This window comes from Streptomyces sp. AC555_RSS877, assembly GCF_019049245.1.
Lineage (GTDB): Bacteria > Actinomycetota > Actinomycetes > Streptomycetales > Streptomycetaceae > Streptomyces.
The window spans coordinates 1-57671 of record NZ_JAGMUK010000038.1 but is presented as its reverse complement, the minus strand read 5'-3'; the positions used below and the strand labels follow the sequence as shown (position 1 = coordinate 57671).

The following is a 57671-nucleotide window of genomic DNA, read 5'->3' as shown; positions in this document are numbered from 1 at the left end:
CGGGCGTCGGCGAGAACATGCAGGACCACCTGGAGGTCTACATCCAGTACGCCTGCAAGCAGCCCGTCTCCATGCAGCCGTATCTCGCGAAATGGCGCGCCCCCTTCATCGGCCTGCAGTGGCTGTTCCGCAAGGGCCCTGCCGCCACCAACCACTTCGAGGCCGGCGGCTTCGCGCGCAGCAACGAGGACGTGGACTACCCCAACCTGATGTTCCACTTCCTGCCCATCGCGGTCCGTTACGACGGCTCGGTGCCCGCCGGCGGTCACGGCTACCAGGTGCACGTCGGGCCCATGTACTCCGACGCCATCGGCTCGGTGAAGATCAAGAGCAAGGACCCTCAGGAACACCCGGCACTGCGCTTCAACTACCTCTCCACCGAACAGGACCGCCGTGAGTGGGTCGAGGCGATCCGGGTGGCCCGCAAGCTCCTCAACCAGCCCGCCCTGGCCCCCTACAACGACGGCGAGGTCTCGCCCGGCCCGGCCGTGGAGTCGGACGAGGAGATCCTCGCGTGGGTGGCCAAGGACGGCGAGACGGCCCTCCACCCGTCCTGCACCTGCAAGATGGGCACCGACGAGATGTCCGTCGTCGACCCCGCCAGCATGCGGGTGCACGGCGTGGAAGGCCTGCGGGTCGTCGACGCGTCCGTGATGCCGTACGTCACCAACGGCAACATCTACGCCCCCGTGATGATGGTCGCCGAGAAGGCCGCCGACCTGATCCTCGGCAAGGAGGCGCTCGCGCCGTCGAAGGCCGCGTACTACCGCCACCGTCACGTTCAGAAGCAGGCGGAGTAGGAGTTGGGCGCCACAGGGCTCCTGGCGCTGCTGAACAGCGTCCGCTACGAGGTGCTGCCCGCGAAGACGACCGAGGACAAGGTCCTCGCCCATGTCCCGCGCGACGTCGTCGTCACCGTGACGGCGTCGCCGGTCAAGGGCCTGGAACCGACCCTCGACCTGGCCGGCCGGCTCGCCGCGCACGGCTACCGGGTCGTCCCGCACGTGCCCGCGCGGCTGCTGCGGGACGAGGTCCACCTGAAGGAGGTCACGGCCCGGCTCCGCGAGTCCGGCGTGGACGACGTCTTCGTCCCCGCCGGCGACTCCGACCCGCCGGCGGGAGTCTACGACGGGGCCCTGCCGGTGCTGCGTGGGCTGAGCGAGCTGGGCAAGCCCTTCGCCAGGGTCGGCATCACCGGCTATCCCGAGAGCCATCCGCTCATCCACGACGACCTCACCATCCAGGCCATGTGGGACAAGCGCGAGCACGCCACGTACATCGTGAGCAACCTCTGCTTCGACCCGCGGGTACTGGGAGAGTGGCTCGTTCGTATACGGCGCCGGGACGTCACCCTCCCGGTTCATGTGGGCGTCGCGGGGCCCGTGCAGCGAACGAAACTGCTGGCGATGGCCACGAAGATCGGGGTGGGGGAGTCGACGCGCTTCCTTACCAGGCACGCCTCGTGGTTCGTGCGTTTCGCGGCCCCCGGTGGGTATGGGCCCGAGCGGCTGCTGTCCCGCACGGAAGAGGCCCTCACCGCGCCATCTGCGGGGGTTGCCGGGCTGCATCTGTTCACCTTCAACCAGATCGCCGAGACCGAGCGGTGGCGCCGCGCGCTGCTGAACCGGGTGGACGGCTGAACCGGGAAAAGGATGACAAAGACACCGGAGGCGGCTGACTCGAACCTTCACCAGCACCTCGGGTGATGTCCGCTGGGACCGGTTGGGGCACCCCGGCCGGCCGCCGGTCGTCCTGCTGCACGGCACGCCCCTCTGGTCATACGTCTGGCGCGCCGTGGCCCGCTCGCTCGCCACCTGCTGCACGGCGCCCGGTACCGGGCACTGGCCCCGGCGGACTCGGTCGCGCCGGCGCCGTGGGGCTCGCCGTTCTTTCGGCTGGTCCGCGAGGACGCCGACGTGTTCGAGCAGCTGCCGTCCGCGCTGCACGCCGCCCTGGTGCGTGAGTACGTCACCTCCGCCAGCCCCGGCCTGCATCCGGCTGTCCTGGACCGACTCGTCGACCCCTGGCTGAACGACCCCGGCCGGCATGCCTTCTACCGGCAGATCGCCCAGGCCGACCAGCGCCACACTGACGAGATCCAGGGCCGGTACGGCGAGATCGGCTTCCCCGTGCTCGTCTGCTGGGGCGAGGACGACACCTGGATCCCGGTGGCGAAGGGGCGAGCTCGCAGCTCTCGTCCCCGGCGCGCGTTTCGAACCCGTCTGCGGCGTCGGCCACCTCGTCCAGGAGGACGCCGCCGCCCTCCGGCGCCGTATACGACAAGGGCGGGACCGGAATCCGGTCCCGCCCTTGTCGTATACGGCTCAGCGGAAGACCACCGTGCGGTTGCCGTCCACCATCACGCGGCTCTCGCTGTGCCACTTCACCGCGTGCGCGAGGACCTGCGCCTCCACGTCCCGGCCGACCGTGACCAGGTCGCCGGGGTCGAGCGAGTGGTCCACCCGGACCACGTCCTGCTCGATGATCTGCCCCTCGTCCAGGTCCGACGTCACATAGTGCGCCGTGGCGCCGACCAGCTTGACTCCGCGCCGGTACGCCTGGTCATAGGGGCGTGCGCCCTTGAAGCTGGGGAGGAAGGAGTGGTGGATGTTGATGGCGCGGCCCTCCAGCTGCTTGCACAGGTCGTCGGAGAGAACCTGCATGTAGCGGGCCAGCACCACCAGGTCGACGTCCAGCTCCCGCACGAGTTCCATCAGCCGTGCCTCGGCGTCGGCCTTGGTGTCCTTGGTCACCGGGATGTGGTGGAAGGGGACGCCGTACGTCTCCGCGAGCTTCTCGAAGTCGCGGTGGTTGGAGACGATCGCCGGGATCTCGAGGTTGAGTGCGCCGGTGCGCCGGCGGAACAGCAGGTCGTTCAGGCAGTGGCCGAACTTCGACACCATGATCAGCGTCCGGGTCGGTGTGGCCGCTTCGTTCAGGGTCCAGGAGATGCCGTAGGCCTGGGCGACCGGGCCGAACCTGGAGCGCAGATACTCCAGCTTGACGTTCGGATCGGAAACGTCGAAGTGGACCCGCATGAAGAAGCGCCCTTGAAGTCGGTCGTCGAACTGCTGGCTTTCCAGGATGTTTCCGGAGTTCCTGACGAGAAAGCCGCTCACGGCGTGAACCAGTCCCGCGCTGTCAGGGCAGGAGAGGGTGAGGACGTACTCACGGCCAGGTTGCGGGCGAGGGGACATGGGCGGCCTCCGTCGGTGCGTATTGCACAACAAGGTGAGCGATACGCAACATGGTCGGCTCGGTGTCGCCCGTGGTCAAGAGTGGGCGAGTAAAGCTGCGCATGGTGAAATCGTCATCCGCCAACCCCTTGACGCCGGTCTGTCCATTCGTCACTGTGTTCCACCACAAGCAATACGGTGCACGATGCGCAACGAATTTCCATGAAAGGGTCGGCGCGTGGCAGACCTGTATGTCGATGGTGAGTGGCGGGATCCGGTCGCCGGTGGGCACCGGGACATCCGATGTCCCGCCGACGGTACCCTCGCGGCGACCGTCTCGGAGGCGACCCGCCCCGACACCGAGGCCGCGATCGCCGCGGCCCGCCGCGCCTTCGACGCGGGCCACTGGCCGAACACCCCGGAGCGTGAGCGCGGCGCGCTGTTGCTGCGCACCGCAGACATCATCGAGCGGGACGCCAAGGCGTTCGCCCGCGCCGAGTCCCTGGACACCGGCAAGCGGCTGGTGGAGAGCGAGTACGACATCGCCGATGTCGTCTCCTGCTTCCGCCACTACGGCGGCCTCGCGGGTACCGACGCCGGTCGCGTGATCGACACCGGCCGCGACGACGCCGTGAGCCGCGTCGTCTACGAGCCGGTCGGTGTGTGCGGGCTCATCACCCCCTGGAACTATCCTCTGCTGCAGGCGAGTTGGAAGGTCGTCCCGGCGCTGCTCGCCGGCAACACGATCGTCCTCAAGCCCAGTGAGCTCACTCCCTCCAGCTCGATCCTGCTGATGAAGGCGCTGGAGGAGGCCGGGCTCCCCGCCGGTGTGGCCAACCTCGTCCTGGGCACCGGGCCCGAGGTGGGCGCGCCGCTCTCCGAGGACCCCCGTGTCGACATGGTCTCCTTCACCGGGGGCCTGGAGACGGGCAAGCGGATCATGGCGACGGCCGCCGCGACCGTGAAGAAGGTCGCGCTGGAGCTCGGCGGCAAGAACCCCAACGTCGTCTTCGCCGACGCCGACTTCGAGGCGGCCGTCGATTTTGCCCTCACGGCCGTCTTCCTGCACTCCGGGCAGGTCTGCTCGGCCGGCGCCCGGCTGCTCGTGGAGGACTCGCTGCACGACCGGCTCGTCGACGAGATCGTCCGGCGCGCCCGGCAGATCCGGCTCGGCGGCCCCTTCGACGCCGAGGCCGAGACGGGAGCGCTGATCTCCGCACAGCACCTGGCGAAGGTCGAGGCGTACGTGGCCGCGGGGATCGCCGAGGGCGCCGTACTGCGCTGCGGCGGTGCACGGCCGGACGATCCCGCGCTGGGAGACGGCCACTACTACCCGCCGACCGTGCTCGACGAGTGCACGCAGGACATGCGAGTGGTGCACGAGGAGTCCTTCGGACCCGTGCTGACCATCGAGCGCTTCACCGACGAGGACGATGCCGTAGGTATCGCCAACGACACCGAGTACGGCCTCGCCGGAGCCGTGTGGACGCAGGACGCCGGGAAGGCCCAGCGGGTCGCCCGGCGGCTGCGCCACGGCACGGTGTGGATCAACGACTACCACCCCTACGTGCCGCAAGCGGAATGGGGTGGCTTCGGGCACTCCGGTGTGGGCCGGGAGCTGGGACCGACCGGCCTGAACGAGTACCGCGAGCCCAAGCACATCTGGCAGAACATCCAACCCCGTCCGCAGCGCTGGTTCCGCGGCTGAACGCCGAAAGAAGGTCGAACGTGACCACACAGACCGAGGTGCCGCAGCGGCGCGGCACGCCCCAGGACTCGGGCTCCACGCCGGTCATCTCCGTGCGCAGGCTGTGGAAGGTGTTCGGGCCGAAGGCCGACCAGGTGCCGGACTCCGAGGAGTTGTGCGGCCTCACCCGTCGCGAGCTCATGGACCGCACCGGATGCACCGCCGCCGTACGAGACGTTCACTTCGACGTCTCGCCCGGCGAGGTCTTCGTCGTCATGGGCCTGTCCGGCTCCGGCAAGTCCACGCTGGTGCGATGTCTGACCCGGCTGATCGAACCCACCGCCGGTGAGATCGTCTTCGAGGGCGAGGACATCCGCCAGGCCGACGAGAAACGCCTGCGCGACCTGCGCCGCCGCAAGTTCTCCATGGTCTTCCAGCACTTCGGACTGCTGCCCCATCGCCGCGTCCTGGACAACGTGGCGTTCGGTCTGGAGATCCGCGGCATGGGCAGGGCCGAGCGCACCAGGCGGGCCCTGGAGGTCGTCGAACTCGTCGGGCTCGCCGGGTACGAGAACTCCTTCCCCGACCAGCTCTCCGGCGGCATGCAGCAGCGCGTGGGCCTCGCCCGGGCACTGGCCGGCGACCCGGACGTACTCCTCTTCGACGAGCCGTTCTCCGCGCTCGACCCGCTGATCCGCCGTGACATGCAGAACGAGGTCATCCGCCTGCACCACGAGGTCGGCAAGACCATGGTGTTCATCACCCACGACCTCTCCGAGGCCCTCAAACTGGGCGACCGCATCCTGATCATGCGCGACGGCAAGATGGTCCAGTGCGGCACCGGCGACGAACTCGTCGGCGCCCCGGCGGACGACTACGTCCGCGAGTTCGTCAAGGACGTGCCGCGGGGCGATGTGCTCACCCTGCGCTGGATCATGCGTCCGCCGGTGGACGGGGACGCCCTGGACGGCCCCGAGCTCGGCCCGGACGTCGTGGTGAAGGAGGCCACCCGGGCGGTGCTCGCGGCCGACAAGCCGGTCAAGGTCGTCGAGAACGGCAAGCTGCTCGGCATCGTCGGCGACGAGGAGATCCTCGCGGTGGTCGCCGGGCAGGAAGGCGACGCGTGATGACCGTCGCCATGGAGAAACCCGAGAAAACAGAGGCCGCGGAACCGGCCGCGCCCGCCAGGAGCGTGCGCAAGGTCAGCCGGCCCGTGGTGATCGGCGCGATCCTCGTCGTCTGGCTGGTGCTGTTCGCCCTCCTGCGCGGCAAGCAGACCCTCTCCCTGGCGGTGGCCGATCTGACCGATCTGCACCGGTGGATCAACGACTTCAACGACTCCATCGGCGCCAACCGCAACTCCAATCCGCTCTTCCTGTACTTCTTCAACGAGATCCGGCTGGTCATCGACAACCTGGTGACCTTCGTCCAGCACCTGATCTCCCAGCCGTCCGGGGCCCGCCCGGTCCCGGCGATCGGCTGGCTCGGCGTCGTGGGCCTGGCCGGATTCGTCTCCTGGGCCGTGGGCAACTGGAAGGTCGCGCTGCTGGCCGTGGCCGGCTTCACCTTCTTCGGGCTGCAGGGCCTGTGGCAGGAGAGCATGGACACCCTGGCGCTCGTCCTGTGCGCGGTGTTCGTGGCCCTGCTGTTCGCGATCCCGCTCGGGGTGTGGGCGGGTCTCTCGGACCGGTTCAACCGGCTCATGACGCCCTTCCTGGACTTGATGCAGACGATGCCGACCTTCGTCTACCTGGCGCCGCTGACCCTGTTCTTCCTCATCGGCGGCGCGTCCGCCACGATCGCCACCGTGATCTACGCGGCCCCGCCGACGATCCGCATCACGGCGCACGCCATCCGCAACGTGTCGAAGACGACGGTCGAGGCGGCCGACTCACTGGGCGCCACGCGCCGCCAGTCGCTGCTGAAGGTCCTGTTGCCGATGTCCAAGCGGACCGTGGTCATGGGCGTCAACCAGACCATCATGGCCGCCCTGGCCATGGTGACCATCGCGGCCCTGATCAACGCACCGGGCCTCGGCGTGAACGTCCTGCAGGCACTGCAGTCGCTCGACGTCGGCACGGCCTTCAACGCGGGCCTCGCCATCGTGATCATGGCGATCGTCCTGGACCGGGTCACGACCGCGGCCAGCGCCCGCGAGGAGCACGCCCGCAACTCAAAGAACCGCTTCGAGAAGTGGCGGCGGCCGCTGCTGGGCGCCGGAGCCGTGGTCACCGTGGTCCTGGTCTACCTGTCGAACACCTATGTGTGGGCGGCAGACTTCCCCGGTGACGGCACCGTCGGCACCCACATCGCGAGCGCGACGGACACCGCTGCCAACTGGGTGCAGGACAACCTGTCGGGCCTGACCAACGCCGTCCGCGACGCCATCACCAACGGCCTGCTCAACCCGTTCCAGACACTGCTCACCGACTCCCCGTGGTGGCTCGTCGGCGCGGTGCTGGTCGCACTGGCAGTGGTGCTCGGCGGCTGGAAGGCCGGGATCACCACGGCCGTGTGCGTGGGCCTGCTGGTCGCCACCGGCGTGTGGTCGGACGCCATGACGACGATGGCCTCGACGCTCGTCGCGACGGTGCTCGTGATGATCCTCGGCATCGTCTTCGGGGTGTGGATGGGCCGCAGCATGCTGGCCGACCGCATGATCCGGCCCACCCTGGACGCGGCCCAGGTCATGCCGCCGTTCGTCTACCTCGTGCCGTTCCTCGCAATGTTCGGCGCGACCCGCTTCACGGCCATCGTCGCCGCGATCGTCTACGGGGCGCCCGTCGCCATGAAGATCATCGCCGACGGGATCCGGGCCGTGCCCGAGACCACCGTGGAAGCGGCCACCTCCGCCGGGTGCAACACCTGGCAGATCATCACCAAGGTTCAACTGCCGATGTCACGCAGTGCCCTGACGCTTGCCACAAACCAGGGCCTGATCTACGTGCTGTCGATGGTTGTTGTGGGCGGCCTGGTAGGCGCGGGCGCCCTCGGCTACGACGTCGTGGCCGGTTTCTCGCAGGGAGAGCTGTACGGCAAGGGGCTGGCGGCAGGACTCGCCATCGTACTGCTCGGAGTCATGTTCGACCGGATCACTCAGGCAGCGGCGCGACGCGCAGGCGCTTAAAGGAGCACGACACCATGGCAAGACACTGGCGAGCCGGCGCGGCCGGCCTGGCCGTCCTCGGCCTCACCCTCACCGCGTGCGGCGGGGCGAAGGTCGGAGACAGCTCCTCCGCAGGCTCGGGAAGCTCGGGCAAGTGCGGAACCTTCAACCTGGCCATCAACCCGTGGGTGGGCTACGAGGCCGACGCGGCGGTCGTCGCGTACGTCGCCCAGCACGACCTCGGCTGCACGGTCAACAAGAAGAACCTCAAGGAAGAGATCGCCTGGCAGGGCTTCGGCACCGGCGAGGTCGACGCGGTCCTGGAGAACTGGGGCCACGCCGACCTGGTGAAGAAGTACATCGACCAGCAGAAGACCGCCGTGGACGCCGGCCGGACCGGCAACGAGGGCATCATCGGCTGGTACGTGCCGCCGTGGCTGGCCAAGGCGCACCCGGACATCCTTCAGTGGAAGAACCTCAACAAGTACGCGTCGAAGTTCAAGACGTCGGAGTCGGGCGGCAAGGGCCAGCTCCTGGACGGCGACCCGTCGTTCGTCACGAACGACGCGGCGCTGGTGAAGAACCTGAACCTGAACTTCAAGGTGGTGTACGCGGGCAGTGAGGCCGCCCTCATCACGGCCTTCCGCGACGCCGAGAAGAACAAGAAGTGGGTGATCGGCTACTTCTACGAGCCGCAGTGGTTCCTTTCCGAGGTCCCGCTGAAGAAGGTCAGCCTGCCCGCGTACAAGGACGGCTGTGACGCCGACGCGGCGAAGGTCGCCTGCGACTATCCCGTGTACAACCTCAACAAGATCGTCAGCGCGAAGTTCGCCAAGTCCGGCAGCCCCGCCTACAACCTGGTGAAGAACTTCCACTGGACGAACGACGACCAGAACGAGGTCGCCAAGTACATCGCGCAGGACAAGCTGTCCGACGAGGCGGCGGCGAAGAAGTGGGTCGAGGCCAACCGCGACAAGGTGGACGCCTGGATCAAGTAGCGCCGGAGCCAGGGAGCAGGAAACCGGTCGGATCATGCCCGGCGGGCGGTGCGCACACCACGCGTACCGCCCGCCGGGCATCGCCGTGTTCAGGCTTTGTCGCGGGCCATGTCGCGGCGCGTGTCCCGGCTTGTGTTCCGGCCCGTTTTCGGAGGTCCCGCAACCCTTGACACCCACCTGCGCGACAGGCACATTGAGTTGCGCAACCTGAATCAAGTTGCGTAGACAGCAACTCAACCGGCTCGACTGGTGAACAAACCGGAGGTGCGGCGATGGCGGGACCGCGTGTGGTCATCATCGGAGCGGGAGTCGTCGGCGCGGCTCTCGCGGACGAGATCTCGGCGCGGGGCTGGACCGAGGTGACCGTGGTCGACCAGGGGCCGCTCCCGGTCACCGGAGGCTCGACCTCGCACGCCCCGGGCCTGGTCTTCCAGACGAACTCCTCGAAGACCATGACGGAGCTGGCCCGCTACACCGTCGAGAAGTTCTGCTCCCTCGACGTCGACGGCAAGCCCTGCTTCCTCCAGGTCGGCGGCCTCGAAGTGGCGACCACGCCAGAGCGCCTCGCGGAACTGCACCGCCGGCACGGCTGGATCACCGCCTGGGGCATCGAGTCGCGGATCCTGAGCGCCGACGAGTGCGTCGAGAAGCACCCGCTGGTCGACCGTGACAAGGTCCTCGGAGGCCTCCTCGTCCCCACCGACGGCCTCGCCAAGGCGGTCCTCGCCGTCGAGGCGCAGATCCGCCGGGCCACCGAGCGCGGTGTGCGCTTCCTGGCCCGCCACGAGGTTCTCGACGTCCTGAAGGCCGACGGCGAGGTGACCGGCGTCCTGACCGACCAGGGCGAGATCCCCGCCGACATCGTCGTGTGCTGCGCCGGCATCTGGGGCCCGAAGATCGCACGCATGGTCGGCATGAACCTGCCGCTGACCCCGCTGGCCCACCAGCTCGCCTGGACCGGCCCGATACCCGCCCTCGCCGGCCAGACGGAGGAGGCGGTCCGCCCGATCCTGCGCCACCAGGACGCCGACCTCTACTACCGCGACCGCTTCGACACCCTCGGCATCGGCTACTACGGCCACCGCCCCATGCCGATCACCGCCGACGAGATCCTCTCCGTCGACGAGGCCGACGAGATGCCGTCCATCCTGAAGTTCACGGAGGAGGACTTCGAGGAGGCATGGAGCCAGACCCAGTCCCTGCTCCCCTCGACGCGCGAGGCGAAGGTCGAGGAGGGCATCAACGGCCTGTTCTCCTTCACCACCGACAACTTCCCGCTCCTCGGCGAGTCCCAGGACGTCAAGGGCTTCTGGGTCGCCGAGGCGGTCTGGGTCACCCACTCCGCGGGCGTCGGCCGGGCCATGGCCGAATGGCTGGTCGACGGGCACTGCTCGTCCTTCGACCTGCACGAGTGCGACCTCAACCGCTTCGAGCCGCACCAGCTCTCCCCGGAGTACGTCCTGGCCCGCGACTGCCAGAACTTCGTCGAGGTCTACGACATCCTCCACCCCCTCCAGCCGTCCGGCGACCCGCGCCCGATCCGCACCAGCCCCTTCCACACCCGCCAACAGGAGCACGGCGCCTTCTTCCTGGAGGCGAGCGGCTGGGAGCGCCCGCAGTGGTACGAGGCCAACGCGAAGCTGGTCGAGGGCCGCAACATCCCCACCCCGAACGACTGGGCCGCGCAGTTCTGGTCGCCGATCGTCGGTGCCGAGGCGCAGGCCACCCGCGAGACCGTCGCGATGTACGACATGACGGCCCTCAAGCGCCTTGAGGTGAGCGGGCCCGGCTCCGCCGACTTCCTGGAGCGCCTGTGCACCGGCAAGGTCGCCAAGTCGGTCGGTTCGGTCACCTACACCCTGCTGCTCGACCACGACGGCGGCATCCGCAGCGACGTCACCGTCGCCCGCCTCGCCCACGACCTCTTCCAGGTCGGCGCCAACGGCAACCTGGACCTCGACTGGTTCAGCCGCCACCTCCCCACCGACGGCACCGTCCAGGTCCGCGACATCACTCCCGGCACCTGCTGCATCGGCCTGTGGGGACCGCTCGCCCGCAAGGTCCTCCAGACGCTGACGGACGAGGATTTCTCCAACGACGGCCTGAAGTACTTCCGCGCCAAGCGTGCCTACATCGGCTCGGTGCCCGTCACCGCGATGCGCCTGTCGTACGTCGGCGAGCTCGGCTGGGAGCTCTACACCACCGCCGACCAGGGCCTGAAGCTGTGGGACACCCTGTGGCAGGCGGCGAGGCCACTCGGCGGCGTCATCGCCGGCCGCGGCGCCTTCAACAGCCTCCGCCTGGAGAAGGGCTACCGCTCCTTCGGCACCGACATGACCTACGAGCACGACCCCTACGAGGCCGGCGTCGGCTTCGCCGTCAAGGCCGACAAGGAGGACTTCATCGGCAAGGCGGCACTGGAGCGGCGCAAGGCCGACGTACGGCGCAAGCTCACCTGCCTCACCATCGACGACCCGCAGGCGGTCGTCCTCGGCAAGGAGCCGGTGTACGACGGCGACCGCCCGGTCGGCTACGTCACCAGCGCCGCCTACGGCTACACCATCGGCAAGGGCATCGCCTACGCGTGGCTCCCGGCCGAGCTCACCACTCCCGGCACGCCCGTACAGATCGGCTACTTCGACCAGCGCGTCGAGGCGGTCGTCGCCGAGGAGCCCCTGTTCGACCCCACCATGTCCCGCCTCCGTGGCTGACACCTCGCGTCGACTCCGATGGAAGGAACACCGCCGGTGAACGCACAGCTGCTCGACGGCAAGGCGACCGCCGCCGACATCCGCCGCGAACTCGCGGAGCGCGTGGCCAAGTTGACGGCCACCAACGGCCGCCCGCCGGGCCTCGGCACGGTCCTGGTCGGCGACGACCCGGGCAGCCGGGCCTACGTCGGCGGAAAGCACCGCGACTGCGCCCAGACCGGCATCTCCTCGATCCGCCGGGACCTGCCCGCCGACGCCTCACAGGAGCAGGTCGAGGAGACGATCGACGAGCTCAACGCCGACCCGGCCTGTACCGGCTACATCGTCCAACTCCCGCTTCCGCGCCACCTGGACGCAAACGCCGTACTGGAACGAATGGACCCGGCCAAGGACGCCGACGGACTGCACCCCGTCAACCTCGGCCGGCTCACCCTGGGCGTCGAGGCACCGCTGCCGTGCACCCCGCGCGGCATCGTGGAACTGCTCCGTCGCCACGACGTACCGCTCGCCGGAGCGCGCGTCTGTGTGATCGGCCGGGGCATCACGGTAGGACGCCCCATCGGCCTCCTCCTCACCCGCCGCTCCGAGAACGCCACCGTCACCCTGTGCCACACCGGTACCAAGGGTCTCGCCTGGCACGTACGCGAGGCGGACATCGTCATCGCCGCCGCCGGCTCGCCCGGACTGGTCACCAAGGACATGCTGCGCCCCGGCGCCGCGGTCCTGGACGTCGGCATCACCCGCACCGACCAGGGCCTGGTCGGCGACATCCACCCGGACGCCGCCCAGGTCGCCGACTGGATCGCGCCGATGCCCGGCGGTGTGGGCCCCATGACCCGGGCGATGTTGCTGGCCAACGTCGTCGAGGCCGCTGAGAGGAACGCCACCGCCGTATGAACGCGCACGTCCCCAAGCACCCGCAGAATCCGCACCTTTCAGAAGACGGAGACGTCCGATGAGCCCCCGCATCCCGGGCGCAGACCTGCCCGACCACCCTGACTGGCTGTGGCGCAATCCCGACCCCAAGCGGTCGTACGACGTGGTGATCGTCGGCGGCGGCGGACACGGTCTGGCCACCGCGCACTACCTCGCCAAGAACCACGGCATCACCAATGTCGCGGTGCTGGAGAAGGGCTGGCTCGCGGGCGGCAACATGGCCCGCAACACCACGATCATCCGCTCCAACTACCTGTGGGACGAGAGCGCCGGCATCTACGAGCACGCCCTCAAACTCTGGGAGGGCCTCGCGGAGGAGCTCGACTACCCGATCCTGTTCTCCCAGCGCGGCGTGCTGAACCTGGCCCACAGCCTCCAGGACGTCCGCGACAGCGTGCGCCGGGTCGAGGCGAACCGCCTCAACGGCGTGGACGCGGAGTGGCTCGACGCGGACGGCGTCAAGGAAGTCTGCCCGATCGTCAACATCTCGCAGGACGTGCGCTACCCGGTTCTGGGCGCCACGTACCAGCCGCGCGCGGGCATCGCCAAGCACGACCACGTCGCCTGGGGTCTGGCCCGCTCGGCCGACGCCGCCGGCATCGACATCATCCAGAACTGCGAGGTCACCGGCCTCGACGTGGTCGGCAACCGCGTAGTCGGAGTCCAGACCAACCTCGGCCCCATCGCGGCCGGCAAGGTCGCCCTCTGCTCGGCGGGCCACACCTCGGTCCTCGCCGCCATGGCGGGCATCGAACTGCCCATCCAGAGCCACCCGTTGCAGGCCCTGGTCTCCGAGCTCCTGGAGCCGGTGCACCCCACGGTCGTCATGTCCAACGCGGTCCACGTGTACGTCAGCCAGGCGCACAAGGGCGAGCTGGTGATGGGCGCGGGCATCGACGCGTACAACTCGTACACCCAGCGCGGCGCGTTCCACATCATCGAAGAGCAGATGGCGGCGGCCCTGGAGCTCTTCCCGGTCTTCGCCCGCGCCCATGTGCTGCGCACCTGGGGCGGCATCGTCGACACCAGCCCCGACGCCTCACCGATCATCGGGCTCAGTCCCGTCGACAACCTCTATCTCAACTGCGGCTGGGGAACAGGCGGTTTCAAGGCCACCCCGGGCGTCGGCTGGGTCTACGCCCACACCATCGCCCACGACACCCCGCACGCCCTCAACGCCCCCTTCTCGCTCGACCGTTTCACCACCGGCGCGCTCGTCGACGAGCACGGCGCTGCCGCGGTGGCCCACTAGGGAGCCGAACCCATGCTGCTCATCCCCTGCCCGTGGTGCGGGCCCCGCGACGAGGCCGAGTTCCACTACGGCGGCCAGGCCCACGTGCCGTACCCGGAGAACCCGGCGTCCCTCCCCGACAAGGAGTGGGCCCGTTACCTCTTCTTCCGTGACAACCCGAAGGGCCCCTTCGCCGAGCGCTGGAGCCACGCGGCGGGCTGCCGACGGTGGTTCAACGCGGTACGGGACACGTCGACGAACGAGATCCTGACGGTGTACAGGTCGGGCGAGGACCGCCCGGCACCCGTTGAGCCGAGGCCGCTGCTGTCAGCCCGTCCGGGGGTCCCCCCTCTGGGGGAGTTTGAGGACGAGGCCCGTTCAGGGCCGATGGGGGTCCAGGGGGCGGAGCCCCTTCAGGATGGGACGGGTAGGGGCGGCGGGGGCGAGAAAAATCCCCACCGCCACCCCACCCGCGGCCGCATCGACCGCGACACCCCCCTCACCTTCACCTTCGACGGCACCGAATACCAGGGCTACCGAGGCGACACCCTCGCCTCCGCCCTCCTCGCCAACGGCGTCATCCAGGCCGGCACCAGCATCAAGCTCGGCCGCCCCCGAGGCATCTTCTCCGCCGGCGTCGAAGAACCCAACGCGGTCGTCCAGATCGAGGAACCCTTCCCGGAGCCCATGCTCCCCGCCACGACCGTCGAGCTCTACGACGGCCTGGTCGCGAGCAGCCTCCCCGGCCAGGGACGCCTCGCCACCGAACCGGACCCCGCCCGCTACGACGCCGTACACGCCCACTGCGACCTGCTGATCGTCGGCGCCGGCCCGGCCGGCCTCGCGGCAGCGGCGGCCGCAGCGGGAAGCGGCGCCCGCGTCATCCTCGCCGACGACCAGCCGGCACTCGGCGGGAGCCTCCTCGGCACGGCCCAACACCTCGACTGGGTACGGGAGGTAACGGAGCAGCTCGACGCCACCCCCGAGGTCCGTGTCCTGCCCCGCACCACCGTCTTCGGCTACTACGACGACAACCACCTCCTCGCCGTCGAGCGCCGCACCAACCACCTCGGCGCCGCCGCCCCCGAGAACGTCTCCCGCGAACGCGTCTGGCGCATCCGTGCCCGCCGGGTCGTCCTCGCCACCGGCGCCCACGAGCGTTCGCTGGCCTTCGCGGACAACGACCGCCCCGGCGTGATGCTGGCCTCCTCGGCCCGCACCCACGTCAACCGCCACGGCGTCCTGCCCGGCAGCCACGCCGTGGTCTTCACGACCAACGACAGCGCGTACGCGGCGGCCCTGGACCTCGCCTCGGCGGGCCTGGCCGTCGCGGCGATCGTCGACACGCGCCCCGAACCGGGGGAGTGGGCCGAGCGCGCGAGGGCGGCCGGCATCGAGGTGCTCGCCGGGCATGCCGTCACCGGCACGCACGGCGAGGCCCGCCTCAGCTCCGTGACCGTCGCACCGTACGGAGAGTCCGCGGGGCAGCGGGAGTTCGCCGCCGACCTGCTGCTGGTCTCCGGCGGCTGGAACCCGGTGGCGCACCTGTTCAGCCAGTCCGGCGGCAAGCTGCGCCACGACGAGACGCTGGGCTCCTTCGTCCCCGACACCTGCCGCCAGGCCGTCGAGGTCGCCGGCAGCGCGAGCGGCGTCCTCGACCCGGCCACGGTCCTGGCACAGGGCGCGGCCGCCGGTGCCCGCGCGATCGAGGCCGAGGGCTACCCGCCCGAGGCGCCCCGCCTCCCCGAGGTGCCCGCGCAGCCGCGGCCGACGCCGCCGATGCACGTGTACGTCGTCCCGGGTGCCGCGGACGGTCCCCGCTTCGTCGACCTCCAGCGAGACGTCACGGTCGACGACCTGGCCCGCGCGACCGGTGCCGGTATGCGCTCCGTCGAGCACACCAAGCGCTACACCACCGCCGGTACCGCCAACGACCAGGGCAAGACCTCCGGGGTCCTGGCCAGTGGCGTCGTCGCCGAACTGCTCGGCGTGGACGTCTCGGCGCTCGGCACGACCACGTTCCGCCCGCCGTACACGCCCGTCTCCTTCGCCGCTCTCGCCGGCCGCGACCGGGGTGTGCTGAGCGACCCGGTCCGCACGACCGCCATCCACGAGTGGCATGTCGCGCACGGCGCTCTTTTCGAGAACGTCGGCCAGTGGAAGCGCCCCTGGTACTACCCGCAGGACGGCGAGGACATGGAGGCGGCCGTACTGCGCGAGTGCGCCGCCACCCGCGAGAGCGTCGGCTTCATGGACGCCTCCACCCTCGGCAAGATCGACGTACAGGGCCCGGACGCCGCCGTCTTCCTCGACCGGCTCTACACCAACATGATGAGCACCCTGAAGGTCGGCATGATCCGGTACGGCGTCATGTGCCGCCCGGACGGCATGGTCTTCGACGACGGAACGGTCATCCGCGTCGCCCCGGAGCGCTTCCTGGTCACCACGACGACGGGCAACGCCGCCGCCGTACTCGACTGGATGGAGGAGTGGCACCAGACCGAGTGGCCCGAGCTGAAGGTCCACTGCACCTCCGTGACCGAGCAGTGGGCCACGGTCGCGCTCGTCGGTCCGAAGTCCCGTGAGGTCCTCGCCTCCCTCGCGCCCCAACTCGCCGTGTCCAACGACGACTTCCCGTTCATGGCCTGGCGGGAGACGACCGTTGCGGGCATCGAGGCCCGGGTCTGCCGGATCAGCTTCTCCGGCGAACTCGCCTTCGAGATCAACGTGTCACCGTGGCAGGGCCTCGCCCTGTGGGAAGCCGTGTACGAGGCCGGCGCTTCGTACGGCATCACCCCGTACGGCACGGAGACCATGCACGTCCTGCGCGCCGAGAAGGGCTACCCGATCATCGGCCAGGACACCGACGGCACGGTGACTCCGCAGGATCTCGGCATGAGTTGGGCGGTGTCGAAGAAGAAGCCGGACTTCATCGGCAAGCGGTCCTACGCCCGCGCGGACACGTCCCGCCCCGACCGCAAGCACCTGGTCGGCCTGCTCCCCGAGGACTCGGGCACCTTCCTCCCGGAGGGCACCCACCTGGTCGCCGACGGTGTGCTGCCGGCCCCGCCCGTCCCCATGCTCGGCCATGTCACCTCCAGCTATCGCAGCGCCGCCCTCGGCCGGACCTTCGCGCTCGCCCTGATCAAGGGCGGCCGGGACCGCATCGGCGAGCGGCTGTACGCCCCCGTCGGCGACCAGCTGGTGCCGGTGACCGTCGCCGGTCCTGTCCTCTACGACCCCGAGGGAGCTCGCCGCGATGGCTGACACCGCCCTTACCGTCCCGCTCCGCAGCCCGCTGTCGCAGGCGGCGGACCGCCTGGCCGCCGCGACCCGTTCGTCCGGGGGTGCGATCAGGCTGGCCGAACTCCCCTTCCTGACCCAGCTCAACGTGCGCCTGGACGCCAAGGGAGCGGCGGCGGCAGCCGTCGGGCTCGCGCTGGACCTCCAGCTGCCGCTCCAGCCGAACACCGTCGTCCGCGCGGGGGAGTTGACCGCGCTGTGGCTCGGCCCGGACGAGTGGCTGCTGGTGGGGCCGCCGGGGAGCGAGCGAGAACTGGAGAGCCGGATCCGGGAGGCCGCGGGCGACGAGCCCGTCTCCGTCACCGACGTCTCCGCGCAGCGCACCACGCTCCTCGTCGCGGGCCCGCGCGCCCATGACCTGCTGGCCCACGGCTGTTCGCTGGACCTGCATCCGCGGGTCTTCGGCTCCGGCCGCTGTGCCCAGACGACACTGGGCCGCACCCAGGTCGTCCTGGTCGCCCGGGACGAACCCGGGGCCGGATTCTGGGTCCTGGTGCGCTCGACGTTCGCCGGCTATCTGGCGGACTGGCTGCTCGACGCGGCGACCGAGTACCTCTGAGGAACCCGACGGGTCCGCACCCCGTCGGCCCTGTGGGAGCTCCGCTCAGGAGCTCCCACAGGGCTTTGCACAGCACGTTTCGCCATACGCATCGAAAGGGGGACGCCTGTGCCCGCCACCGCCACCGCCCACCCCACCGGCCCACCCCACCGCGGAACACCGGTACGGCATCCGGGGGCCCCCGTACTCCACCCGCACGGGCTGCCACGCCCCGCCAGGACGCTGGTCATGGGCGTAGTGAACGTGACGCCGGACTCGTTCTCCGACGGCGGGCTGTCGTTCGCGGCCGACGCCGCTGTCACGCACGGGCTCGCGCTGCTCGAACAGGGCGCGGACATCGTGGACGTGGGCGGCGAGTCGACCCGCCCCGGCGCGGCGCGCCCGCCGGTCGAAGAGGAACTGCGACGCGTCCTGCCCGTCGTCCGGGAACTCTCCGCGGCGGGCGCGATCGTGAGCGTCGACACCATGCGGGCGGAGGTCGCCGCACGCGCGCTGGACGCGGGTGCGCGGTTGGTCAACGACGTCTCGGGGGGCCTGGCCGACCCCGCGATGCTGCCGCTGATGGCCCGGGCGGGCACGCCGTACGTGCTGATGCACTGGCGTGGCCACTCCGCCGGCATGCGGGCGAACGCCGTCTACGACGACGTCGTCACCGATGTGCTCGACGAGCTGCGCCTGAGGATCGACGCCGCGCTGGAGGCGGGGATACCGCCCGACTGCCTGACCGTCGACCCGGGGCTGGGCTTCGCCAAGACGCCCGACCACAACTGGGAGCTGCTGGGCCGCCTGGGGGACTTCATGGCCCTGGGGCACCCCGTCCTCGTGGGCGCGTCACGCAAGTCGTTCCTGGGCAGTCTGCTGGCCGACCGTACGACGGGGCAGCCCCGCCCCGCGCGGCTGCGCGATGCCGCGACCACCGCCGTGTCCGTACTCGCCGCCGCCCAGGGCGTCTGGTGTCTGCGCGTGCACGACGTCGCGTCGACGGCGGACGCGGTACGTGTGACGGCCCGCTGGGGCGTCGAGGCGGCGGCGTCGGAACGGTGGCCGCTGGGCTGAACGCGGCGGAGGCCGAACGCGGCGGATGGTGAACGCCGCTGGGCCGAGCGCCCCTGCGGACCCTCAGCCCAGATAGCCCATCCGGTGGCTGATCTCGTCCGCGCCACTGATCAGCACGGGTGCGATCTCGCGGATGCGTTCCTCGGTGAAGCGGTACGCGGGGCCGGAGGCGCTGAGCGCGGCGATGACATCGCCGTCGCGGGAGCGGATCGGGGCCGCCAGGGCCTGGAGTCCGATCTCGAGCTCCTCCAGCGTCACGGCGTACCCACGCTCCCGCGCCTCGGCGAGGTTCTTCTCCAGCTTCGTCCTGGCGGTCAGGGTGTGCGGTGTGTGCTTCTGCACCGTGGTCGCCGCGAGCACGGCGTCGCGCTCCTTCGCCGGCAGATGAGCCAGCAGGATCTTGCCGCTCGACGTAGCGTAGACCGGGGTGAGCTGGCCGACCCAGTTGTGCGTGCCGACGGCGCCCGGACCACGTACCTGATACAGGTTGACCGCGAAGTGCTCCTGCAGGACGGCGATGTTGACGGTCTCGCCGATCTCCTCACTGAGCCGCTCGCACACCGGGCGGCCCTGCTGGGTGATGTCGAGGCGGCCCGTGACCGCACCGGCCAGGCGTACGATCCCGAAGCCCAGCCGGTACTTGCCCCGCTCGGCCGTCTGCTCGACGAGTCCGCGCGCCTCCAGCGCCCCGAGCAGCCGGAAAGCGGTCGACTTGTGGACGTCGATCTCGGCCGCCACCTCGCTGACGCCCGCCTCGCCGCGCTGGGCGAGGATCTCCAGGACGCCGACGGCGCGGTCGACGGACTGCACCCCGTTCACCGCGGGCCCCGCTGTTTCGCTATCTGCGGTGTAGTTGCTCATGGCGCAACTATATGCACGGGTCTCCGTGGGGCTTCAAGGGGTTTGACGGGTCCTGTGGAGGCCGTGGGAGACGGGCGGCGACGGCTGGATCCGGCCGCCCGCATGGTCGCACGGCCCACCGGGTCAGCGGAAGACCACGGTGCAGTGGCCGTTCACCAGCACCCGGCTCTCGCTGTGCCACTCGACGGCGCGGGCGAGTACCTGGGCCTCGACGTCACGGCCCATGGTGACCAGCTCGTCAGGGGCGCGGGAGTGGTCCACGCGGACGACGTCCTGCTCGATGATCGGGCCTTCGTCGAGGTCGGATGTGACGTAGTGCGCTGTGGCCCCGACGAGCTTGACGCCGCGTTCGTGCGCCTGGACGTACGGCTTTGCGCCCTTGAAGCTGGGGAGGAAGGAGTGGTGGATGTTGATGGCCCGGCCGTCGAGCTGCTTGCACAGGTCGTCGGAGAGGATCTGCATGTAGCGGGCCAGCACCACCAGGTCGACGTCCAGTTCTCGCACGAGTTCCATCAGCCGTGCCTCGGCGTCGGCCTTGGTGTCCTTGGTCACCGGGATGTGGTGGAAGGGGATGCCGTAGCTCTCCGCCAGTGGCTCGAAGTCGCGGTGGTTGGAGACGATCGCGGGGATCTCGATGTTGAGCGCGCCGGTGGACTTGCGGAACAGCAGGTCGTTCAGGCAGTGGCCGAACTTCGACACCATGATCAGCATGCGCGTCGGGGTCGAGGCGTCGTGCAACTGCCAGGTGATCCCGTATGCCTGGCTCACCGGCCCGAAGCCGGTGCGCAGATCCTCCAGGGAGATGCCGGGGTCCGAGAGGTCGAATTGCACCCGCATGAAGAAGCGGTCCTGCAGTCGGTCGTCGAACTGCCGGCTCTCCAGGATGTTGCCCGAGTGACTCACGAGAAAGGTGGTCACGGCGTGGACGAGGCCGGCCTGGTCGGGGCAGGAAAGGGTGAGGATGAACTCACGGCCGGGCCGCGGTCGAGGAGACATGTCTTTCTCCGTCGTCGAGTGGTGCGAATTGCGCAACATGGTGAGCGATACGCAACATGATTGAATGGGTGCGACCGCGTGGTCAAGGGGTGGGCCGGCGGAAGTGGCCCCGGCGTTCCGAGATCTTCTCGGCGGCCGCCCACGCCACGGCGGAGACCTCCGGCAGTCGCTGCCGGGTCAGTCGGAGGGGTGGGTCCGAGGTGCTGAGTGCCGCCGGTACCTCTCCGCTGAAGGTGGAGACCGGTGCGGCCATCGCGTTCCGGCTCTTCTCGAACTCCTCGACGCTGTAGGCGCAGCCGCCTGCGCGGGCGCGCTTCAGCTGGGCCCCGAGGGTCTCGGGATCGGTGACGGTGCGCGGCGTGCAGCGCTCCAGGGGCACCGCGAGTCTGCTCGCGAGCTTGGACTCGGGCAGACGGTCCGGCGGTGCCTTGCCGCTGGGTGTCGCGTGCAGTGGCAAGGCACCGCCGGCCCGGCCGGTTGTGGGTGGTGGTGGCCGAGGCGCCGAGCACCTTCGATGGCTTGCCCCGCTCCTCCGTCTGCTCGACGAGCCCGCGCGTCTCCAGGGCGGTGGCCGGCCGGGACGCCCGGTGGACCGACTGCACCGGTGCCCGGGTCCGCGCCGCCCGCGGGAGTCGATGAGGGGCGTCGCGACAGCCTGCGCGAGAGCGGGCTCGAACCGTTCTGACCGGGTGACTCACCGCACCAGACGTCATGCGGCCGGCCGACCTCCTCGGAGGCCGGCCGCCGTATGCCTGTGTGCGCCGGGCGCCATGTCCGCGGGCGTCCGGCGTCCGTTTTTCCGACGGGATGGCGACTTCGCTCCGCCAGCCCCTTGACAGTGAGTGTCCGCGGGGAGACAGTTTTGTCGATCGTTGCTTATGGCGAAGGAAGTTGCGTTATATGCAACCTGAGCGGGGCTCGGCCGCCGGGCCCGGCCCGGGCCTCCGGAGAAGTTCTCTCCCTCCCCGCGTCGACCGCCCGGGGGGAAACCGACGTCCTCCCGCCATCCAGAACATCAGGCCGAAGATCCCGGAGATCGCATTCGGCCGTCCCCTCGACGAGGAGATCGACCGTGACACACGAGGTACGCGCCGTCGTGGCCCGCCAGAAGGCCGCACCGGTCTCGGTGGAGACCATCCTGGTGCCGGACCCCGGCCCCGGTGAGGCCCTGGTGCGGGTGCAGGCCTGCGGCGTCTGCCACACCGACCTGCACTACCGGGAGGGCGGGATCAACGACGAGTTCCCCTTTCTGCTCGGCCACGAGGCCGCGGGTGTCGTCGAGTCGGTCGGCGAGGGCGTCACCGACGTCGCGCCCGGCGACTTCGTCGTCCTCAACTGGCGTGCCGTCTGCGGCACTTGCCGGGCCTGCAGCAAGGGCAAGCCGTGGTACTGCTTCGCCACCCACAACGCCGGCCGGCCCATGACCCTGGCCGACGGCACCCCGCTGTCCCCGGCCCTCGGCATCGGCGCCTTCGCCGAGAAGACCCTGGTCGCCGCCGGCCAGTGCACCAAGGTCGACTCGACGGCCTTGCCCGCCGCGGCCGGTCTGCTCGGCTGCGGGGTGATGGCGGGGTTCGGCGCCGCGGTCAACACCGGCGGCGTGGGCCGCGGCGATTCCATCGCGGTGATCGGCTGCGGCGGCGTCGGCATGGCCGCGATCGCGGGCGCCAAGGTGGCTGGCGCCTCCCGCATCATCGCCGTCGATGTCGACGTGCGGAAGCTGAAATGGGCCGAGCAGTTCGGCGCCACCGACACCGTCGACTCCTCCCGGACCGACGCCGTCGAGGCGATCCGCGAACTCACCGGCGGCTTCGGCGCCGACGTCGTCGTCGACGCGGTCGGCCGCCCCGAGACCTTCAAGCAGGCCTTCTACGCCCGCGATCTGGCCGGCACCGCCGTCCTGGTCGGCGTCCCCACCCCGGAGCTGACCCTCGACCTGCCGCTGCTGGACGTCTTCGGCCGCGGCGGGGCACTGAAGTCCTCCTGGTACGGCGACTGCCTGCCCTCCCGGGACTTCCCCGCCCTGATCGACCTCTACCTCCAGGGCCGCTTCGACCTCGGCGACTTCGTCACCGAGACGATCACCCTCGACGACGTGGAGGCCGCGTTCGCCAAGATGCACCACGGCGACGTCCTGCGCTCGGTGGTGCTCCTGTGACCGCCCGCGTCGAACGCCTCGTCACCTCCGGCACCTTCGAACTGGACGGCGGCAGCTGGGAGGTCGACAACAACGTCTGGCTGATCGGCGACGACGAGGTCCTCGTCATCGACGCCGACCTGATCGCCGCCGCCATCGGCAACCGGGCGTCTGGCCGCCGTCGTGTGCACCCACGCCCACAACGACCACGTCAACGTCGCTCCGGCCCTGGCCGCTTGCTACGGCGCGCCCATCCTCCTGCACCCGGCCGACGCGGTGCTGTGGAAGACCGTGCATGGCCTGCGGGTGCCCGACTTCTGGGAGCTGATCGACGGCGAGGACCTGACCGTGGTCGGCACCGGGCTCCAGGTGCTGCACACCCCCGGCCACTCTCCCGGCTCCGTCTGCCTGTACGCGCCGGAACTGGGCGCCCTGTTCTCCGGCGACACCCTCTTCCAGGGCGGCCCCGGAGCCACCGGCCGCTCCTTCTCCGACTTCGACACGATCATCGCCTCCATCCGCGACCGACTGATCACCCTCCCCGAGGACACCGCCGTCCACACCGGTCACGGCCCCACGACCTCGATCGGGGCCGAGGCGCCCCACCTCGACGAGTGGATCGCCCGCGGCCACTGACCCGGCCGACACCTTTCACTACCAAGGCCCGTCACCGCACTACGAACCTGGAGGAAGACCATGGCGGCACAGCCGAAAGTGGTCATCATCGGCGCCGGCATCGTCGAGTGCGCCCTCAGCGACGAACTGACCGCACGCGGCTGGACGGACGTCACCGCTCTGGAGCAGGGCCCGCTCTGCGCCACGGGCGGCTCCACCTCGCACGCCGCGGCTGAGCCACGTGGGCGAGCTGGGCTGGGAGATCTACACCACCGCCGACCTCGGCGCCAGGCTGCGGGACACCCTGTGGGAGGCCGGGCAGGAGCTGGGCGTCATCGCGGCCGGCCGCAGCGCCTTCAACAGCCTGCGCCTGGAGAAGGGGTACCGCTCCTGGGGCGATGACGTGACCACGGAGCACAACCCGTATGAGGCCGGTCTCGGCTTCGCCGTCCGCCGGAACAAGGAGCACTTCACGGGCAAGTCCGCGCTGGAGGGCATCAGCGACGAGACGGTCACCCGCCGGCTCACCCCGTTGGCCGTCCAGAACCAGCAGTCCGTGGTGATGGGGCACCACCGACTACCCCATCGCCCTGTTCGACCCTCGCCGCGCGCGTCTGACATCTTCCGAAGGTGACGAGATGACCATTACGAATCTGCCGCCCAGCCTGATCCCCACGCTGTCCGGTGAGTACTACACCGACCCCGAGGTCTTCGCCCAGGAGCAGGAGCGGGTCTTCGAGGCCATGTGGTTCTGTGTGGCCCGCGCCGCCGAGCTGGACAAGCCCGGTGCCTTCCGCACCTGCCAGGTGGGCCGTGAGAGCGTACTGATCTCCCGCTCGCGGGACGGCTCGATCAAGGGCTTCCTCAACATCTGCCGGCACCGCGGCGCCAAGCTCTGCACCGAGGAGTCCGGTGAGGTCAAGCGCGCCTTCCAGTGTCCTTACCACGCCTGGACCTACGGCCTGGACGGCAAGCTGGTCGCCGCACCGAACCTGACGTCGATGCCGGACATCGACCGGACCGAGTACGGCCTGATCAACGTCCATGTGCGGGAGTGGCTCGGCTATGTGTGGGTGTGCCTCGCCGACGAGCCGCCCTCCTTCGAGGCCGACGTACAGGGCGCGATCGTCGAGCGGCTCGGCGACCTGGAGTCGATCGAGCGCTACGGCATCGACGACCTGAAGCTGGGCCGCCGCATCACCTACGACGTGAAGGCGAACTGGAAGCTCATCATCGAGAACTTCATGGAGTGCTACCACTGCGCCACGATCCACCCCGAACTCACCGAGGTGCTCCCGGAGTTCGCGGACGGCTACGCCGCCCAGTACTACGTGGGTCACGGCGCGGAGTTCGGTGAGGACGTCCAGGGGTTCACGGTGGACGGATCCGAGGGCCTGGACCGCATCCCGGGTGTCGCTGACGACCAGGACCGCCGCTACTACGCCATCACCGTCCGGCCCCAGGTCTTCATCAACCTCGTGCCCGACCACGTGATCTTCCACCGGATGTACCCGATGGCACCCGACCGTACGGTCGTCGAGTGCGACTGGCTGTACCTGCCGCACGTCGTGGAGAGCGGCAGGGACGTGGATGGTTCGGTGGAGCTGTTCCACCGGGTCAACCAGCAGGACTTCGACGCCTGCGAGCGCACCCAGCCGGCGATGAGCTCGAAGGCGTACGCCAAGGGCGGCGTGCTGGTGCCCAGCGAGCACCACATCGGCGAGTTCCACACCTGGCTGCAGAACAAGCTCGAGGTGCGGCCCACTCGCTGACCCCACCCCGGTACCGCCCGCTAACCTGCTGTTGTGGCCCCTCCGGCAGGTGGGCGGGCGATCGGGCTGTCCTCGAGCCATGGCGGCGGCATGTGGAGACCAGGGACGGGGAGAACGCGGCCGTCACAGGGGCCACCTGCCTGTTCGCGATCTACGACCCGGTCTCCGGCCACTGTGCCATCACCCGGGCCGGCCACCGTGGGCCGGCCCTGGTCCACCCCGACGGCTCCGTCGCGTTCCCCGACGTCCCGTTCTCACCCCCACTGGGCCTGGGCGCCGGCCTGCCGGTCGAGACCCCCGAACTCCAGGTGCCCGACGGTTCCCGGCTCGCCCTGTACACCGACGGACTCGTCGAGGACTGCGACCGGGACAGCGCCGTCGGCCTCGAACTCCTCAGGGACGCCCTGGCCCATCCCGGCCAGACCCCGGAACAGGCCTGCCAGGCGGTGCTTGACGCCCTGCTGCCGACCGCCTCGCGACGACATCGCCCTCATTGGTGGCCCGCCCCAAACGGCTCGCCCCGGACCGGGTCGCCGACTGGGACATACCCTCCGACCCCGCGGGGCCTGGACGAGATCGCGTTCACCGCCGAGCTCATCCTCGGCGAACTGGTCACCAACGCCATCCGCTGCGGCGGCGACCCCATCCGCGTCCCCGCATCTGCGCCGCGCGGCCACCACCGCCGAGGGCGGCATAGGGCAAGGTCATCTGGAGCGAACAGTCCCTGGACGCCGCCGAGACCGAGCCCGACGAAGCCATGAGCGACCTGTAGGTTGCGAATGGTGCAACGAAGAGCATCATTAGAAATTGATTTGCGACACCTCCCTTGACAATGCCGCACCACGCAGAAAGCATGTTGCGTATAGCGAGTGTCGTTGTGTTATGTGAGACAACTCCCCGTCTGGAGCCGGCATGAGGAGCATCACCGTCGTCGGAGCGTCGCTGGCAGGACTGAGCACGGTCCGCGCGCTGCGGGCAGAGGGATATGACGGCGAGATCGTCGTCGTGGGGGAGGAGCGCCACACTCCCTACGACCGACCCCCGCTGTCCAAGGGCTTCCTCAAGGGGGACATCGACGTCGAGGAGCTCGCGCTCGGCGACGCGGACGAGTACGAGGTTCTGGACGTGCAGTGGCTGCTCGGCGAGTGCGCCGTGCGGCTCGACCCCGTAGCCCGCACCGTCACCCTGGCCGGAGGACGGCATGTGCGCACCGAAGGTGTCGTCATCGCGACCGGCGCCAGCCCCCGCACCCTCCCTGGCACCGACGGGCTGGCGGGCGTCCACACCCTGCGCACCCTGGACGACGCCCGGGCCCTGCGCGCCGAACTGCTCGACGGCCTGCCCCGGGTCGTCGTCATCGGTGCCGGGTTCATCGGCGCCGAGGTGGCCTCCACCGCGCACCGGCTCGGGCTCCACGTGACGGTCGTCGAGGCGCTCCCCGTGCCCCTGGAGCGCCAACTCGGGCGTGAGATGGGGCTGGTGGTCTCCTCGCTCCACAGCGATCACGGGGTTCAGCTGCTGTGCGGAACCGGTGTGGCGGAACTGATCGGCGAGGACCGGGTCACGGGCGTACGGCTGGCGGACGGGCGGGTGCTGCCCGCCGACATCGTCGTGGCCGGCGTGGGCGTGCGGCCCAACACAGACTGGCTGGCCGGCTCCGGAGTGCAGGTGGACGACGGCGTGGTGTGCGACTCCGGCTGCTCGACAGGCATCCCGGGCGTGGTCGCCGTCGGTGACGTCGCCCGCTGCCCCAACCCGTTCACCTGGCGGCACGCCCGTATCGAGCACTGGAGCAACGCCACCGAGCAGGCGAAGACCGCCGCCCGCACGCTGCTGACCGGTGTGTCGGTCCCCGCCCCGCTCTCCGCGCCGTACTTCTGGTCCGACCAGTACCGGTCCCGCATCCAGGTCGCCGGGTACGTGGCCCCCGGCGCCGAGCCCGAGGTCGTCGAGGGCGACGTCGACAGCCGCATCTTCACGGCCGTCTACCGGCGTGAGGGCACTCCCGTCGCCGTCCTCTCCCTCAACCAGCCGAAGTTCTTCAACCGGCTCCGCCGTACCCTCGTCCCCGCCGCCGCGGCCGTCGCGTCATGACCTCCGTGCCCCAACTCTCCCTGGAACCCGCAGTGGAGAACGACACGAGCATTCCTCGGCACCTGCGTTACACCTGGGACCACGAGTGGCTCGCGGTGGACGAGGGCAACGCCACCGTCGGCATCACCGCGTTCGCGGCGAAGGTCCTCGGTGACGTCGTCCACCTCCGACTGCCCGCGGTCGGCTCCTGGGTCGAGGCGGGGGAGAGCTGTGGACGGATCGAGTCACTGACCGCCGTCAGCGGCCTGTACGCCCCCGCCTCGGGCCGGGTCCTGGAAGTCAACACCGCGCTGGCCGACGACCCCGGTGTCGTCAACGCCGCCCCCTACGCCGACGGCTGGTTGTTCAGGCTGCGAGTCGAGAACATCGCCGGCGCGCTGACCCCGGATGCCTACGCCGCCCACTGCGCCCACAGCCAAGGAGATCGCCGATGACCCTGTTCAACCAGGCCCTGCACGAGCTGGACCCGGCCATCGCCGCCGCGGTCGAGGCGGAGCTGAGGCGTCAGCAGTCCACCCTGGAGATGATCGCCTCCGAGAACTTCGCGCCGGTCGCGGTCATGGAGGCGCAAGGTTCGGTCCTGACGAACAAGTACGCGGAGGGCTACCCGGGCCGGCGCTACTACGGCGGCTGTGAGCACGTCGACGTGGCCGAGCAGATCGCGATCGACCGGCTCAAGGAGCTGTTCGGCGCCGAGTACGCCAACGTGCAGCCCCACTCAGGCGCTTCCGCCAACCAGGCCGCCCTGTTCGCCCTCGCCCAGCCCGGCGACACCATCCTCGGCCTGGATCTCGCACACGGCGGTCACCTCACCCACGGCATGAAGATCAACTTCTCGGGCAAGCAGTTCAAGGTCGTCCCGTACCACGTGGACGACGCCGGTCTCGTGGACATGGCCGAGGTCGAGCGGCTGGCCAAGGAGCACCGGCCGAAGGTGATCATCGCCGGGTGGTCCGCCTACCCGCGGCAGCTGGACTTCGCGGAGTTCCGCCGGATCGCCGACGAGGTCGAGGCGTACCTGTGGGTCGACATGGCGCACTTCGCCGGGCTGGTCGCGGCCGGGCTGCACCCCAACCCGGTCGAGTACGCGGACGTGGTCACCTCCACCACCCACAAGACGCTGGGCGGTCCGCGCGGCGGGATCATCCTCGCCAAGCAGGCCTTCGCGAAGAAGCTGAACTCCTCGGTCTTCCCGGGTTTCCAGGGCGGCCCGCTGGAGCACGTGATCGCGGCCAAGGCGGTCTCCTTCAAGGTCGCCGCGTCGGAGGATTTCAAGGAGCGCCAGCGCCGTACGGTCGACGGCGCCCGCATCCTCGCCGAGCGGCTGACGGCCGACGACGTCCGGGAGGCCGGGGTCAACGTGCTCTCCGGCGGCACCGACGTACACCTCATCCTCGTCGACCTGCGCGAGTCCGAGCTGGATGGGCAGCAGGCCGAGGACCGTCTCCACGAGGTCGGCATCACGGTCAACCGCAACGCCGTCCCGAACGACCCGCGCCCGCCCATGGTCACCTCGGGCCTGCGCATCGGCACCCCGGCCCTGGCCACCCGCGGCTTCACCGCCGAGGACTTCGCCGAGGTCGCGGACGTCATCGCCGAGGCGCTGAAGGCGCCTTCTCCCTTCGGGCAGGCCGACGTCCAGACGCTGAAGGCCCGCGTGAAGACGCTGGCCGACAAGCACCCGCTCTACCCCGGCCTGTAACCGACACCCTCCCGCAGGGGCGTGCCGCATCCTCGGCACGCTCCTCCAAGTCGCACGGAGTATGGCGTGGCAATCAGCGTCTTCGACCTGTTCTCCATAGGCATCGGCCCGTCCAGTTCGCACACCGTCGGTCCGATGCGCGCCGCCGGGATGTTCGTTGCCCGGCTGAAGCAGGACGGGGTGCTCGCCCAGACCGCCGCGGTGCGGGCGGAGCTGTTCGGCTCCCTCGGTGCCACCGGCCACGGTCACGGCACCCCCAAGGCGGTGCTGCTCGGCCTGGAGGGCAACCAGCCGCACACGGTCGACATCGCACGGGCCGACCTGGACGTCGAGCGAATCCGCTCCACCGGACGCATCCGCCTCCTCGGCACCGAGATCGGTACGGCCCACGAGATCGACTTCGACGCCTCGACCCAGCTGGTCCTGCACCGTCGGCGATCACTGCCCTACCACGCCAACGGCATGATCCTCTTCGCGTACGACGGCGACGGTGTGCCGCTGCTGGAGAAGACGTACTACTCCGTGGGCGGCGGCTTCGTGGTCGACGAGGACGCGGTCGGCGGGGACCGGATCAAGCCCGACGACACGGTGCAAGCACACCCGTTCAGCACCGGCGACGAACTGCTGCGCCTCACGAAGGAGAACGGCCTGTCGATCTCCGCGCTGATGCTGGAGAACGAGAAGGCCTGGCGCACCGAGGAGGAGATCCGTGCGGGCCTGCTGGAGATCTGGCGGGTCATGGAGGCATGTGTCGCACGGGGGCTGGGCCGCGAGGGCATCCTCCCCGGCGGTCTGAAGGTCCGTCGGCGGGCGGCTGCGGCGGCCCGGGCGCTGCGCAGCGAGGGCGACCCGGCGAGCCGAGCCATGGAGTGGGTGACTCTCTACGCGATGGCCGTGAACGAGGAGAACGCGGCGGGCGGCCGGGTCGTCACCGCACCGACGAACGGTGCGGCGGGCATCATCCCCGCCGTCCTGCAGTACTTCCTCGGCTTCGTGCCGGGCGCCGACGAGGACGGCATCGTGCGTTTCCTCCTCGCGGCGGGCGCCGTCGGTCTGCTCTTCAAGGAGAACGCGTCCATCTCCGGCGCCGAGGTCGGCTGCCAGGGCGAGGTCGGCTCGGCCTGCTCGATGGCCGCCGGTGGTCTCGCCGAAGTGCTCGGCGGCAGCCCCGAACAGGTCGAGAACGCCGCCGAGATCGGCATGGAGCACAACCTCGGCCTCACCTGCGATCCCGTAGGCGGGCTCGTCCAGATCCCGTGCATCGAACGCAACGGCATGGCCGCGGTCAAGGCCGTCACCGCCGCCCGGATGGCGCTGCGCGGCGACGGCCGCCACCACGTCTCCCTCGACAAGGTCATCAAGACCATGAAGGAGACCGGCGCCGACATGAAGGTCAAATACAAGGAGACCGCGCGTGGCGGCCTCGCCGTGAACGTCATCGAGTGCTGAGGAGCCGGACGGAGCGGACAGGGACGAAGCCGGAGAAAGGGCGGCAGCCATGCTCATCGACATCTACGGTCGCGTCGCCACCGACCTGCGGGTCTCGCTCACCGACGTGGGGGAGCACCCTGCGCCGCACGTACCGCATGCCGGAAGAGGGCCTGCGGTGGCCGGCCAGGCCCGACCTGCTCACAGGCGACGAGGTCGTAGGGCTGGTCCGGATCGCGGTCATCCGACTCGGCGTGGAGGAGGTCCGCTTCACCGGCGGCGAGCCGCTGCCGCGCCCCGGCCTCGTCGGGATCGTCGAGCGGTGCGTCGCCCTCGCATCGCGTCCTGCCGTCTGCATGGCCCTGCCCGGCGGGACCGCCGCCACGACGTGCTTCAGGGCCTGGCCGCGGCTCGCGCCGCCGGGCTCACCCCGGTGAAGGTCAACGCCGTCCTGATGCCCGAGAGGAACGCCGACGAGGCACCCGAACTGCTCGCCTGGGCCATGGAGAACGACTACGGACTCCGGTTCGTCGAGCAGATGCCGCTCGACGCCCAGCACGGCCGGCGGCGCGACGGCATGATCACCGCCGGGGACATCCGGGAGAGCCTGAGCATCCGCTTCACGCTCACCTCCGAGCCGCACGAGGCCCGCGGCTCCGCGCCCACCGGACGTCGGCTCGTCGACGGCGGCCCGGCCCGGTCGGCGTCATCGCCTCCGTCACCCGCCCCTTCTGCCGCGCCTGCGACCGCACCCGGCTCACCGCCGACGGCAGGTGTGCACCTGCCTGTTCGCACGGGAGGAGTCCGACCTGCGCGGGGCGTTGCGCTCCGGGGCGCCGGGCGAGGAGATCGCGGGGCTGGAAGCGCGCGACGGGGGGAAGAGGGCCGGCTCCGGCCTCGACGAGCCGTCTTTCCTCCAGCCCGACCGCCCGATGTCGGCCATCGGCGGCTGACACCCCGGGCGTAGAGCGCAACGACGTCCACAGACAGAACCAGGAGTGAGGCCATGGGACGGGTCACTGAGCGACGGCGCGTGGTCCGGGTACGGGACGGTGCGGTGAGCACGCGTCCGGACACACTGGTGGCGGAGGAGCCACTGGAGATCCGGCTCGGCGGCAAGCCGCTGGCCATCACCATGCGCACGCCCGGGGACGACTTCGCGCTCGCCGCCGGTTTCCTGGTGAGCGAGGGCGTCGTGAGCCGGGCCGATGACGTGGCGAACATCGTGTACTGCGCGGGTGCCACGGACGACGGTTCGAACACCTACAACGTGGTAGACGTGCAGCTCGCCCCCGGTGTGCCGCTGCCCGACATCACGCTTGAACGGAACGTGTACACCACGTCGTCGTGCGGCCTGTGCGGCAAGGCCGGCCTGGACGCCGTACGGACCACGACGCGGTGGCCGATCGCCGACACGCCACCGGTCCGGGTCACCCCCGGGCTGCTGGCCGCCCTGCCCGACCAACTGCGGGCCGAGCAGAGGGTGTTCGACCGCACCGGCGGACTGCATGCCGCCGGACTGTTCTCGCCCGAGGGTGAACTGCTGGACCTGCGGGAGGACGTCGGCCGGCACAACGCGGTCGACAAACTGATCGGGCGCGCGCTCCAGTCCGGCCGGCTGCCGTTGTCCCGGAGCATTCTGCTGGTGTCAGGGCGGGCGTCCTTCGAGCTGGCGCAGAAGGCGGTCATGGCGGGCATCCCCGTGCTGGCGGCGGTCTCGGCGCCGTCCTCCCTCGCGGTGGACCTGGCGGCGGAGACCGGGCTCACTCTTGTCGGTTTCCTGCGCGGCGGCTCGATGAACGTCTACGCGGGCGAGCAGCGCCTCGACCTGTATGCCGGGGCCCCGGACGGAGGGCCGGCCAGGCCGACCGGTTGATAGCGAACACCGAGAAGGAGGCGGAGGAACTCCTCCGCCACTACGACGCCGACACCGGCCGGGTCGCCGTCGTGCATCCCGGTGTCAACCTGGAGCGTTTCCGCGCCGACGCCTCCGGTGTCGAGGCCGGCCGGGCCGCGGCCCGTTCCCGCCTCGGGCTGCCGCAGGACGCGCTCATCCCCCTGTTCGTGGGACGCATACAACCGCTGAAGGCCCCGAACGTCCTGCTGCGCGCCGTGGCCCGGCTGCTGGAGCAGCGACCACGGCTGCGCGAGCGGATGGTGGTGCCGGTCGTGGGAGGGCCCAGCGGCAGTGGCACGGCGAGGCCCGAGGGACCGCAGAAGCTGGCCGCTCACCTCGGCATCTCGGACGTCGTGTTGTTCCGGCCGCCGGTCGGTCAGGACCAGCTCGCCGACTGGTACCGGGCGGCGTCCGTCCTGGTCATGCCCTCCCACAGCGAGTCCTTCGGCCTGGTGGCCGTCGAGGCGCAGGCCTGCGGCACCCCGGTGATCGCTGCCGAAGTCGGCGGCTTGCCGGTGGCGGCGCAGGATGGGGTGAGCGGCGCTCTCGTGCCGGGGCACAACCCGGTGGACTACGCGGCGGCGCTGTCCGGCTTCGCCGACGACCCCCGACGCTCCACGCGTATGGGCGAGGCCGCGGCCCGGCACGCCCGCTCCTTCGGCTGGGATACGGCCGCGGCGGCGACGGCGGACGTGTACGCCGCGGTCCCGCACGAGCGTCGGCTCCGCCGCATCTCGTGACTCTCCCCTGGCAGGACATTGTGCACGTGCAGGTCTTCCGGGGCGTCGGGACGGATCACGGTCTCACTCTCGAACGCGTACGAAGAGCGCCATAACCGGGATCAGGCCGCAGCGGTCGACTCGAAGATCTCCGCTACAGCCGGTACGGCGACGAGGCGGTGGCCATCGGCGGGCTGGTTGGCAGAGGTGGAGGTTTCACTGCTCCTGGCCGACCAGGCACCCCTCCTGACCGCCGATGCCACGTGCGTCGGCGACCTAGCTAGTCTGTCCGGCGGATCATGGGCAGCGTCGGCGACGCGTACTGTGTGTGGCTAGGGTCCGGCCATGGGATCAGCACGGTCGGGCGAACCTGCGCACAGACAGAGCTCCTCAAAAGGGAACCCATCCCACGCTTCGACACAACCGAAGGCATGACCTGCTGACCCCATACGCCCGATGCTGACAGTTTGCTGACCGCCAAAGCCTCAGATCGTTGCTGACCTGCGAATATGCGCAGAGGGCCAACTATGTTCTGGAACTGGATCGGACGGTCGCAGGAGGAGATCGAACAGGCGCGCCGGGACTGGATGGAGGGGTCGAGGTTCGGGGAAGTGAAGGGGTACGAGGGGGACCCGTTGTCGGCCCCCGCACTACCGCCGACGCCTCTGAAGCCGCGAGGAAGGGCTCGCTGACCTGCGAGAATGGCTGTCGGGGAGAGGGGCCGAGCACCTCGCCCAGGGCAGGGATCGAAGGGCCGTAGAAGGACGAGGACACCGCCGTGGCCTTCGCGAACGGTGTGGCCACGGCGGCGGCGGTGCTCCGGTGTTCTCTGGCGTGTTCCGCAGCTGGCACGCGAAGGCCGACGTCTTTTCGGCGCTGCCGGACGCACCTGTGGGGCCGGATGGTCCGCAGCCTTGGTGGCGCCAACTGACAGTTCGGTGGCAGAAGCCTCGGGGCATTGGGGGACTCGACGCCTCGATCCTGTCCCGTCTCAGCCGAGCTCTTCCCGTTGGTGCTGTTGTCAGTGAGGACGGCGAGCAAACGTCTCTGTCACGCCTGCGATCGGGGCGACATCACTCCATCGACTCCAGAATGCGGTCCAGTGTCCGGCGCCCCATTCTGCTCATCGTCGGATTGCTCTCGACGTAGTACCAGACAACACCCATCGCCTGTTCGAACGCCCAGGCCTTGCCGCGCTCCCACTCCAGATCGTCACAGGCCAGTGTCCGTCGGAGTACTTCCCGCGGGCCTGGCTGCAGCAGGTGCCAGGCACTGACCAGATCCAGCGCGGGGTCGGCCGGGCCGAAGCCGCCGGTGTCGAGTACGCCGCTGAGCCGGTCTCCCGTGACCAGTACGTTGCCGGGAATCAAGTCACCATGGCTCATCACGTCGGCACTCGTGCGTGGCAACTCCCGAAAGTGGCTCCACGCCTGGCGCAGGCGGGGCACGTCGAGCAGCCCCTCACTCGCCTCGAAGCACTGCGCCATCCAATCGTCGTGGTGAGCGAGAACGCCGCCGCGATTGTCGCCGTTGAAAAGCCGGCCCCGCGTCTCGGCGTCCCGCAGGGTTGCGATGAAGGCCGCAAGGTCCTCGGCAAAAGCGTCCGACCCACTCGGGTCGGCATCAGAGGCGACCGTTCCCGGCAGCCATGTCTGGACCGACCACGGCATGGGGTAATCCGCTCCGGGCTTTCCCAGGGCGACGGGCGCCGGGGCGGGGAACAGGGACACCTGTGCCAACTCCGCGCTCGCCTGGGCTTCCTGTTCCAGAACCGCCAGCGCCTCGGCGGCATCGGCCAGACGCAGCGGGAAACGCGCGGAGAGGTCGTTCCCGATGCGGAAAATGGCGTTGACCGTCCCGGTCGACGACAGGGGTCGGATCGCCTGGCCGCTCCACTGAGGGAACTGGTCTTGGATCAGGGCCGCAACGATTTCGGTGGTCACGTCCACTTGGTCATCGTGCATGTTCATTCTCGCAGGCCCTTCCACTGGTCCAGTTCGAAACGCCGGAAGCAGACCGGATCGACGAACACGACAGCCAGTATTCATACGCCAGGTTCTGGATCAACTGAGATTTCCGGCCCCCCAGGTGGGTCGCCCCAGGTGGAGTCGGTAACAGGCAACGAGGAGAACGTGGGGAACGTGGTGCGGCAGAGGGAATGCTTCGTGTGCCGAGCGTCGCCTTGATGTCGTCGCAATTCGCCCTGTCCATGGCGGGCGACACCTTCCTCTACATCGCGGATCCCTGGGCCATGGTCGAATCGACCGGGTCCAGTCTGTTGGCGGTGCTGAGCATGGCGGCCCAGACGGCTCCGTACCTCGCCCCCCTTCCTCGGGGCGTTCATCGACCGTCACGACAACAGATCGCTTTTTGTCGCTGGTGAGTTGGTCCAGTGCGTCGGCGTGGCACTCATCCCCGTGCTCCTGGCCATGGACCAGGTCGCCCTGGTGTTCGTCTCCCTGTGCGTGATGGCTCGCGAAAGTGGTCTCCGACGTGGCCGGGGACTACGGACTCATCCCGGCGCCCGTGCCGCCGGAGCGTCTGGAACAAGCGGCCAGTTGGTGCAACTCGGCCCAGGGTCGTGGCGTCGTAGGCCATGGCGCAGGAGCCGCCGGCGAGCAGCAGTGTGATGGTGTCGCCGTCGTGCACCACCTCGCAGCGGCGGCCGAGGTGGGAGGCGAGTCGCTTGCGTCACCGCTCGCCCCGCGGTGTGGGCGCGCCGGCGTGGGACCGTAGAGTCGTCTCGTGCGTGGTCATGTCGTTTTTCCTGTCTGTCGGTGTCCTGGTGCCGCTGCGTCGCGGCCTGGCCGTTCGGTGGTCCAGTGAGCGGTCCGGAGCGGGAGGATGCGGAGGTCCTGGCGCTGGTTCGGCAACTGCCGTTGCTCGGGGCCGTGTCACGGGTCGCCCGCAGGGCCGTGCGCCGACAGGCGTCGGCGGAGCGGCTGCCCGATGCGCAGATCGGGGTGCTGCGCACGATTGAGGCGCACCCGGGTATCGGGCCACGAGCCGTGGCCGACCGGCTCCAGTTGGTGCCGAACACGGTGTCGACCATCGTGGGCGAGCTCGTCCGTGCCGGGCTGCTGAGGCGGGACCGTGACCGTTCGGACCGGCGGGCCGCGCGGTTGTACCTGACCGAGGAGGCGGTGGACCGCCTTGCGGCCTGGGTCGCGGCCGGCGATGAGGTGCTGTCGGCGGCGCTTCTGAGTCTGGACGAGGCCGACCGCCGGGCGCTCGACCGGGCGATGCCCGCGCTGCGTCGGCTGCTGGACGTCCTCGACGCGGCCGACGGGGACGAACAGGGCGACGAGGGCGAGGCGGCTGATCGGGGTGACACCGCTCATCGGGCGAGCCCTCGGGGGACGACCAGCGGGCCGTCGGTCTCGGGGTCGCGCAGCACGTCTGCCTCCACGCCGTAGAGCCGGCGGATCAGCTCGGGCGTGACGGTCTCGTGGGGGGTGCCTTCGGCGACCACCCGGCCGGCCTGCATGGCGACGAGGTGGTCCGCATAACGGCAGGCCAGGACGAGGTCGTGCACGACGACCACGACCGTACGGCCGACAGTGGTCAGTTCCCGCAGCAGTTCGAAGACTTCGAGCTGGTGGCCGAGATCGAGCGCGGACGTCGGCTCGTCCAGCAGCAGCACCGACGTCTCCTGAGCTACCGTCATGGCGATCCAGGCGCGCTGCCTCTGTCCGCCCGACAGGGTTTCCAGGGGACGGTCGGCCAGTGCTGACATGCCGGTCGCGGCGAGCGCCCGGTACACGGCCTGCTGGTCCCGTGGGGACCATTGCCGCAGCAGACCCTGGTGCGGCTGGCGGCCGAACCGGACCAGGTCGGCGACGGTCAGTCCGTCCGGAGCCTGGGCCGACTGGGGGAGCAGGCCGATGCGCCGGGCGGCCTCCCGAACGGGCAGCCGGGCCAGGACCCGGCCGTCGAGCAGGACGCTGCCGCCCTTGGGGCGGTGCAGTCGGCTCAGCCCCGCCAGGAGCGTGCTCTTGCCGCAGCCGTTCGGACCGACCACGGCGGTCAGGCGGCCCGGTGGGGGAGTGAGCCGCACGGTGTCCACGGCGATCGCCCGCCCGTGCGCGAGCGTGAGGTCGTCGGCGCGCAGCACGGCGGACGGGACGGCCTCGTCCTTCGTCGGCGGGGGAGGGGTGGCCTTCGTGGACGGGGCGGTGGTGGGGCGGGTCACGGCAGCCTCCTTGGGCGTGAGCTGAGCAGGAGCCAGATCAGGTACGGGCCGCCGACCACGGCGGTGACGAGTCCGGCCGGCACCTCGACGGGTGCGGTGACGGTTCGTCCGGCGGTGTCGGCGAGAAGGACGAGCGCCGCTCCCGCCAGTGCGCTGCCGAGCACGGGAACGCCGTGCGGGCCGCAGGCACGGCGGGCGGTCTCGGGAGCGAGCAGGGCGACCATGCCGAGCGGTCCCCCGACGGCGACCGCGAGGCCGGCGCACACGACGGCGAGCGCGAGGGCGGCGAGCCGTACCGCGCGTACCCGCACGCCGAGACCGGCCGCCACCTTGTCGGTCAGGAGCAGCGTGGTCAGTCGTCGTCCGACCAGTAGCGCGAGCGGCAGACACGCCAAGAGGCCGAGACTGAGCGAGGCCACGGGTGTGGTCGGACGTGCGTTGAGTGTGCCCACCGCCCAGGGGAACGCGGCGTTCGCGGCGTCGATCGGCGCGCGGACCAGCAGAAGGCTGGTGACCGAGCCGAGCACCGCGCCCACGCCGAGTCCGACAACGACGAAGCGGTAGCCGGAGGTGCCCGCTCCGCCGGCGAGACCGAGGGTCAGTGCCGCGGCGGTGGCGGCTCCGGCGAGGGCCATTGAGGAGGGGGCGAGGGAGGTGGAAGCGCCCACGACGGAGGCGACCGCGAAGGCGGTGGCGCCGTCGTCGATGCCCACGGTGCCCGGGGTGGCGAGCCGGTTGCGCGCCAGCGTCTGCATCAGGCACCCGGAGACGCCGAGGGCGGCGCCGACGAGCAGTCCGGCGGTCAGCCGTGGCGCCCGCAGCCGTTGGACGACGAGTACGTCGGCCGGGTCGCCGGCACCGGCCAGTGCGGGCAGTGAGCGCAGCGGCCCCATGGGCACGGTGCCGACAGCGAGGGCGGTGGTGACGGAGAGGAGCAGCACCCCGGCGAGTACGGCGAACCCGGCAACCGCCCGCAGGTTCAGCAGTGCTGACGCACCGCAGACACGCAGCAGCAGGGTGCCTCGGGGTGCCCCCGGGGACGGGGTGCCGGTCGCGGTCACAGCGTCGGCACCCGTCGGGAGCGCACCACGGCGATGAGTACCGGGGCGCCGATCACAGCGGTGACCACGCCGAGGGGCATCTCGTACGGGCGTACCAGCAGCCGCGAGGTGACATCGGCGGTCAGCACGACGACCGGTCCCAGCAGAAGCGATGGTACGAGCACCCGGCGAAGGTCGGGCCCGACCAGCGCCCGAGCCGCGAAGGGCACCACGAGCCCCACGAAGCCGATCGGCCCGGCGACCGCGGTGGCGCCGCCCACGAGCAGTGCCACGGCGACGATGGCGGTGAGGCGGGCGCGGCCCGGCCGGTGTCCCAGTGAGGCGGCCGCCTGCTCGCCGAGAGCCAGGGCGGCGAGCGGGCGGGCCACGAGCAGCACGAGCAGCCCGCCGAGCACGAGGGCGGGTGCCACCTCGGCCAGCTCGTCGAGGTCACGCCCGGCGACGCCTCCCACCGTCCAGAACCGCACCTCGTCGGCGGTGCGCTGATCGACGAGGAGCAGCACGGAGGTCAGGGACCCCAGCAGTCCGCTGAGCGCGGCACCTGCCAGGACGAGCCGGAGCGGATCGTCGCCGACGCCACGCAGCCGCGCCGCCCCGACCGCGGCGAGACAGCCGAGCAGGGCGCCGATCACGGCGATGTGCGGGCCGAGCGTGGCCACGCTGCCGCCCAGCGCGATCACCAACACGATGCCCGTGGAGGCGCCGGCGCTGACACCGAGCAGGCCGGGCTCGGCGAGCGGGTTGCGAGCTACCGCCTGGAGCACCGCCCCGGCCGTGCCCAGCGCCGCGCCGACGGCCACCGCCACGACGGTGCGGGGCCAGCGCAGCTGCCACACGGCGAACGCCGCCTCAGTGTCCCCAGCACCGCCCGCGACCTCCTGCCACGAGCGGACCGGCCCCACCTCGCCGCTGCCGATCAGCAGGGACGCGAGGCCGGTCAGGGCGAGCAGGGCGACCGGCACGGCGACGCCCGCCCCAGTGGAGCCGCTGACGGACCGCTTGTGGTTCCCGTCGAGCACTGGCTGACCTCCGGCGACTGGCACGCCCCGTGAGACGCATGTGGTTAGGTTGCCCTAACAATACATCTGTCTCAGAGGTATATTTTCCCGGGGAGTAGCCATGCACCGTCCGTTGCCCTCGTCTTCGTCGTCCACGCTGCCGCGTCGCCGGTTCGCCGCCGCCGTTGCCGCGGTGCCCCTTGCCCTGCTCACCGCCTGCGCCGCTGGATCGCCAGGGCCGACCGCGGTGGAGGGCGGGGCAGGATCCTCGGTGTCGGTACGCACCGCCTACGGCGCGGTCGAGGTCCCGGCCGCTCCCCGACGGGTGGTCGCACTGGGGGACACGGCGCTGGACAGCGCCCTCGCCCTGGGCGTCGAACCGGTGGGCACGCTGGCCAGCCGGGGCGGTAGTGCCGTATCGCCCTACCTGGCCGGGAAGGTGCCGGGTGTCGCCCTCGTCGGCACCGTCGCGGAGACCAACCTGGAAGCCGTCGCCGCCGCCCGGCCCGAGCTCATCCTCGCCGCCTCCGGCACGCCCCGGGAGCGGTACGACGCGCTCAAGGCGATCGCGCCGACGGTCGTGCCCGAGCCCACCCGCTTCGGTGCCTGGGAGAGCGAGACCCGCTCCGTTGCCGCCGCGCTCGGCAAAGAGGCCGAAGCGGAGCGGCTTCTCGACGGCATCGAGCAGCGGGCCGAGGACATCGCCGCCGGCCGCTCCGCCGACGGCACCGGAACGGCGGTCGTCGTCCGCTGGATGGCCACCGGCCCCGTGATCCTGTCATCCGCGCTGATGCCCGGCCGTCTGCTGAAGCTGACCGGCGACCGGATCTCGCCCGCCGCGGCCTTCACCGGCAAGCCGCACACCGACCCGCTCAGTCTGGAGAATCTGGGTGAGATCGACGCCGACCGCATCTACCTCACCACCCTCAATGCCGACGGCGAGAAGGCCCTGGCCGCGGCCAGGGCGCAGCCGGCGTTCGCCCGCCTGCGGGCGGTACGGACGGGGAACGTCGATGTGGTCGACGGCGATGTGTGGAGTAGCGCGGCTGGTCCCCTCGCCGCCGCCGCCATGCTCGACGACATCGAACGGCTGCGCATCGCCGCCTGACGCCAGTGCGGGCGTACCGCGCAGGCGGGTGAGCCGGCCGTGGACGTCAGGCCCGCTGCCTCGCCACCCGTTGCTGGAGGACCTTCTCCAGCAGGTTCAGCGCATCCACCACCCGCTCGCGCTCCGCGCCGAGACTGTCGAGCAACTCGGACTCCGCCGCCAACTGCAGAGGGAACATCGTGTCGATCGCCTCGCATCCCGCCGGTGTGACGGTGACCAGGGCGGCGCGCCGGTCGGCGGGGCTCGGCCGGCGCTCGACGAAGCCGCGCCTCTCCAGCTTGGCCAGCGTCTTGCTGACGGCCGCGCGGGAGCACCCCAGGGATTCGGCCAGCCGACGGGCGATCACCGGGCTCTGGGCGTGCCGTAGTTGTACGAGGGCGTCGAGCTCGGGTGCGGTCAGCGGGGCGCCCTCGTACAGCGGCTCCAGGGCAGTGGTCAGCATGGCCTCGATGCGCTTGATGGGGCCCACGACGTCCATGGGGGAGGTGTCGAGATCAGGGCGTGCGGCGGTCCACGTCGCGCGGAAGTCGACGGGAGCTGAGGGGGAAGTCATTGTTTCCGCCAATTGTTAACTGGTAGACAAATGCTTTACTGTATCGATTCATGGTAACCACCAGGATTTCCGGATCGGCGTCCCAGGCGCCGACCCTCATGGCGCCGGCCAAGCGGACCGGCCTGCTGATTGCGCTGCTGGGCGCACTGACCGCGGTGGCCCCGCTCGCCACCGACATGTACGTCCCCGGCTTTCCGGAGATGGGTCGCGCGCTGCGCGCGAGCGACTCGGCCGTGCAGCTGTCCATGACCTCGTTCCTGGCCGGTCTGGTCATCGGCCAGTTGGTCATCGGCCCGCTGAGTGACCGCCTCGGCCGCCGCCGTCTCCTGCTTCCCGGAACCGCGCTGTTCGCCGTGCTGTCCGTGGCCTGCGCCGCCGCGCCCACGGTCGAGGTGCTGACCGCAACCCGCTTCCTTCAGGGCGTCGCCGGGGCCGCGGGCATGGTGCTGGCGAGGGCCATACTCACTGACCGGTTCCAGGGCCCCGCACTGCCCCGCTACTTCTCCCTGCTGACGATGGTGCTGGGCGCCGCCCCCGTCGTGGCGCCGGTGATGGGCGGAGGCATCCTGTCGGCCGGAAGCTGGCGGGCCGTCTTCGGCGCTCTCGCGCTCTTCGGGGTGCTCCTCTTCCTCGCCGTCCTCCGCGGGGTTCCGGAGTCGCTCCCGCCGGAGCGGCGCCATCAGGGCGGCGTGGCCGGCGCCTTCCGCGCCATGGGCCGGTTGCTCGGGCGCCGCGCGTTCCTGGGCTACGCGCTCACACTGGGATTCGCCGGCGCCGCGCTCTTCGCGTGCATCGCCGGCTCCAGCTTCGTCTTCCAGGAGGTGTACGGCACCTCGGCGGGGCTGTACAGCCTGATCTTCGCGACGAACGCCTGCGGCATGCTGCTCGCCGGTGCGGTCTTCGGCGTACTGGCGCGGCGTCTGGGACAGGGCGCGCTCCTGACCGCCTCGGTCGTGATCGCCTCGGCCGCTGTACTGGTCCAGGTGCTCCTCCTCGTCACGGTCGGCGGCGGCCTGGTCGGCACCTGGGTGACCCTGTTCTTCGCCGCCTTCGGGATCGGTGGCATCTTCCCGGCCACGATGAGTATGGGGCAGTCGCTCGGACGTGAGGCGTCCGGTGCCGCGTCCGCCCTGCTCGGCGGGACGCAGTTCCTGTTCGGCGCGCTCGCCTCACCCCTGGTCGGCGCGTTCGGCACCGCCAGCGCTCTGCCGATGGCGGTCACCATGCTGGGGGCGCTCCTCTGTGCCGCTCTGTGTCTGGTGTTCCTGGTGCGCCCGTGGCGAGGAGCGCGCGAGTGAGTCTGCTGCGTGGACGACTGTCGCCTTATCCAGCTCAAGACGCTTTCGCACCGATATTTACCATTTGGACTATGATCGGGTGACGGCTCCGGTTCGTGACGACCCCGAAGTGGGCCAGTCGGGCAGAACCGTCGTCCAGTCGCGTCGCCGAACGTCACCCCTGCGGCTCCTCCGCGCCGGCGCCGACAGCGGACCCGGTCGTGGGCAGGCGGTGCGATGGCAGAGCGCGCAGAGCACGAGGACGTCAGCGCCCCCGTGACTCCGGGGGCGGCGAGACTGCGGCTGCTGGAGGCGCAAGGGGACGATCTGCCCGAACCCGAGGTGATGCGGCTGGCGTTGCAGCAGGCGACGGCCGCCCTGGGGGCGCTCGGCGGGTTCGTGCACCTACGCCGTGAGGTCGCCGGCTCCGACGAGCTCCGCCTCGTCACGGCCAGCGGGCTGCCCGACACGATCACACATGCCTGGGTAAGCCTTCCGGAGGGTGACGACCTGCCTCCGGCGCGTGCTGTACACGATGCGGAGACTCGCTGGGCCGAAGGCGATCGCGCCGGTATCGGGGCCACCGGCATGATCGCTGTTCCGCTTCCGGGGGGTGACGGGCCGCTGGGCGCGCTCTCGCTGTTCACGGCGGAGGCCGGCGAGCCGGACGCCGCTCAGCGTTCCTTCCTCAACGCCATGGCGGCCTGGGCCGCGCAGCGGGTTGGGCGGTTCTCCGACATCTCGCGCCCTCAGGAACCGGCTGCGGCCGAGCGAGCGACTCGCCCTGCCACGGTCGTCGGCGATCCGGCACAAGCGCCCTCGCTCTCGGCCGCGGAACGGACCGCGGGCGAGCGCACCGCCCGTATGGGGGACCTGACCTCGGCTCTCGCCGAAGCGCTCACGGCCAAGGATGTCGTCCGTGCGACCGCCGACCACGTGCTGCCGCCGTTCGGGGCCGACGGGCTCGTCATCGAGGCGATCGAGGGCCGCCGACTGCACGTCGTCGGGTCCGTCGGATACGCACAGGACTTCCTGGACCGCCATCTCGACGGCATTTCCCTGGAATCGAACACGACGGTCACCGACGTACTCCGCCGACGCGCCCCGGTCTTCGTGGAGTCTGAGCCCCAGTTCGTACGGCTCTATCCGGACCTGAGCTACATGACGTCCTCCTCGGGCAAGGAGGCCTGGGCGTTCCTCCCTCTCGTCGCGTCGGGGCAGCCCATCGGCACCTGTGTCATCTCCTTCTCCGAGCCACGTGGCTTCAGCGAGGGGGACCGCACATTGCTGACTGCGCTCAGCGGTCTGGTCGCCCAGGCCCTGGACCGAGCCCGCCTGTACGACGCGGAGCACAGTCGCGCACAGTCACTCCAGCGCGGGCTCCTGCCCAGATCGCTGCCGTCCCTGCCCGCGGTCACCGCTGCTGCCCGCTACCTGACGGCGGGCAGGGGCGCGTCCGTGGGCGGTGACTGGTACGACCTGATACCCCTGTCCGCGGACCGGGTCGCTCTGGTCGTCGGTGACGTCATGGGCCACGGCATCACGGAAGCAGCCACCATGGGGCGGCTCCGCACGGCGGTCCACACTCTCGCCGGCCTCGAACTCCCGCCGGAGGAGATACTCACTCAACTCAACGACATCGTCGTGGATCTCGGCGACGACTACTGCGCCACATGCCTGTACGCCGTGTTCGATCCGGTCAGCCGGATCTGCACCTTCTGCCGGGCCGGCCATCCTCCGCCCCTCGTCGTCGGCCCCGACGGGACGCCGCAGGTGCCCGACATTCCGGCCAACCCGCCACTGGGCGCGGCGGAACCGCCGTTCGAGACCCGGGAGGTGCGCCTGCCGGAGGAATGCCTGCTCGTGTTCTTCACGGACGGGCTCATCCGGCCCGCCGGCGAGGACATCGACGAGGGCATCGCACGCCTGACGCGGACGGCCGTCTCCGCCGTCGCCGAGATTCCCGTCTTCCCGCAGGAACGGCGGCCCGGCGGACGCGAACGGATCGACACGCTCTGCGACATGATCACCTCGACCCTGCTGCCTGACGAAGCGCGGAGGGACGACGACGCCGCACTGCTCATCGCCCACACACGCGCGACCGCGGCCACCGACGTCGCCTCGTGGCCCCTCGCCGAGGATCCCCGGGCCGCGGCCGAGGCCCGCGAGTATGTCCGCCACCAACTGGCCGTCTGGGGCCTGGGCGATCTCGAGGCCACCACCGAAATCGTCGTGAGCGAGCTGGTCGGCAACGCGATCCGGCACGCCAAAGGACCCCTACGGCTTCGCCTGCTCCGCAGCCGGTCGCTCATCTGCGAGGTGTACGACGGCAGTCTGACGACCCCGCGCATCCGGCGCGCCACGTACACGGACGAGGGAGGACGGGGGCTGTATCTGGTTGCCGCGCTCTGCCGCCGCTGGGGTGCCCGCTACCTGGAGGAGGGCAAATGCCTGTGGGCCGAGCAGGATCTGGAACCCGCGGGGCAGGAGCGGTCCTGAGACGAGGGACGGTGCCGGTCGCCGTCTGCCGGGGCCGCACGGCGGCCGGGCCGGCCGGGATGTCCGCAGGTGTGCGGCGAGGGGACATCCCGTCGTGGCGCCGGCCCGGCCGCCTGTCCGCGGGAGGCAGGGGTAGAGGCCTCCCGCGGGGTTTCAGGGGTGGGCGTTCCCGCGCGTCACCGTCCCTCGGGCGGGCGGCCGCCGAGCGCCGCCAGCATGCGCGGGCTGCCCTGGACCGCGGTGCGCTGCATGTGGTGCAGGACGCCGCGGATGCCGCCCATCTCCTCGCCGCCGCCGGCCCGTCCGGGGCCACCGTGGATCAGGCCGGGCAGCGGGGAGCCGTGCCCGGTGGACGCCCGGGCGGACTCGGTGTCGAGGACCAGGAGCCTGCCGTGCCAGGGCGCGACTCCCAACACCACCTCGCGGGCGAAGGTCGGGTCGCCGGTGACGACGGACCCCGCGAGGCTGCCTCGGCCCAGGGAGGCCAGGAAGGCCACGTGCTTCGGCGACGTGTAGGGGATGAGCGTGCTGACCGGGCCGAAGGCCTCCACCTCGTGCGGTGCGGAGGCGCCGGGGTCGTCGCAGCGCAGCAGCAACGGGGAGAGGAACGCGCCCCGTTCGGCGTCGGCGCCCCGGACCTCCACCTGGTCGGGGTGTCCGAAGACGAGGCGCGCGGAGTCGAGGAGCGTCTTCACACAGCGGCGTACCTCGTCGCGTTGCGCGAGCCCGGCCAGGGCGCCCATGTGCACCGAGGGGTCGGACGGCGCCCCCACGACGACCTTCGCCAGCCGGGCGGCGGCCGCCTCACCGACCGCGTCCATCAGGTCGGCGGGCACGAACGCCCGGCGGATGGCGGTGCACTTCTGCCCCGCCTTCACGGTCATCTCGGTGACCAACTGTTCGACGTACAGGTCGAATTCGGCAGTGCCGGGGGTGGCGTCCGGGCCGAGCACCGAGCAGTTCACCGAGTCGGCTTCGGCGTTGAAGCGCACCGCCTGTCGTACGACCACCGGGTGGGTGCGCAGTCGTTCGGCCGTGGCCGCCGAGCCGGTGAACGACACCAGGTCCTGTTCGGTGAGGTGGTCGAGCAGGTCCCCGGCGCTGCCGCAGACGTACTGAAGGCTGCCGGGCGGCAGCAGCCCGGACTCCAGGATCAGCTCGACCAGCCGACCGGTCAGCACGCAGGTCGGGGTGGCGGGCTTGATCAGGCTGGGCACGCCCGCCAGCACGGCCGGGGCCAGCTTCTCCAGTGGGGCCCACACCGGGAAGTTGTACGCGTTGATCTGTACCGTCGCGCCCCGCAGCGGAGTGCAGACGTGTCCGCCGAGGAAACTGCCGTCCCGGCTCAGGGACTCCTGAGGACCTTCCGCGTAGACCAGGCGCTCGTCGCCGCCGGGCAGTTCACGCAGACCCAGGTCGGCGTAGTGGCGTAGCACCCTGATGCCACCGTCGATGTCGAACTTCGAGTCGTACAGCGTCGCGCCCGTCCGGGCGGAGAGCGCGTACAGCTCCTCGCGGTGTCCGCGCAGGTGGGTGGCGAGGTCCGCGAGCAGTGTGGCGCGCTGGTGGAAGGTGAGCGAGCGCAGGGCCGGCCCGCCGACGGTGCGCGCGTGGTGCAGCGCCCCCGCCATGTCGATACCCGAGGACGAGGCCCGGGCGATCTCCTCGCCGGTGACCGCGTCGTACACAGGTGTGCCGTCTCCGGTCGGCGTGTACCACCGGTCCTGTACATAGCTCGGCAGCAGTCTCATCAGGCCGTCCCTTCCGTTCCCGCGTACGCGTCGTCGCCGTTGTTGACCGGGTGATGGCCCCAGATGTCCGAGGTGTAGACGCGGCTCACCCAGGTCGCGTCGTCCACCCGCCGTCCCTCGGCGCCCACTTCGATGCCGAAGCCGGCCGGGGAGCGCATGTAGAAGGAGAACATCCAGTCGTTGGAATGCCTGCCCAGCGTCGCCATGAGCGGGACCTTGTGCGCGCGGGCCCGGTCGTGGGCGCGGCCGACGGCGTCCATGTCCGAGACCTCGCACAGGATGTGGTGCGTGCCTTCGCGCTTGCGCGACTCGACGAAGGCGATGCTGTGGTGGCGGGGATTGCAGCCCATGAAGTAGAACGTCCCGCCCAGCGGCAGGTGGGTCACGTCGCTGAGCCGGAAGCCCATGACGTCCCGGTAGAAGTCGACCGCCTCCAGTGCGCGGGGCGACTTCAGGACCACGTGCCCCATCCCCTGGTCCCCGGTCATGAACATCACGCCGAGCGGCGAGACGAAGGGCGCGGGCGACAGGTGCCGGCCGGTGAACAGTTCGGTGCGCACCGCGCACGGTCCGTCGAACCACACCATGCGGTCGACCTGCCGGTCGGCGCACTCCTCGGGGGAGCCCTCGTACACCTCCACCCCGTGGGCGCGCAGCCGCAGTGCCATCTGCTCCAGGCCACGCCCGTCGCCCACCTCCCAGCCGATCCGGGTGACGCCTCCCGACTCGGCGCTCTCGACGCTGAACCGGTACGGATGCTCGTCCAGCCGCAGCTTCCGCTCCTGCGGGGAGCCCGGTGGGCCGACGGGCATGGTGCCTATGACGTCGTTGGCGTAGGCGACCCAGCCGTCGGGGTCAGGGGCGCCGATGCCGAGGTAACCCAGGCTGCGAATACTCACCGAGACCTCCCATGGTCGTTGTGTGGCCTGCTCGGGGCGCGGGACGGTCCGTGACTGCCGACCAGGTAATCGTTCGAGTTCTTACTGTCAGAAGTCATACAGGTAACGGCCAGGATTGTAAACCTGTTGACTATCAGTGTTCTATCTACTTATGGTCTGCGGCGTGAACCAAAGCCGGTCACTCGTGAAGGGCCATGTCATGCCTCCAACTGAGCCGCGTCTGCCTCCGGTCGAGGAGAAGCACATACCGGACAAGGCGCTGGAAGCTCTGCGGCCGTACCGCAACGGCGACGGCGACATCTACGCCATCTGGGCGACCCTGGCCGCCCACCCGGACGCGCTGCGCCGCTTCCTGGTCTTCGGCAACCACGTCCTGGGCAAGAACACCCTGCCCGCGAGGTCCCGCGAGCTGGTGATCCTGCGGATCGCCTGGCTCGCCCAGGCCGAGTACGAGTGGTTGCAGCACGTCCGAATCGCCCGCCGCGCCGGGGTGTCCGACGACGAGATCCGCGCCCTCGGCCGGCCCGGCGACCCCGGATTCGGCGGTACCGAGCGCGCCCTGCTCGCGGCGACCGATCAGTTGTTCAGGGCAGCCGATCTGGACGACGCGGAGTGGCAGGGGCTGCGCGAGCACCTCACCACCGAGCAGCTCATCGATCTCGTCTACACGGTCGGCCAGTACCAGACCGTGGCCATGGCGATCAACGTCTTTCGTATCCAGCCCGAGCCGGACATCGCCGCGCTGCGCGAGGAATTCCCGCTGCCCGCGCCAACGGCGTCCTGACTACCCGCCCCAACCGTCCCAGGAGAAGAGACCATGCAGCTTGCCAACCTCGCCGGCCGCGCCACCGTCATCGTCGGCGACCGCGCCCTCGACGTGGAGAAGGCCAGCAACGGAGCGCTCGGCCCTGACCCCGCCGTGCTGTACGACCTGGCCAACCATGCCGAACTGCGCCGCCTCGCGGAAGCGGCGGCCGACGCCGATCTGCTCGCCTACGACGAGAAGCAGCTCGGTCCGGTCTCACCGCGCGCCGGGAAGATCCTCGGCGTGGCGCTCAACTACCGGGGCCACGCCGAGGAGTCGGGCATGCCGATCCCCGAAGAGCCCGGCATCTTCGCCAAGTTCACCAGTTCGCTGACTGGCCCGTACGCCCCAGTCGTGGTGCCTGTGGGCATCGACAAGGTCGACTTCGAGGCCGAGGTCGTGGTGGTGATCGGGCGGACGCTGCGCACGGTGGAACCGGCGGACGTCTGGCAGAACATCGCGGGCGTGGCCGCCGGGCAGGACGTCACCGACCGCAAGGAGCAGTGGCGCAAGCCGCTGAACCAGTTCACCTTCGCCAAGTCCTACGACACGTTCAGTCCGTGCGGGCCGCTGATGTCGACCGTCGACGAGTTCGACGACCCGGACGACATCGAGGTCGTGGGCTGGGTCGACGACCTGGAGGTCCAGCGCGGCCGTACCTCCGACCTGATCTTCAGCGTCCCCGAACTGGTCTCCTGGCTGTCGCGGTACGTGACCCTGGAGCCGGGCGACCTGGTCTTCACCGGCACCCCGGCCGGCTGCGGGGTGCGGCGCACGCCGAGGCTCTACCTGGAGCCCGGGATGACGCTGACGACCCAGGTCGCGGGGGTCGGTACGATGCGCAATCCGATCAGCCGCTGATACTGCCGGGCGTTGTCCGCGCCACCTCCTGAAGGGAGCCCCGTCCGTGCCGGATGTCCCCGGTGACCCCGTCGTTCCGCGCTCCCGTGAGTTCGCCGCCAAGGTGCGTGCGCACCACAAGGAGTTGGGGCACAGCGAGCGCCAGATCCGCGGAGTCGAAGTGGTCACCCACCTCACCCGGCTGGTCGCCCGTCTGGTCCAGGACTTCGAAGGTGCCGTACACCGGCCGCTCGGGATGACCTGGGCCGGATTCCGGATCATGAACGCGCTGTGGATCTTCGGCGATCTGGAGCAGCGGGAGATCGCCCGTATCTCGGGCACCTCCCGGGCGAGCGTCTCCAGTGCCCTCAACACCCTTGAGGAGCGCGGGCTCGTCGAGCGGCGCCGCGAGTGCGACGACCGCCGGGTCGTCCGGGTCTCGCTGACATCCGACGGTCTGGACCTGCTGCACCAGGCGATCGAGGGGCAGACCGCCCGGGAGCACGCCTGGATGGCCGTCCTCGACGATGAAGAGGTCTCCCGACTGGTGATCCTGCTCGACAGGATGGTCAGCCAGGAGCGCCCCGCCTAGGGGTTTTTTTGGAAGTCCTGTGCGGCGAGGGTGCGTGCCGGGCGCCGTGGGTGGTGTGCGGGACTTCCCCAACACCCCCTAGCTAGGGGAGTCGACGGCACCGCGTCGTTCCTCGGAAGTTCCACGGCCGCACGACGCTCGTGTTGTCCCGTCGGCTCAGGGCCGGCGAGCCGGCACCCTTCCCGGCACGGCACCCGGGCAGTACCCACATCGTCAACAGCTCGCGCAGTACGGCTTCTCAAGGGCCCCCGCCCCTGCCCGATCCCGCGCCCACGAGCCGCGCGTCTCAGTCCGGCCTGCCCGATCTGCCGGCGCCCCACCCCGCACCTCCCCTTCCGAGGAGCCGCACCATGCCACGGAGAATTGTCACCGGCCCGACGGCGGACGGCAAAGCCGCCGTCGTCGAGGACGGGCGACCGCCCCGCACGCACGCACTCCAGCACACCCCGGGCTTCGTGTCGTCACTGGTCTGGGCCACCCCCGCCCAGCCCACCGTGCCCTTCGACGGCACCGACCCGACGGCCGCCGTCACCTCGTACGTCCCCGAGCCAGGCGCCACCCGCGCGATCCACCTGGTCATCCCGCCGGACACGGTCTACGCGAGCCGGGACTTCGACCCGGCCGCGGCCGTCGCCGAACGCCTGCTGACCAGCCCCGGCCTGGCCGAACGGTTCGAGCCGGACCACCCCGGCATGCACACCACCGACACCGTCGACTACGGCGTCCTCCTCCAGGGAGAGATCGTCCTCGAACTCGACGACGGCAACGAGGTCACCCTCGCCCCCGGTGACGTCGTCGTGCAGAACGGCACCCGGCACGCCTGGCGCAACCGCTCCACCACAACCGCAACCCTGCTCTTCGTTCTCATCGGTGCCCGGAGGAACTTCTGATGCCCCACCTCAACCCCGTCGACGCCCTCGACCTGGACAGTGAACTCGACGACGACGAACGGCTCATCCGTGACACCGTCGCCGCCTTCGTCCGCGACCACGTGAGTGACCACGTGGCCGGCTGGTTCGAGTCGGGCACCTTCCCGACGGGTGAACTCGCTCCCGTCATAGGTAAGTTGGGGCTGCTCGGCATGCATCTGGACGGCTACGGCTGTGCGGGCGCCAGTGCCGCCGCCTACGGTGTCGCCTGCCGTGAACTGGAAGCCGCCGACAGCGGACTGCGCAGTTTCGTGTCCGTGCAGGGCTCCCTCGTGATGTTCCCGATCCACCGTTACGGCTCGGAGGAACAGAAGCGGGAGTGGCTGCCCAGGCTCGCCTCCGGTGAGGCGGTCGGCTGCTTCGGGCTCACCGAACCCGACCAGGGCTCCGACCCCGGCGGCATGCGCACCCAGGCCAAGCGCGACGGCGACGACTGGATCCTCAGCGGCACCAAGATGTGGATCACCAACGGCTCCATCGCCGACATCGCCGTCGTGTGGGCCCGCACCGAGGACGGCATCCGCGGCTTCCTCGTCCCCAAGGGCACCCCCGGCTTCACGACGAGCGAGATCCACAGCAAGCTGTCGCTGCGCGCGTCCGTCACCGCCGAACTGCACCTGGAGGACGTGCGGTTGCCGTCCTCGGCGGTGCTTCCGGGCGTCACCGGGCTGCGCGGGCCGCTGTCCTGCCTGTCCGAAGCGCGCTTCGGCATCCTGTGCGGTGTCGTCGGCGCCGCTCGCACCTGTTACCTGTCGGCCCTGGACTACTCCACCACCCGCGAACAGTTCGGGCGGCCCCTCGGCGGCTTCCAGCTCACCCAGCGAAAGCTCGCCGGAATGCAGGTCGGTCTCGTGCACTCCCAGTTGCTCGCCCTGCGCCTGAGCAAGCTGAAGGACGCCGGACAGCTGCGCCCGGAGCATGTCAGCCTGGGCAAGCTCGCCAACGTCCGCGCCGCCATCGACATCGCGCGCGACGCGCGCACCATCCTCGGTGCCAACGGCATCACCACCGAGTACCCGGTGCTGCGGCACGCCAACAACCTGGAGACGGTGCTCACCTACGAGGGCACCGAGGAGATCCACACCCTGGTCGTCGGCGAGTCCGTCACAGGTCTCGCCGCGTACCGCTGACGGGGCGGTCGCGAGACCGGGCCCGTGCGACGCGGCACCGGAGCACCGTCACCGGGGTCGGCGGGACGACCTCAGCACGGCGGAAGAGGCATCGTCGCCTGGCCCTCATCAGCCCCTACGCGTAAGAACCCACCCGTGGTCCTGACGTCCGGTGAGACGCAGACGCGCTCGCCGCCCTCGCGTCACCGCCACGCAGCCGGTTCGCCCACTCTTCGCGCGCCCTTGGCACGGCTCCGACGGTCCCTCGCCGTCACCTGGCTTCAGGGGCTGCCCGTGGAGCCACCGGAAGACCGCGGCGGCAGCGGCCGACAGCACCCCGTACCCACCCAGTGCTCGGCCCTGCCGTACCCGGAGACAACTCCGCCCCCTTGAGGAGAGGCCATGACCTCGACCATGCGCGCAGCGCGAATGCACAACGTCGGCGAGCCGATGAAGATCGAGCGGATTCCCGTACCGGCGCCCGGACCCGGGGATGTCCGGGTGGCCGTGCACGCCGTGAACATCGTTCCCAACCTGGCCAACATCCTGAGCAACTGGACCACTTGGTTCCCGCTCAATCCCTTGCCCACCCTCCCGGCCGTGTTCGGGCTCGACCCCGCCGGAGTCGTTGAGGAAGTCGGCGAGGGCGTCGAGGGCGTCGAGGTGGGCGACCGGGTGTACGTCAACCCGGGCCGCACCTGCGGGGCGTGCCGCGCCTGCCGCAACGGCAGGATCGTGCACTGCGCGAGTTACGCCTTCGCCGGCTACTTCGGTTTCTCGGCCACCTCGGTCCGGCTGCTCGATCGCTACCAGGGCGGACTCGCGGAGAAGACGATCGCGCCCGCGTCGTCGCTCGTCCACATCCCGGACTCCCTGTCCTTCGAGGCCGCCGCACGCTTCGGCTACCTGGGCACCATGTACTCGGCGCTCCGCAAGGCCGACGCCGGACCCGGGCGCAGCGTCCTGGTCAACGGCATCACCGGCACGCTCGGCATCGCCGCGGCCCTCCTGGCCCCGGCGGTGGGCATCACGACCCTGTACGGCACCGGCCGCGACCGTGAACTGCTCGCCGAGATCGACAAGCTGACGCCGGGACTGGTGCGCCTGCACTCCCTGCACGACGGTCCGGTGGACGAGTGGATCGCGGCGGAGACCGGCGGGGTCGGCGTGGACGCCTACATCGACGCCCTCGGGCCGGGCGCACCCCACGAAACCCTTCAGCAGGGCGTGCGTGCGCTGGCCCGCGGCGGCATCGCCGTCAACATCGGCGCCGTCGCCGGCGAGGTGCCCCTCGACCTGCACCGAATGATGGACCTGGACCAGATCGTCCGCGGATCCGTCTGGTTCACGCCCGGCGAGGGGCAGGACATGGCCGACATGGTCGCGTCGGGCCTGCTCGATCTCTCGCCGCTGCGCCACCACGTCTACCCGCTCGACGAGGTGAACGCCGCGATCAACAACGTGGGTTCCCGCCACGGCGGGTTCAGCAACTTCGTCATCTCACCGGCCTCCGGGCGCTGACCAGCACAACCGCAACCGCCCTTGGCTACAGGTACCGCCACCCCCTCACCGACAGGTCACGTCACGCATCACCTCGGAAGGACCCACGTATGGCCAGATCCGACACCGGCGTCGGAAGCGGCACCGGCTCACCGACCGCCCCGTCGAAAGCGAAGACCGCCTCCTCGGCGGTGAAGCAGAAGAACGAGCAGGCACTCGGCATCGACACCCTGGCACGGGGCACGCTCATCGCGGCGGCGCTCTGCGTCTTCATGGCCCAGTTCGCCCTGACCGTGCCCGCCGGCCTGAACGGCCTGTTCCAGCAGGACTTCCACACCTCGGCCTCCGAGCTGACCTGGATCACCGATGCCTTTCTCGTCCCCGTAACGGTGCTGGAGCTGACCTTCGGTCTGCTCGGTGACATGTTCGGACGGCGCCGGCTACTGGTCGGCGGTTCGGTGCTGGTGGCGGTCGGGTTCGTCGTCTGCGTGCTGACGCCGGGTCCCGAGGCCGACCACGGGACCCGGCTGGCGGTGCTGTGGACCGGCCAGATCATCGCCGGCATCGGCGCGGCGGCCGTGATCCCGACGACACTGGCCATGATCGCCGCGGGCACGCGCACACCCCGTGCCCGAGCCCGTTCCATCTCCGTCTGGGCTGCCGCGCTGTCCATGGGCAGCGTGCTGTCGCCCCTGGCCTGCGGCCTGGTCGCGCAGTCGCAGTTCGGCTCGTGGCCGAACTCGGGCTGGCGGTGGGCGTTCCTCGTCGTCGTCGCACTCGCCGCCGTATCGGCCGTGCTCGCCTTCGTCCTGGCCAAGGACTCGAAGTCGCCCGAGGGCCGCTCCCTCGACTGGCCGGGGCAGATCACGATCGCCGTCGCCGCCGTCGCCCTGCTGTTCGCCGTCATCCAGGGACCCACCAGCGGCTGGGGCAGCACCGAGGTCATCGGTGGCTTCGTCGTGGCCGCCGTCTTCCTGGTCGCCTTCGTCCTCGCCGAACGCCGCTCGGCGTCCCCGCTGCTTCAGCTCGACCTGTTCGCCAACCGCAACTTCACCGTCGCGGCGATCGTCACGGTCGTCGGCATGTTCTGCTACCTCGGCACCGGCTATGTGACCAGCATCCGCCTCACCGCCATCCAAGGCTTCACGCCTCTGAAGGCGTCCCTCGCCTTCATCGTGTTCAACGGTGTCTCGGCCCTGATCCAGGTGCCCATCGCCTCCCGCCTCATCGAGCGGTACGACCCGAAGTGGGTCCTCGGCGGTGGCCTGCTGCTCCTCGGCGCGGGCGACTTCTGGATGGCCTCGATACCGATCGGCCAGCAGTCCGTCACTCCCCTCATCGCTCCGCTCGTCGTGGCCGGCGCCGGTGTGGCGTTCGTGCTGTCCGCGGTCACCGCCGTGGTGATCAACACCGTGCCGCACGATCTCGCCGGCATGGCCGCCGGCTGGACCAGCCTGCTGCGCGACTTCGGGTTCACCCTCGGCCCCGCGGTCGTGGGTGCGATCGCCCTCAGCCGGGCGGCGCACGAGATCAGTGACAAGGTCGCGTCCGACCCGGCCCTCGGCCAGGCCCTGGACACCTTCAACGCCTCGGCGGCGACTGCACCGGACGCGCAGCGGGAGACCGTGGAGGGTGCCATCGCGGCCGTCAACTCCGGCCCCCTCGGCGCGAACGCCGTCCCCGAGACCGTCGCCCTGCCCGACGGTTCGACCGTGCCGTTCAACCCGCTCAAGGACACCGCCTTCGAGGCCCTGGGCAACGCCTACTCGCTCGGATACCTGATCGTCGGGCTGTGCGCGGTCGCGGCGGCGGTGGTCACCGTCGTCCTGATCAAGGGAGACCGGCCGGACGCTCCTGTCGCCGCGGAGCCGGCCGATGCCTGACGGACCGCACGACCCCACGGTCATCCGCACCGACGAACCCGCCCCCCGATACAGACCCGGCGCCACCGGCCGCCACGCCTGAAAGGACCGACGTCATGACAGGCCCGACCCGATCACGCCCCATGTTCCGCCTGGGCCATCTGCTGGAACGCCGCGCCCAGCTGCACCCCGACCGCACGGCGCTGGTGTTCGGTGACCGCGCATGGACCTACGGGCAGCTGCGGGACTGGATCGTGGCCTCCGCGCGGCAGCTGCGCCGGCACGGTGCCGGGCCGGGCAGCGTCGTCGCCTACGCGGGCGCCTCACGCCCGGAGGTCTTCGTCCTGATGTACGCCACGTCCCGCCTCGGAGGCGTGTTCGTCCCGGTCAACGGGGCTGCCACGCCTCCCGAGATCGCCTTCCTGCTGGCGGACTCGGGGGCGGACGTCCTGGTCACGGACGCCGCATGCGCCGCCAGACTCGCCGATGACGGCCCTGTTCCGCCGGACGTCACCCGTCTGTGCCTGGACGAGGAGCCACCCGACGGATACGCCCCACTGAACCAGAGGCCGGACGCACCTGTGGGCGACGAGGCCCCGGCACCCGTGGCAGAGGACGACCTCGCCCTCATCGCCTACACGTCAGGCACCTCCGGCCGTCCGAAAGGCGTGCTCCTCACCCACGGCAACGTGTTCTGGAGCTGCGTCAACGGACTCCTGGGTCTGGACCTCGCCCGGGACGACGTCACACTCATCACCACACCCGTCTTCCACATAGCGGTACTGAGCGGCGTGGGCTCCTACACCTGGGCCAAGGGCGGAACCGTCATCCTGGAGCACACCTTCTCCGTCGACGGCTTCCTGACGACCGTACGACGGCACCGGGTCAGCGTGACCTTCGCCGTCCCGGCGATGCTCGCTCTGATCGCACGGCACCCGGGCTTCGCCGCGGCGGACCTGTCCTCGCTGCGCTGGATCCTCAGCGGGGGAGCGGCGGCACCGGCACCGGTCGCCGAGGTGTTCCACCGCCGTGGCATCCCGGTCCTCAGCTCCTACGGCCTCACCGAGACCGCCGCCGGCGTCACCTACCGCGACCCACGCGACGGCCCGGGCTGCTCCGGCGAGGCCGGACTGGCCGCCCCCCTGGCGGAAGTCCGCATCGTCGGCCCGGACAACCGCCCCGTACCGCACGGCACGACGGGGGAGATCGTCGTCCGGAGCCCCAGCGTGGCTGCCGGATACCTGGGCCTGCCGGAGGACTCGGCGGCGGCCCGCGACGCCGGCGGCTGGTTCCACGGGGGCGACCGGGGCTACCTGGACCCCGAAGGCCGTCTGGTGGTGGTCGGCAGGATCAAGGACACGATCATCACCGGCGGGGAGAACGTGGATCCGACGGAGGTGGAGGAAGCACTGGCGGCGTGCCCCTGCGTGGACGAAGCGGCGGTCGTCGGAACGCCCGATCCCGTGTGGGGAGAGGTCGTCACCGCCATCGTCGTACCCGCCGAGGGTGCGGACTGCTCCCTGCAGGAGATCCAGACGTTCCTGTCCGCCTCGCTCACCCGACACAAGATCCCCCGCCGGCTCGAAGTCCGGGACCGTTTGCCGCGCACCGCCACCGGCAAGTTGCAGCGGAGTCTGCTGCGGAGCTGAGCCCGGCCGGACCAGACACCATGGAGAGCTACTCATGTCCACACAGCCGTCAGCCACCCCCTACGACGCCGTGCCGAACGGCACGGCCCCCGAGCCCATCCGCCACGTGGGCGTCGTCGGAGCGGGACTCATGGGCAGCGGCATAGCCGAGGTCTGCGCCCGCGCGGGCCTCGACGTCCTCATCCGAGAGACCGGCCCCGAGGCGGTCGAGGCGGGCCGTGAAAGAATCGCCAAGTCCCTGGCACGCGCGGTGCGCGGCGGCAGACTCGACCCGGCCGACAGCGCTACGTCCCTCCGCCGGATCCGCTTCACCACCGACCTGGCCGACCTCGCGGACCGCGACATCGTGATCGAAGCGGTGGCCGAGGACGAACAGGTGAAGACCGAGATCTTCGCGGCACTCGACAAGGTGGTCACCCGACCGGACGCGATACTCGCCTCCAACACCTCTTCCATCCCCATCATGAAACTCGGCACGGCGACCGGGCGCGCGCAGCAGGTGATCGGCCTGCACTTCTTCAACCCGGTGCCGGTACTGGACCTGGTCGAGCTGGTCCCGTCCCTGCTGACCAGTGACCGAACCCGTGACCGCGCAGGGGAGTTCGTCAGCCTGACTTTGGGCAAGCAGGTCATCCACGCCAAGGACCGGGCCGGATTCGTCGTCAACTCCCTCCTGGTGCCCTACCTGTTGTCCGCGATCCGCATGCTGGAATCGGGTGTCGCCTCCGCCGACGACATCGACAACGGCATGGTGCTCGGCTGCGCCCACCCCATGGGCCCCTTGCATCTGGCCGACTTGATCGGCCTGGACACCCTGAAGGCGATCGCGGACTCCATGTACGCCGAGTACAAGGAACCGCTGCACGCCGCGCCGCCCCTCCTGCTGCGCATGGTGGACGCCGGTCTCCTCGGCCGGAAGACGGGCCGCGGCTTCCACGACCACTCCGGCTGAAAGGAAAGCAAGATGAGCTTGAGGATCGTTGTCACTGTGAAGTACGTGCCCGACGCCACTGGCGACCGGCACTTCGCCGATGACCTGACCGTCGACCGGGACGACGTCGAC

General features: G+C 70.4%; 44 protein-coding genes and 8 pseudogenes (1 of these 52 running past the window's edge). 41 read left to right on the top strand and 11 right to left on the bottom strand.

What is annotated here, in order from left to right; genetic code table 11:
* From betA to KUM49_RS48340, 3 genes and pseudogenes are all read left to right on the top strand, one after another.
* Positions 1–800, top strand: the 3' portion of a protein-coding gene (gene betA, locus KUM49_RS16460) for a choline dehydrogenase (RefSeq protein ID WP_217237600.1). It extends 871 nt beyond the left edge of the window; only the last 800 of its 1671 coding nucleotides appear in the window; its start codon lies off the left edge, out of view; it ends in the stop codon at positions 798–800.
* Positions 801–803: 3 nt separating this feature from the next.
* Entirely contained in the window at positions 804–1640 is an 837-nt protein-coding gene (locus KUM49_RS16455) for a 5,10-methylenetetrahydrofolate reductase (RefSeq protein WP_217237599.1), read from the top strand.
* Between the two features lie 34 nt (positions 1641–1674).
* Positions 1675–2262 (top strand): annotated as a pseudogene (locus tag KUM49_RS48340) (alpha/beta fold hydrolase); the annotation flags it as partial.
* 62 nt (positions 2263–2324) lie between these two features.
* Here KUM49_RS48340 and purU (KUM49_RS16450) read toward each other — a convergent pair.
* Positions 2325–3197: a formyltetrahydrofolate deformylase gene (gene purU, locus KUM49_RS16450; protein ID WP_217237598.1), complete on the bottom strand. Its 873-nt coding sequence runs from the start codon at positions 3195–3197 to the stop codon at positions 2325–2327.
* Positions 3198–3414: 217 nt separating this feature from the next.
* Between purU (KUM49_RS16450) and KUM49_RS16445 the strand changes: the two genes are divergently transcribed.
* The 10 genes from KUM49_RS16445 to folP all read left to right on the top strand — a co-directional run bounded on the left by KUM49_RS16445 (position 3415) and on the right by folP (position 18763).
* Positions 3415–4884, top strand: a complete 1470-nt coding sequence (locus KUM49_RS16445; protein WP_217237597.1) for an aldehyde dehydrogenase family protein — start codon at positions 3415–3417, stop codon at positions 4882–4884.
* A 20-nt stretch (positions 4885–4904) separates the two neighbouring features.
* Positions 4905–5990 carry a glycine betaine/L-proline ABC transporter ATP-binding protein gene (locus tag KUM49_RS16440; protein WP_217237596.1) on the top strand — a complete coding sequence of 362 codons (1086 nt, stop codon included), beginning with the start codon at positions 4905–4907 and terminating at the stop codon, positions 5988–5990.
* Positions 5990–7990 carry a proline/glycine betaine ABC transporter permease gene (locus KUM49_RS16435; RefSeq protein ID WP_217237595.1) on the top strand — a complete coding sequence of 667 codons (2001 nt, stop codon included), beginning with the start codon at positions 5990–5992 and terminating at the stop codon, positions 7988–7990. Before KUM49_RS16440 ends, KUM49_RS16435 begins: the two co-directional genes overlap by 1 nt.
* A 14-nt stretch (positions 7991–8004) precedes the next feature.
* Entirely contained in the window at positions 8005–8967 is a 963-nt protein-coding gene (locus KUM49_RS16430) for an ABC transporter substrate-binding protein (RefSeq protein ID WP_217237594.1), read from the top strand.
* Between the two features lie 272 nt (positions 8968–9239).
* Positions 9240–11678, top strand: coding sequence for an FAD-dependent oxidoreductase (locus KUM49_RS16425; RefSeq protein ID WP_217237593.1), 2439 nt, complete (start codon positions 9240–9242; stop codon positions 11676–11678).
* Between the two features lie 36 nt (positions 11679–11714).
* On the top strand, positions 11715–12575 hold the full coding sequence (locus KUM49_RS16420; protein ID WP_217237592.1) for a bifunctional methylenetetrahydrofolate dehydrogenase/methenyltetrahydrofolate cyclohydrolase: 861 nt from the start codon (positions 11715–11717) through the stop codon (positions 12573–12575).
* A gap of 58 nt (positions 12576–12633) precedes the next feature.
* On the top strand, positions 12634–13866 hold the full coding sequence (locus KUM49_RS16415) for a sarcosine oxidase subunit beta family protein (RefSeq protein WP_217237591.1): 1233 nt from the start codon (positions 12634–12636) through the stop codon (positions 13864–13866).
* A 12-nt stretch (positions 13867–13878) separates the two neighbouring features.
* On the top strand, positions 13879–17112 hold the full coding sequence (locus KUM49_RS16410) for a sarcosine oxidase subunit alpha family protein (RefSeq protein ID WP_217237590.1): 3234 nt from the start codon (positions 13879–13881) through the stop codon (positions 17110–17112).
* The gene (locus KUM49_RS16405) at positions 17105–17707 is read left to right on the top strand and encodes a sarcosine oxidase subunit gamma (protein WP_217237589.1); all 603 of its coding nucleotides are present in this window, start codon (positions 17105–17107) and stop codon (positions 17705–17707) included. The genes KUM49_RS16410 and KUM49_RS16405 overlap by 8 nt, the downstream gene beginning before the upstream one ends.
* 228 nt (positions 17708–17935) lie before the next feature.
* Positions 17936–18763 carry a dihydropteroate synthase gene (gene folP / locus KUM49_RS16400; RefSeq protein WP_254401346.1) on the top strand — a complete coding sequence of 276 codons (828 nt, stop codon included), beginning with the start codon at positions 17936–17938 and terminating at the stop codon, positions 18761–18763.
* A gap of 63 nt (positions 18764–18826) precedes the next feature.
* Here folP and KUM49_RS16395 read toward each other — a convergent pair whose 3' ends face one another.
* The 3 genes from KUM49_RS16395 to KUM49_RS16385 all read right to left on the bottom strand — a co-directional run bounded on the left by KUM49_RS16395 (position 18827) and on the right by KUM49_RS16385 (position 21257).
* Positions 18827–19624, bottom strand: coding sequence for an IclR family transcriptional regulator (locus tag KUM49_RS16395; protein WP_217237587.1), 798 nt, complete (start codon positions 19622–19624; stop codon positions 18827–18829).
* 123 nt (positions 19625–19747) lie between these two features.
* Positions 19748–20620, bottom strand: a complete 873-nt coding sequence (gene purU / locus KUM49_RS16390; protein ID WP_217237586.1) for a formyltetrahydrofolate deformylase — start codon at positions 20618–20620, stop codon at positions 19748–19750.
* 82 nt (positions 20621–20702) lie between these two features.
* On the bottom strand, positions 20703–21257 hold the full coding sequence (locus KUM49_RS16385) for an IclR family transcriptional regulator C-terminal domain-containing protein (RefSeq protein WP_308406645.1): 555 nt from the start codon (positions 21255–21257) through the stop codon (positions 20703–20705).
* Positions 21258–21692: 435 nt separating this feature from the next.
* Here KUM49_RS16385 and KUM49_RS16380 point away from each other — a divergent pair, with 435 nt between their 5' ends.
* From KUM49_RS16380 to KUM49_RS16320, 14 genes and pseudogenes are all read left to right on the top strand, one after another.
* Positions 21693–22778: an S-(hydroxymethyl)mycothiol dehydrogenase gene (locus KUM49_RS16380; protein ID WP_217237584.1), complete on the top strand. Its 1086-nt coding sequence runs from the start codon at positions 21693–21695 to the stop codon at positions 22776–22778.
* A pseudogene (locus tag KUM49_RS16375) lies at positions 22775–23393 on the top strand (MBL fold metallo-hydrolase). Before KUM49_RS16380 ends, KUM49_RS16375 begins: the two are co-directional and overlap by 4 nt.
* Before the next feature lie 193 nt (positions 23394–23586).
* Positions 23587–23940 (top strand): annotated as a pseudogene (locus KUM49_RS16370) (sarcosine dehydrogenase); the annotation flags it as partial.
* Between the two features lie 70 nt (positions 23941–24010).
* On the top strand, positions 24011–25144 hold the full coding sequence (locus KUM49_RS16365) for an aromatic ring-hydroxylating dioxygenase subunit alpha (RefSeq protein WP_217237583.1): 1134 nt from the start codon (positions 24011–24013) through the stop codon (positions 25142–25144).
* 92 nt (positions 25145–25236) lie between these two features.
* Positions 25237–25905, top strand: a complete 669-nt coding sequence (locus KUM49_RS16360) for a PP2C family protein-serine/threonine phosphatase (protein WP_217237688.1) — start codon at positions 25237–25239, stop codon at positions 25903–25905.
* A 151-nt stretch (positions 25906–26056) separates the two neighbouring features.
* Positions 26057–27238, top strand: coding sequence for an NAD(P)/FAD-dependent oxidoreductase (locus tag KUM49_RS16355; RefSeq protein WP_217237582.1), 1182 nt, complete (start codon positions 26057–26059; stop codon positions 27236–27238).
* Positions 27235–27672 carry a glycine cleavage system protein GcvH gene (gene gcvH / locus KUM49_RS16350; protein ID WP_217237581.1) on the top strand — a complete coding sequence of 146 codons (438 nt, stop codon included), beginning with the start codon at positions 27235–27237 and terminating at the stop codon, positions 27670–27672. The genes KUM49_RS16355 and gcvH overlap by 4 nt, the downstream gene beginning before the upstream one ends.
* Complete coding sequence (gene glyA, locus KUM49_RS16345) at positions 27669–28940, top strand: serine hydroxymethyltransferase (protein ID WP_217237580.1); 1272 nt, start codon at positions 27669–27671, stop codon at positions 28938–28940. The genes gcvH and glyA overlap by 4 nt, the downstream gene beginning before the upstream one ends.
* Positions 28941–29006: 66 nt before the next feature.
* A complete protein-coding gene (locus KUM49_RS16340; RefSeq protein WP_217237579.1) occupies positions 29007–30389 on the top strand; it encodes an L-serine ammonia-lyase in 1383 nt (460 codons plus the stop codon).
* Between the two features lie 49 nt (positions 30390–30438).
* Positions 30439–30715, top strand: a pseudogene (locus KUM49_RS50700) (GTP 3',8-cyclase MoaA); the annotation flags it as partial.
* 15 nt (positions 30716–30730) lie between these two features.
* Positions 30731–31321: pseudogene (locus tag KUM49_RS16335) on the top strand (GTP 3',8-cyclase MoaA); the annotation flags it as partial.
* Positions 31322–31374: 53 nt separating this feature from the next.
* Positions 31375–32244, top strand: a complete 870-nt coding sequence (gene fdhD / locus KUM49_RS16330; RefSeq protein ID WP_217237578.1) for a formate dehydrogenase accessory sulfurtransferase FdhD — start codon at positions 31375–31377, stop codon at positions 32242–32244.
* Positions 32229–33005, top strand: a pseudogene (locus KUM49_RS16325) (glycosyltransferase); the annotation flags it as partial. The gene fdhD and the pseudogene KUM49_RS16325, both read left to right, overlap by 16 nt.
* 506 nt (positions 33006–33511) lie before the next feature.
* Positions 33512–33676: pseudogene (locus tag KUM49_RS16320) on the top strand (pirin family protein); the annotation flags it as partial.
* 381 nt (positions 33677–34057) lie between these two features.
* Here KUM49_RS16320 and KUM49_RS16315 read toward each other — a convergent pair.
* Positions 34058–34954: an aminoglycoside phosphotransferase family protein gene (locus KUM49_RS16315; RefSeq protein WP_217237576.1), complete on the bottom strand. Its 897-nt coding sequence runs from the start codon at positions 34952–34954 to the stop codon at positions 34058–34060.
* Between the two features lie 852 nt (positions 34955–35806).
* Here KUM49_RS16315 and KUM49_RS16310 point away from each other — a divergent pair.
* On the top strand, positions 35807–36400 hold the full coding sequence (locus KUM49_RS16310) for a MarR family winged helix-turn-helix transcriptional regulator (protein WP_217237575.1): 594 nt from the start codon (positions 35807–35809) through the stop codon (positions 36398–36400).
* Here the strand turns inward: KUM49_RS16310 and KUM49_RS16305 are convergent.
* Genes KUM49_RS16305 through KUM49_RS16295 form a run of 3 tightly spaced genes read right to left on the bottom strand, consistent with a single transcriptional unit; the run spans position 36322 to position 39256 of the window.
* Positions 36322–37176, bottom strand: a complete 855-nt coding sequence (locus KUM49_RS16305) for an ABC transporter ATP-binding protein (protein ID WP_308406642.1) — start codon at positions 37174–37176, stop codon at positions 36322–36324. The two genes, KUM49_RS16310 and KUM49_RS16305, sit on opposite strands and share 79 nt — an antisense overlap.
* Positions 37173–38237, bottom strand: a complete 1065-nt coding sequence (locus KUM49_RS16300) for an iron chelate uptake ABC transporter family permease subunit (protein ID WP_217237574.1) — start codon at positions 38235–38237, stop codon at positions 37173–37175. Before KUM49_RS16300 ends, KUM49_RS16305 begins: the two co-directional genes overlap by 4 nt.
* Entirely contained in the window at positions 38234–39256 is a 1023-nt protein-coding gene (locus KUM49_RS16295; RefSeq protein ID WP_217237573.1) for an iron ABC transporter permease, read from the bottom strand. Before KUM49_RS16295 ends, KUM49_RS16300 begins: the two co-directional genes overlap by 4 nt.
* A 100-nt stretch (positions 39257–39356) precedes the next feature.
* On the opposite strand from KUM49_RS16295, the gene KUM49_RS16290 reads away from it, so the two are divergent.
* The gene (locus tag KUM49_RS16290; RefSeq protein WP_217237572.1) at positions 39357–40343 is read left to right on the top strand and encodes an iron-siderophore ABC transporter substrate-binding protein; all 987 of its coding nucleotides are present in this window, start codon (positions 39357–39359) and stop codon (positions 40341–40343) included.
* A 46-nt stretch (positions 40344–40389) separates the two neighbouring features.
* On the opposite strand, the gene KUM49_RS16285 is transcribed toward KUM49_RS16290, so the two are convergent.
* A complete protein-coding gene (locus KUM49_RS16285) occupies positions 40390–40896 on the bottom strand; it encodes a MarR family winged helix-turn-helix transcriptional regulator (protein WP_217237571.1) in 507 nt (168 codons plus the stop codon).
* 50 nt (positions 40897–40946) lie between these two features.
* Between KUM49_RS16285 and KUM49_RS16280 the strand changes: the two genes are divergently transcribed.
* A complete protein-coding gene (locus tag KUM49_RS16280) occupies positions 40947–42194 on the top strand; it encodes a multidrug effflux MFS transporter (RefSeq protein WP_217237570.1) in 1248 nt (415 codons plus the stop codon).
* Positions 42195–42410: 216 nt separating this feature from the next.
* Positions 42411–44672, top strand: a complete 2262-nt coding sequence (locus KUM49_RS16275) for a SpoIIE family protein phosphatase (protein WP_254401345.1) — start codon at positions 42411–42413, stop codon at positions 44670–44672.
* A gap of 176 nt (positions 44673–44848) precedes the next feature.
* Here KUM49_RS16275 and paaZ read toward each other — a convergent pair whose 3' ends face one another.
* Both paaZ and KUM49_RS50210 read right to left on the bottom strand, forming a co-directional pair.
* Positions 44849–46423 carry a phenylacetic acid degradation bifunctional protein PaaZ gene (paaZ, locus tag KUM49_RS16270; RefSeq protein WP_217237569.1) on the bottom strand — a complete coding sequence of 525 codons (1575 nt, stop codon included), beginning with the start codon at positions 46421–46423 and terminating at the stop codon, positions 44849–44851.
* On the bottom strand, positions 46423–47322 hold the full coding sequence (locus tag KUM49_RS50210; RefSeq protein WP_217237568.1) for a VOC family protein: 900 nt from the start codon (positions 47320–47322) through the stop codon (positions 46423–46425). The genes paaZ and KUM49_RS50210 overlap by 1 nt, the downstream gene beginning before the upstream one ends.
* 199 nt (positions 47323–47521) lie before the next feature.
* On the opposite strand from KUM49_RS50210, the gene KUM49_RS16260 reads away from it, so the two are divergent.
* The 10 genes and pseudogenes from KUM49_RS16260 to KUM49_RS16215 form a co-directional block, all read left to right on the top strand.
* Positions 47522–48106 (top strand): carboxymuconolactone decarboxylase family protein, encoded by a 585-nt coding sequence (locus KUM49_RS16260; protein WP_217237567.1) that lies wholly within the window; start codon positions 47522–47524, stop codon positions 48104–48106.
* Between the two features lie 33 nt (positions 48107–48139).
* The gene (locus tag KUM49_RS16255) at positions 48140–48988 is read left to right on the top strand and encodes a fumarylacetoacetate hydrolase family protein (protein WP_217237566.1); all 849 of its coding nucleotides are present in this window, start codon (positions 48140–48142) and stop codon (positions 48986–48988) included.
* A 46-nt stretch (positions 48989–49034) separates the two neighbouring features.
* Complete coding sequence (locus KUM49_RS50205) at positions 49035–49559, top strand: MarR family transcriptional regulator (protein WP_217237565.1); 525 nt, start codon at positions 49035–49037, stop codon at positions 49557–49559.
* Between the two features lie 350 nt (positions 49560–49909).
* Positions 49910–50449 carry a cupin domain-containing protein gene (locus tag KUM49_RS16245; protein ID WP_217237564.1) on the top strand — a complete coding sequence of 180 codons (540 nt, stop codon included), beginning with the start codon at positions 49910–49912 and terminating at the stop codon, positions 50447–50449.
* On the top strand, positions 50449–51618 hold the full coding sequence (locus tag KUM49_RS16240; protein ID WP_217237563.1) for an acyl-CoA dehydrogenase family protein: 1170 nt from the start codon (positions 50449–50451) through the stop codon (positions 51616–51618). The genes KUM49_RS16245 and KUM49_RS16240 overlap by 1 nt, the downstream gene beginning before the upstream one ends.
* A 381-nt stretch (positions 51619–51999) precedes the next feature.
* Positions 52000–53118: an alcohol dehydrogenase catalytic domain-containing protein gene (locus KUM49_RS16235; RefSeq protein WP_217237562.1), complete on the top strand. Its 1119-nt coding sequence runs from the start codon at positions 52000–52002 to the stop codon at positions 53116–53118.
* Between the two features lie 89 nt (positions 53119–53207).
* On the top strand, positions 53208–54980 hold the full coding sequence (locus KUM49_RS16230; protein WP_217237561.1) for an MFS transporter: 1773 nt from the start codon (positions 53208–53210) through the stop codon (positions 54978–54980).
* 95 nt (positions 54981–55075) lie between these two features.
* Positions 55076–56608: a class I adenylate-forming enzyme family protein gene (locus KUM49_RS16225; protein WP_217237560.1), complete on the top strand. Its 1533-nt coding sequence runs from the start codon at positions 55076–55078 to the stop codon at positions 56606–56608.
* A 130-nt stretch (positions 56609–56738) separates the two neighbouring features.
* The gene (locus KUM49_RS16220) at positions 56739–57560 is read left to right on the top strand and encodes a 3-hydroxybutyryl-CoA dehydrogenase (protein WP_254401351.1); all 822 of its coding nucleotides are present in this window, start codon (positions 56739–56741) and stop codon (positions 57558–57560) included.
* A gap of 12 nt (positions 57561–57572) precedes the next feature.
* Positions 57573–57671 (top strand): annotated as a pseudogene (locus tag KUM49_RS16215) (electron transfer flavoprotein subunit beta); the annotation flags it as partial.

Excerpts from the sequence above, each read along its gene's own strand:
- fdhD (WP_217237578.1), top strand. The coding sequence starts at position 31,375 with ATGGGACGGGTCACTGAGCGACGGCGCGTGGTCCGGGTACGGGACGGT.
- KUM49_RS16260 (WP_217237567.1), top strand. The coding sequence starts at position 47,522 with ATGCCTCCAACTGAGCCGCGTCTGCCTCCGGTCGAGGAGAAGCACATA.
- KUM49_RS16240 (WP_217237563.1), top strand. The coding sequence starts at position 50,449 with ATGCCCCACCTCAACCCCGTCGACGCCCTCGACCTGGACAGTGAACTC.
- KUM49_RS16220 (WP_254401351.1), top strand. The coding sequence starts at position 56,739 with ATGGGCAGCGGCATAGCCGAGGTCTGCGCCCGCGCGGGCCTCGACGTC.
- KUM49_RS16355 (WP_217237582.1), top strand. The coding sequence starts at position 26,057 with ATGAGGAGCATCACCGTCGTCGGAGCGTCGCTGGCAGGACTGAGCACG.
- KUM49_RS16365 (WP_217237583.1), top strand. The coding sequence starts at position 24,011 with ATGACCATTACGAATCTGCCGCCCAGCCTGATCCCCACGCTGTCCGGT.
- glyA (WP_217237580.1), top strand. The coding sequence starts at position 27,669 with ATGACCCTGTTCAACCAGGCCCTGCACGAGCTGGACCCGGCCATCGCC.
- KUM49_RS16245 (WP_217237564.1), top strand. The coding sequence starts at position 49,910 with ATGCCACGGAGAATTGTCACCGGCCCGACGGCGGACGGCAAAGCCGCC.
- KUM49_RS16225 (WP_217237560.1), top strand. The coding sequence starts at position 55,076 with ATGACAGGCCCGACCCGATCACGCCCCATGTTCCGCCTGGGCCATCTG.
- KUM49_RS16255 (WP_217237566.1), top strand. The coding sequence starts at position 48,140 with ATGCAGCTTGCCAACCTCGCCGGCCGCGCCACCGTCATCGTCGGCGAC.
- KUM49_RS16430 (WP_217237594.1), top strand. The coding sequence starts at position 8,005 with ATGGCAAGACACTGGCGAGCCGGCGCGGCCGGCCTGGCCGTCCTCGGC.
- KUM49_RS16290 (WP_217237572.1), top strand. The coding sequence starts at position 39,357 with ATGCACCGTCCGTTGCCCTCGTCTTCGTCGTCCACGCTGCCGCGTCGC.
- KUM49_RS16410 (WP_217237590.1), top strand. The coding sequence starts at position 13,879 with ATGCTGCTCATCCCCTGCCCGTGGTGCGGGCCCCGCGACGAGGCCGAG.
- gcvH (WP_217237581.1), top strand. The coding sequence starts at position 27,235 with ATGACCTCCGTGCCCCAACTCTCCCTGGAACCCGCAGTGGAGAACGAC.
- folP (WP_254401346.1), top strand. The coding sequence starts at position 17,936 with ATGGGCGTAGTGAACGTGACGCCGGACTCGTTCTCCGACGGCGGGCTG.
- KUM49_RS16425 (WP_217237593.1), top strand. The coding sequence starts at position 9,240 with ATGGCGGGACCGCGTGTGGTCATCATCGGAGCGGGAGTCGTCGGCGCG.
- KUM49_RS16405 (WP_217237589.1), top strand. The coding sequence starts at position 17,105 with ATGGCTGACACCGCCCTTACCGTCCCGCTCCGCAGCCCGCTGTCGCAG.
- KUM49_RS16235 (WP_217237562.1), top strand. The coding sequence starts at position 52,000 with ATGACCTCGACCATGCGCGCAGCGCGAATGCACAACGTCGGCGAGCCG.
- paaZ (WP_217237569.1), bottom strand. The coding sequence starts at position 46,423 with ATGAGACTGCTGCCGAGCTATGTACAGGACCGGTGGTACACGCCGACC.
- purU (WP_217237598.1), bottom strand. The coding sequence starts at position 3,197 with ATGTCCCCTCGCCCGCAACCTGGCCGTGAGTACGTCCTCACCCTCTCC.
- KUM49_RS16315 (WP_217237576.1), bottom strand. The coding sequence starts at position 34,954 with ATGAACATGCACGATGACCAAGTGGACGTGACCACCGAAATCGTTGCG.
- KUM49_RS16280 (WP_217237570.1), top strand. The coding sequence starts at position 40,947 with ATGGTAACCACCAGGATTTCCGGATCGGCGTCCCAGGCGCCGACCCTC.
- KUM49_RS16230 (WP_217237561.1), top strand. The coding sequence starts at position 53,208 with ATGGCCAGATCCGACACCGGCGTCGGAAGCGGCACCGGCTCACCGACC.
- purU (WP_217237586.1), bottom strand. The coding sequence starts at position 20,620 with ATGTCTCCTCGACCGCGGCCCGGCCGTGAGTTCATCCTCACCCTTTCC.
- KUM49_RS16395 (WP_217237587.1), bottom strand. The coding sequence starts at position 19,624 with ATGAGCAACTACACCGCAGATAGCGAAACAGCGGGGCCCGCGGTGAAC.
- KUM49_RS16435 (WP_217237595.1), top strand. The coding sequence starts at position 5,990 with ATGACCGTCGCCATGGAGAAACCCGAGAAAACAGAGGCCGCGGAACCG.
- KUM49_RS16415 (WP_217237591.1), top strand. The coding sequence starts at position 12,634 with ATGAGCCCCCGCATCCCGGGCGCAGACCTGCCCGACCACCCTGACTGG.
- KUM49_RS16285 (WP_217237571.1), bottom strand. The coding sequence starts at position 40,896 with ATGACTTCCCCCTCAGCTCCCGTCGACTTCCGCGCGACGTGGACCGCC.
- KUM49_RS16275 (WP_254401345.1), top strand. The coding sequence starts at position 42,411 with ATGGCAGAGCGCGCAGAGCACGAGGACGTCAGCGCCCCCGTGACTCCG.